Genomic DNA, 55,917 nt, shown 5'->3' with positions numbered 1-55,917 from the left:
GCCCGTCAGGCGCTGCTGGCTGGCAAGCACGTCGTCATCGACAAGCCGTTTGCACTGGATCTGGCCGAAGCGGCAGAGCTGGTCGAGCTGGCCCGCAAACAGCAGCGACTGCTCAGCATCTTCCACAACCGGCGCTGGGACGGGGATTTTCTTACCGTGCGCCGTTTGATTGCCGAGGGGACACTGGGGCAGATCGCCCAGTTTGAATCCCATTTCGATCGCTATCGTCCCGAGGTGCGTCAGCGCTGGCGCGAAGCGGGTGGCCCGGGTTCCGGCCTCTGGTTCGATCTCGGCCCCCATGTGCTGGATCAAGCGCTGCAGCTGTTCGGCCAACCGAACTGGCTGCAGGCAGACCTTTCCGGACAGCGCCCAGGAGCACTGGCGGACGACTACTTCCATGTGGTGCTGGGCTACGGCGAGATGCGAGTGATCCTGCATGGCAGCTGTCTGGTATCGGCTACCATGCCGCGCTTTGTCATTCACGGCAGTCAGGGCTCGTTCGTCAAATTCGGTATGGATGTGCAGGAAGATCAGCTCAAGCTGGGCAAGCGGCCACCGGCAGCGGATTGGGGGCTGGATAGCGAACCCGGTCAGCTCAGTCGAATTGTGGATGGCCAATTGCAGCAACAGAGCCTGACCGGCGAAGCGGGTGATTACGGCGCCTACTACCGCGGCGTCTGTGCCGCCATCAGAGGTGAGGGAGATAACCCGGTACCCGCCACGGAAGCGTTGGCGGTGATGGCACTGCTGGACCTTGCCCGCGAGAGCAACCGCTTGGGGCAACGGCTGAGCTGTCAGAAGCTGTCTGACTAACGCGGAGCAGGTTGCCACTCTGACAGATATGGATACCGTTTAAACTGCCAATCAACATGAATAATTTGGTGGTTTATTGTGCATCAACCGCAAATAAGCGGCATCTTGTATTGATATCAGTCGTTGCAGTGGAGCTTTTTATCCACTGCACGAAAAAATGTCATTGTGATATCCGTTTTCATCGGTAACCAATGGGGCTATATTGCGCCCGCCTCCCTGAGTCCCGGCCTCTTGTCTTATTCCGGGTCACGGTGGGCGCAGTGATGGTTGTACCGACCATCTCTCCATCTTTTTTTGAGGGAATGCACATGAACAAAGTACTGGTAGCCGGTGTCCTGGGTCTGATGTTGACTGCTTGCGGTCAGAAAGAAGAAAAAGCTGCCGCTCCTGCTGCTGCTCCGGCCGCCGAAGTTGCTGCAACTGTAGAAAAAGCCGCTAGCGAAGCCACCTCTACCGTAGAGAAAGCCACCTCCGAAGCGACTGCAACCGTAGAAAAAGCTGCTGACGAAGCGGCTACCAAGGTTGAAGCTGCAGTGAGCGATGCCAAGGCCAACTAAGCCTGCACCTCATTGAAAGACGGGCCCCATGGGCCCGTTTTTTTATCTACCGCTCAAGGCGCCGGTATTAATCAGCGAGGTGAGGATGTGATCCTCCCAGCGGCCATTGATCATCAGATACTCCCGCGCATACCCCTCCCGCTCGAATCCGAGTCGCTCCAGCAAGGCACCGCTACGCAGGTTGGCGGGCATATAGCAGGCCATGATGCGATGCAGTCCCTGCTCGCGAAATAGATAGTCGATTGCGGCAGTCAGGATCTCCTGCATCAGCCCCTGCCCCTCATGCTGCCGGTCGATGGCATAGCCGAGGTGACACGCCTTGAAGATCCCCATCATGATGTTGCTGAAGTTGCAGGTGGCGATCACCCGCTCACCAGCCGGATCGAGCGCCACCAGATTGACGCCGGTGCCGTTGAAAAACTGGCTGTAGCTATCCTGCAGCCGGTTATGCCAGTAAGAAAGGGTGTAGAAATGGTCATCGCGCAGCGGCTCCCACGGGGTAAGGTGGTCGCGATTGCGCCGGTAAAAGTCGAGGATCATCGGGGCCTGATCGGGGGTCAGCACCGTCAGGTGGGCCCGCGGGGTTTTGATATGGGGTAGCGCCATCAGGAGTCTCTCTGCCCGAGCCATTCATCGCGCAGCAGGCTGTAGTGAACATGATCCACGACCCGGGAACCCAGTCGCTCCGCGCGTCGGGTAATCCCCTCCTGCTGCATCCCGAGCCGTTCACAGACGGCTCTGCTGGGCTCATTGTCGGTCGCGGCAGTGATCTCCACCTTCTCCATCCCCATCTCCTCAAAGGCGTGATGGATCAGCGCATGACAAGCCCGGGTAATGATGCCGTTGCCCTGCCAGCGCTCCGCCAGCCAGTAGCCGATGACCACCTTGCCAAGATCGTGATCGATGCTGTTGTAGCCAATGACCCCAACCACCTCCCCCTGATACTCGATGGCGGTGGTAAGCCCCTCGCCACGGGCAAACTTCTCGATGGCATGACGGATAAAAGTCGCGCTGTCGGCTGGACGTAAAATGAAAGGGGGCCACGGCAGCCATTGGGAGAGGTACTCCCGGTTGTCATTGCAGAGGGCAAACAGCTCGCTCGCCATGTCTGGCTGCAAGAAGAGCAGCGCCAGCTCGTCATCCAACTGCCATGAAAACATGGGATTCTCCTTTTAAATCAGTCGCCAAAACATGAGGCTGCCCCAATGTAGCCAATCGCAACTTGGCACGCCAGCCACTTTTGTCACCTCCTCATTTCCCCTCTCGGTACGAAGAGGCGGCAGCCCCGAACTATTTCTCTCCCTCCAAAGAGGAGGGTGGCTCTCTGAAACCGGATAACGCTCTTTGAACGGCTCCTTTTGATGCCCAAAACGGGCCTTTCAGCAGATCCTGCTACCCCTCTGTGCTGCGCTGTCACATCTGACAGGAGGCACTTTTTTACCCCGGAACTAGCTTGAAAATGCCCGACCAAGGGTCGGTTCAACAACATCATCGATTTAAGGAAAGAAGAGATGAATAAAGTATTTCTGGCCGTGGCACTGGCCTGTTGGGGAGGTGCCGCCATGGCGGCACAAGAAGTCGAGATCAACGTTAACGCAAGCAGCGCCAGAGCAATGTCTGGCCTTAATGCCGGCGCCGGTACACTGCAGCTGGAAGATGGCGAGTTTCGTCAGGTGCGGGTGGTCAAACTGCCCAACGGACAACAGCGGATCCGCTACGAGCAGACCTGGAACGGCATTCCGGTAATGGGCCAGGTCGTGGTGGCTGACAAGAGCCTGAGCGGCCAGCTACAGCAAGCCACCGGGCGCATGCTGCGCCAGATTGATCAGGATGTGGCGAGCCCGGTCGCAACCCTCTCGCCACAGGATGCCGCCAGCAAGGCCAAGGCGGGCAGCAAGGGGAGCAACGAGCAGATCAAGCTTTACGTGATGCAGGACGAGAACGGTCTGGCCCGGCTGGTCTATCAGGTCTCCTTCGTCGCGGAAAGTGACAAACCGAGCCGCCCCTTCGTCATCCTCGATGCCCAAAGCGGCGAGGAGCTCAAACGCTGGGAGGGGATAAACCACAAGAATGCGACCGGCCCGGGGGGCAACATCAAGACCGGCAAATACTTCTACGGTACCGATTTTGGCCCGCTCATCGTCGATGACAGCTGCCGGATGACCAGCCCCAACGTCGATACCATCAACCTCAACCACGCCACCTCTGGCGGCACCATCCACCAATTCACCTGCCCGGAAAACCGGGTCAAGGAGATCAACGGCGCCTACTCGCCGCTCAACGACGCCCACTATTTCGGCAACGTGGTATTCGACATGTATCGCAACTGGTACAACACGGCACCATTGACCTTCAAGCTGAAGATGCGGGTTCACTACAGCAAGAATTACGAGAACGCCTTCTGGGATGGCAGCCAGATGACCTTCGGGGACGGCGCCACTACCTTCTACCCGCTGGTAAGCCTCGACGTGGCAGCCCACGAGGTGAGCCACGGCTTTACCGAACAGAACTCGGGGCTGGTCTACTCGGGTCAGTCCGGGGGGATCAACGAGGCCTTCTCCGACATGGCGGGGGAAGCGGCCGAGTTCTACATGAAGGGGAGCAACGACTGGCTGGTCGGGGCGCAGATCTTCAAGGGCAACGGTTCCCTGCGCTACTTCGAGGATCCGACCCGGGATGGCAAATCCATCGGCCATGCCAGCGACTACTACGACGGCATCGACGTGCACCACAGCTCGGGGGTTTATAACCGCGCCTTCTACCTGCTGGCCAACAGCAGCGGCTGGAACACCCGCAAGGCGTTCGAGGTGTTCGTGCTGGCCAACCGCCTCTACTGGGGCGCCAACACCGACTACCAGCAAGGGGCTTGCGGTGTCAGCCGGGCCACCGCCGATCTGGGTTACAGTCAGGCGGATGTAACACGCGCCTTCCAGACCGTCGGGGTCGATGCCAGTTGCGGCACCACGCCGCCACCAAGCGACAACGTGCTGCAAAACGGCGTGCCGCTGAGCAACCTCGCCGCCAGCAAGGGTGGCAAGCTCAACTACACCCTGACCGTACCGGCGGGCACCAAGTCACTGCAGATCAACAGCAGCGGCGGAACCGGTGATGCCGACCTCTACGTCCGCTTTGGCTCTGCCCCAACCAGCAGCAGCTACGACTGCCGTCCCTACAAAGGCGGTAACAACGAAAGCTGCTCGTTCACCAATCCCAAGGCAGGTACCTGGTACGTCCAGCTCTCCGGCTTTGCGGCCTTCAGTGGCGTGACCCTCAAGGCCAGCTACTGATCCTCCGGCGCGGGGACTGCCCCGCGCCCTTTACTCCTTGCGCCACCGTTTCGCCAGTGACCGGGCCATAGCCAGTACCGTCTCTCTGGCGGGATTGGGCCGCTTGCCACCGCGCCAGGCCATCATGACGTCCCAGTGATCTTGCGGCAAATTGACCACATCGAGCCTGATCAGTCGCCCCATCTCCAGATCCCGCGCAATCGCCAGCTCCGGCATCAAAGTGATAAAGCCGTGCTCCAGCGCCAGTTCCCGCGCCGCACTCGCCGGTTGTATGCCGTGAATGGGGCTGGCAACACGGCGGATCCGCCGCAACTGCTGAATGAAGGCATCACACCCCGGCCCCCACACCTGGGGCGCCAGCCGCTGATCGGCGATGTCCTCCAGCGTAAGACCGTGGCACCCGGCCAGGGGATGCAGCGGCGAAGCGATGGCAATGATGGGAGAGCAGCAGAGCAGCTCCATCTGCAGGCCGGAGACAGGCGGGCGCTTGAGCACAAAGCCGATATCTGCCTCCCCGGTCAGCAGCGCCTGCATGATGTCGCCCGAGTGATCCGTGGTGCAGCGGATCTCGAACGGCTCATCCACCAGCTCCATCAACAGCGAGCCAAAGACCACCGAGGTGAGCGAAGGGAGGCTGGAGAGACGGATACAGGGCAGTGCCGGTGCCCCCTGCAGTGCCAACCGTCCTTCACTCAGGGTGGCCAGCGCCGAGCGGGCGGCAGGAAGAAACTCCTCGCAGGCACGGGTCGGGGTCACACCGCGCCGATGACGCTGAAACAGCGGGGCCCCGAGGCTCACCTCCAGCTGGGCAATCCGCTGGCTGACCAGTGGTTGTGACCAGCCGCGGATGGCTGCGGCCTGACTAAAACTGCCCAGCTCGGCCACATCCAGCAGCAGTTGCAGATCATCCAGATCCATAGACATAAATAATCCTGATATGAAATATAGGTAGTTGTCGTCTACCACTATATCTAAACCCTCTCCAGAATGAAGTTATCTGTAAATGAGAGGGCGTTATGGTCGATAGGGCGAGGTTTTGGGGACGCTGGTTTCTGGCGCTGGATACCACACTGGTGATCCTGGGTTTCTTTGTGGTGATGCCGATGATCAGCCTGCGCTTCGTCGACCAGCTCGGCTGGGCCGCCGGTCTGGTGGGGCTGGCGCTCGGGCTGCGCCAGCTTACCCAGCAGGGGCTGGGGATCTTCGGCGGTTCGCTCGCCGACCGTTTCGGCGCCCGCCCGCTCATCGTCACCGGCATGCTGCTGCGGGCCATCGGCTTCGCTACGCTGGCCTGGGCCGACAGCGGCGCCATGCTGATCTTCTCCTGCTTCCTCTCCGGACTGGGCGGTTGCCTGTTTGACCCACCCCGGGCTGCGCTGGTGATCAAATTCACCCGTCCCCATGAGCGGGGCCGTTTTATCTCCCTGCTGATGATGCTGGAGAGCGCGGGTGCCGTCACTGGCGCCCTGCTCGGCAGCTGGCTGCTGCGCTTCGACTTCACCTACGTCTGCCTGCTGGGTGCCGGGCTATTCACGCTGGCGGCACTCTGCAACTGGACGCTGCTGCCCGCCTATCGTCTCTCCATCAAGCCGACGCCAATGCGTCAGGGATTGGGCAAGGTGCTGGCGGATCGCGCCTTCTGCCGGTTGGTGCTGATCTTAAGCGGCTATTACATGCTCTGGGTGCAGGTGATGCTGATCTTCCCCATCCTGGTCAAACAGCTCTCCGGCAGTACCACCGCCGTGGGCTGGATGTACAGCTTGGAAACGGCGCTGTCACTGGCGCTGCTCTACCCCATCGCCCGTTTCAGCGAACGGCGCTATCGCCTCGAGAATCGCCTGCTGGCAGGCATCCTGATGATGACGGTGGGGATAGGTCTGGTCGCTTTCGTCAGCACCCTGTCCGGCCTCTTCGTGCTGCTGGCCTGCTTCTATCTCGGGATCATCATCTGCGAACCGGCCCGAGAGACCCTGATGACACGGCTGGCCAATCCGGCAGCCCGTGGCAGCTACATGGGTTTTAGCCGGCTCGGCCTCGCCGTCGGCGGCATGACCGGTTACGTGGGGGGCGGCTCGCTCTACGATTACGCCATGGAGCAGGGCCAACCCGCCCTCCCTTGGCTGGTGCTGGGTACGGTGGGCGTGGCCACCATGCTGCTGCTTGCCCACTGTTTCTCCCGCCGTCCGGAACTGGCCGCCAGAGCCGCAGCCTGACGCTCGCTATCCTGCGGCAGCCCCAGGGGCTGCCGCTATTGTTCACCTGCCGGGACGATAAAAAAGTTGCGCATTACAACTTTTAGACTATTTTAGTTGTCAGGCACAACTAAATAGGAAATCCCGACATGGATCCCCGTCCCCTGCGCGCCCTGTCGCGCGATCTGGTTCGCGAACTGGGCATGCTCTCCCAGCATTGTGGCCAGCTGGCACTCACCCCCATCGAAGCACATCTGCTGATCGAGCTGGAGAGCGCACCGGCCACCAACCAGCAGCTGGCCGAGAAACTGCGCATCGACAAATCCAATGCCAGCCGCCCGCTGGCCCGCCTGGCTGAGCGCAACCTCATCAGCTGGCATCCCCACCCCTCCGATGGCCGCAGCAAGGAGGCCCGCCTCACAGCCGAAGGTCAGGCGATGCTGCTGACGCTGCATCGGGAGATGGATCACGCCATGGAGGAGATGCTGGCGCAGCTGAGCCAACCCGAGCGCGAACAGCTGTGGAGCGGCATGCTACTCTACCGCAGCGCCCTCTCCCGCGCCCGCCGCCAGCAGGGCTACCGCATCCGCGCCATCACAGAAGCGGATAATCCCCAGATCGCCATGGTGATCCGCACCGTCTCGGCGGAGTACGGGCTCACCGCCGACAAGGGATATGGCGTCTCTGATCCCAATCTGGACAGGCTCTATCAAACCTATCAGGAGGAGGCGAGCCGCTACTGGGTCATCGAGGGGCCGGACGGTTCCATTCTCGGTGGCGGCGGCATAGCCCCGCTGGCTGGCGAGGAGGAAGTATGCGAATTGCAGAAGATGTACTTCCTGCCAACCCTGCGTGGCCTAGGTCTGGGCAAGCGTCTGGTGTTGCAGGTGCTGGACGAGGCGCGCGCCCTTGGCTATCGGCGCTGCTATCTGGAGACCACCGAGGTGCTGCGCGAAGCCACCAGCCTGTACGAATCACTGGGCTTTGAACATCTGCCCGGCCCCCTTGGCTGCACCAGCCACGGGGATTGCGAAATCTGCATGCTGCTCGATCTGGAACAGAGAGGCGCATCATGAATGAGCCGACACGACACACCGTTGGCATTTGTGATGTCCGTTTCGGCGAGCGGGTGAAACTGGTTGAGCCCGTCAATCTCTACAGCTGTACTCTGGCGGACGATGTCTTTATCGGCCCCTTCGTGGAAGTGCAGGCCAACGTCACCATCGGCCGCGCAACCAGAGTCCAGTCGCACACCTTTATCTGCGAGCACGTCACCATAGGTGAAGCGTGCTTTATCGGTCACGGAGTGATGTTTGCCAACGATCTCTTCAAGGAGGGGTCTCCCGACCCGGACTCGTCCCATTGGGGCCGAACCATCATTGAGGATGAGGTCAGCATCGGCTCCAATGCCACCATTTTGCCAGTCCGCATCTGCCGGGGCGCCGTCATTGGCGCCGGAGCCGTCGTCACCCGGGATATCGAGATCCCCGGCACCTATGCCGGCAATCCGGCCCGTTTGCTGCGCACCTTTTGAGAGTCTACGCCAGACGGCACCTTGCTACACCAATAAAAAGACCCCGCCGAAGCGGGGTCTTTTTTATCTTGTCTGCTGAGCATGCAAGCGCTTATCAGTGCTCGCGAGTCTGACGGAACTCGACGTCCGGGTGGCGCTCCTGTGCCAGGCGCAGGTTGACCATGGTCGGCGCGATGTAGGTGAGGTTGTCACCGCCATCGAGGGCCAGGTTGACCTCGTTCTTGCGCTTGAACTCTTCGAACTTCTTGACGTCGCTCCCTTCCACCCAGCGGGCGGTGGAGACGTTGACCGCCTCGTAGATGGCCTCGACGTTGTACTCGCTCTTGAGGCGCGAAACCACCACGTCGAACTGCAGCACACCGACCGCACCGACGATGAGATCGTTGCTGATAAGCGGACGGAACACCTGTACCGCGCCCTCTTCGGAGAGCTGGACCAGCCCCTTGAGCAGCTGCTTCTGCTTGAGCGGGTCGCGCAGGCGGATGCGGCGGAACAGTTCCGGTGCAAAGTTCGGGATACCGGTGAACTTGAGATCTTCACCCTGGGTGAAGGTGTCGCCGATCTGGATGGTACCGTGGTTGTGCAGACCGATGATGTCACCGGCGAAGGCGTCTTCCGCCTGCTCCCGGTCACCGGCCATAAAGGTCACGGCGTCGGAGATGTTCACATCCTTGCCGATACGCACGTGGCGCATCTTCATGCCCTTGCTGTAGGTGCCTGATACGATACGCATAAAGGCGATACGGTCGCGGTGTTTCGGATCCATGTTTGCCTGGATCTTGAACACGAAGCCGGAGAACTTCTCCTCGGTCGCCACCACTTCACGGCTCTCGGCCTTGCGCGGCATGGGCGCCGGCGCCCAGTCGGTCAGGCCATCCAGCATGTGGTCGACACCGAAGTTGCCAAGCGCGGTACCGAAGAAGACCGGAGTCATCTCGCCAGCGATAAAGGCATCGTGATCGAACTCGGGGGAGGCGCCCTGCACCAGCTCCAGCTCGTCACGCAACTGCTGGGCCAGATCTTCGCCGACGGCGGCATCCAGATCCGGGTTATTCAGCCCCTTGACCACCCGCTTCTCCTGGATGGTGTGGCCCTGACCGGTCTGATACAGATAGGTCTCATCCTTGTAGAGGTGGTAGACACCCTTGAAGGATTTGCCACAGCCGATAGGCCAGGTGATGGGGGCGCACATGATCTTCAGCTCGCGTTCCACCTCGTCCATCACTTCCATCGGGTCGCGCACTTCGCGGTCCAGCTTGTTCATGAAGGTGAGGATAGGGGTATCGCGCAGACGGGTCACTTCCATCAGCTTGCGGGTCCGGTCTTCAACACCCTTGGCGGCATCGATGACCATCAGGCAGCAGTCGACAGCGGTCAGGGTACGGTAGGTATCTTCGGAGAAGTCCTCGTGACCCGGGGTATCGAGCAGGTTGACCAGACAGTCGGCATAGGGGAACTGCATCACCGAGGTGGTGATGGAGATACCACGCTGCTTCTCCATCTCCATCCAGTCGGATTTGGCATGCTGGCCTGAGCCACGGCCCTTGACGGTACCGGCGCGCTGAATGGCCTGTCCGAACAGCAGAACCTTTTCGGTGATGGTGGTTTTACCCGCATCCGGGTGCGAGATGATCGCAAAAGTGCGTCTCTTGGAGACTTCACTCAGAAATTCAGCTGACATAATTCAACGTTCTTCTATTGGGCGGCGGCCTTGGCCACCGTGGGAGTAATTCCGGGATGCCGCATTGACTCACGGTCCGGCATGGATACGCAACGGGCCACTCTGGCAGACATCTGGTCTGTCGGTGGAGAGAGGAAGAGGGTTGCGTTACATGGGTCTTCTCGCCTGAGCCAAAGCAAAATTGCGCGACATTATACCCGCACGGGTGAAAAATACCCAGCCTGACAAGAGATGATAATGCAGCTGTTCCCTCCTTTCACAGGTTCCAACTGAACAGAAAATCAAACATCCCGAATCTGGTGGCAGCATCCTGAACGCGTGGACTTGCCTCTCTTCGCATACCAATAGCAGCTAGTATTGATAAATTTTCATACTTGGACTTTCCCTATCCAGCCACAAATATGTAAACCGTATCTACATAATGGAGAGGTCATTACATGAAACATTCCACCCTGCACAATCAACAGATCGTCATCATCGGTGGTACCTCGGGTCTTGGCCTGGCCACCGCCCAACATGCGATAGAGCAAGGCGCCAAGGTCATTATCGGTGGTTCCAACCGTGAGCAGCTTGACAGTGCGCTGGCTGAACTTGGCCCAAATGCCAATGGCCATCAACTGGATATTCTCGACGTCGACTCCGTCAATCAGTTTTTCAACCAGCTGGATTCGCTGGATCATCTCGTCATCACCGCGGCTGTCATGCGACCAGGCAGCTTTCTCACTGCCGCAATCGAGGATTTGAGAATCAATATGGACAGTCGCTTCTGGGGAAGTGTCCATGCGATCCGCGCCGCGGCACCAAAGATTTCCGAACGAGGCTCCATCGTGCTCACTTCCGGAATGGTGACGCGCCGCCCACAACTTGGTAAGGCGCTCCCTGCCGTTGCGGCTGGCGCCGTCGAAACACTGACTCACAGTCTGGCGACAGAACTGGCCCCCCGCCGGATCAACGTCATCAACCCGGGCCCAATGCGGACTCCCATGCTGCTTAAGGCGTTAGGCAATGACCCACAAAAAGTGGCGGCAGTGGCGCAAAGCCTCCCCCTGAAACGCTTGGGGGAAGGAGAGGATTATGCTCAGGCAGCGCTATTCCTGATGAACAACAGCAATATGACCGGTGAGGTGATTCACCTCAATGGCGGAAGTGCTTGGGCATAACTCTCTTCTGACTTTCTGACATACCTCCGTGAGCGCTCTTGCCGATGTCATTACTGGCAAGAGTGTTCTCTCGGAGTTATCTCCCTAACACCCGCAATACCCTGCCCGTCAAAAGCCTGTTTCCACGCGGTTGCGTCCCGCCTGCTTGGCCCGATACATGGCCGCATCGGCGCGCTGGACAAGCTCTCCCAGGTTCTCATCGAGCAGACTTTGCTCGGCACAACCGATGCTGACATGGATGGAGTGCCCTTCCGGTACGCCATCAACCTTCAGCAAAGAGACGTGATAACGGATCCGCTCCGCCACCTCGATTGCCTCATCAAGACCCGTGTCAGGCAGCAGCACCAGAAACTCCTCACCACCGTTGCGTCCTATCCGATCGAGCGATCGCAACTGCGCTTCGGCGCAGCTGGCGACCGCCACCAGAACGCTGTCGCCGATATGATGTCCCAGTTTGTCATTCACCAGCTTGAAGTGATCGATATCGAGCAGCAATACACTAAAGGGCTGACCACTGGTTCGCGACTGCTGAAAACACTCCTCTCCCAGCTTCTGGATCTGGCGACGGTTATGGATGCCGGTCAGTTCGTCGGTCATCGCCAGATGGTGCATCTTGCGGGAGCGGCGATGCTGATAGAAGACGGCGATCCCCATCAGCACCAGCAGCAACGAGACCACCAGATATTGCCAGTAGCGGCGCTCGCGCAGTTGCTGGAGTTCAGCCTCCTGCAGCAGCTGTTTGGTCTTGAGGGTCTGGTGGGCCAGCTCCTTGCGCGCCATGTCGAATTCGAAGCGCATCTGCAGGGTGCGCTGCTCCATCAGAACCTTCTCGACTGCCGTGCGGGTTTTGACATAGAGCTTCAGATTGGCCAGCGCCTCTTTAATCTGCCCCTTCGACTCGAAGATCCGCGAACGCACCTCGTAGAGCCGGGTCAAAAAGCGCTGATTATTCTCTTTGACGAAGATGGGTTCGGCTCTGGCAAGGCTGGCAAGCGCCTCCGATAGCTTGCCCTGCGTCTCCAGCACCATCCCCATCACCAGTTGCCAGTGCCCCTGGGTGACGCTGTCTATATCGCTACTACGGAGCAGAATCGCCTCGGCCTGCTGCAGCTTGGCCATGGCCTGATCGCCCTTGCCCTGATAGTGGAGGATGGTGGCCAGCTCAATCTGGCTCCAGGCTAGAAAGCCATCCTGCTGCTGTTTCCGGTAGAACTGCTCCGCCTGTTCCAGCAGCGGACGCGCCCGCGCATACTCCCCCATCTCGCTGTAGAGCACCCCCTGTTGGGAGATGATACTGATCTGGCGCTCCTCCTCTCCCTCCTTTTCGTACTCCTTCTCCAGCTCCTTGAAGTAGCCCTCGGCCCGCTCATAGAGCCCCATCCGGCGATAGGCATTGGCAATGTGGCCCAGCGTCTCCCGCGCCTTGCCATCCAGCCCCAGAGCCTCATAACCGCGGTGAGCCTCCATCAGCTCTTGCAGCCCTTCCGCCAGCTTGCCCTGATAGGCATACATGTCGCCGCGCTGGCTGAGAATATCGGCCTCCTGCAACCTGTCACCCAGATTGCGCGCCAGTTGCAGCGCCTGTTCGTAATCGGCCTTGGCCTGCTTCATATTGCCCAGCAACTGCTGATGAAAGGCGCGACAGGTGAGCAGGCCCGCTTCGGTGAGGCCATCCTTGCGTTCACGGGCCCGCTGGAGTGCCTTGTCGGCAAACTCCACCACCCGGCGATATTCGCCATCCCGCTCGGCTGGCATGGCCCAGCACTGGAGGCGCACGATGCGCCCCTGTATCTCGGGCGGGTAGACGTCATAGTTGGCAGCAAGGGCGGCCACCCGCAGCCGGTAGATGCGTTCTGGGTGGCTCCCCTCCTCCAGCTGTTGCAGCTCTCGGGAGAGTTTTGGCTCGGCAAGCGGTTCTCGGGCAGCCCACACCGGGCTACTGCAGAGCCCGGTCAGCAAAAGCAGGACGAGGAAACGTATCATGCGGGATCTCTTCTCCCATTTGAGAACGCGGCGGCGATTATGCAGCTCATCATAACCGCTCATCCCCAAACGTACAGCAGCCATGAGCAGCGACGGCTCAGTGCTGTTGCCAACGGCGCAACAAGCGGCCGCGCAGGCCGCAATCGAGCAGCCAGCTGTTGTCGAACACCCGCAACAGCGCCTGCTTGGCGTGGCGGGACATTGCCACCGCATGAAAACGGGTCTGGCGCTGACGATAGCGGTTCATCTGATCGAGCAGGGCGTGAGGCAGGCTCTGGGCGATGAAATCGGAGATGACCAGCACATCGGCCTTGGCGAAGGCGGGATCATCGAGCTTGGCCAGCACTTTTTCCAGGCAGGGCACCAGATCGGTACCACCGTGGAAACTCATGGAGAGGAAGCGCTCCGCCTTCTCCAGTCCGGTATCGGCGGTGATCTCGAGGGTCGCCACCTCGGTGGAGAAGAGCATCAGATAGCAACCGCGCTTCTCGTCCATCGCCACCCGCAGCAGGGCCAGAAACAGCGCCTTGGCACACTCCTCCGGATATCCGCCCATGGAGCCGGAGGTATCGACGCAGACGATAAAGGGGCCGCGCTGCTGCAGCTGCTTGCCTCCCTGCTCCGGGGTACGCAACATGATGCGCTGGCGCGGCAGGGTGCCCCGCGACTGATAGCTGAGCAGGCGCCGCTCCAGATAGCGGCGGTAGAACTCCAGCTCCAGCTCGGGCAAGCCCAGCATCACCGCCTCGCTTGGCAATAGCCGCATCAGGTCGCTCGCCTGATGAATGCCCACCAGATCGTCGGGCACATCATCGCTGGGGGCCGGCTCCAGCTCCAGCACCTCGACCGGCGGCACCGGCTGCTCCTGCGCCCGCCGATCACGCTCGCTGCGGCCAAGCAGACCGGCAATCTCCGCCAGCAGCGGCTCGCGCTGCAGCATACGGGCGTACTGCTTGACCAGTACCAGACTGCGCTTGTGCCAACTCCCCTGCGCCAGATCCCACAGACCACCGGCGGAGATCTTGTTGGGGTCGAGGGCATCGGCCAGGGTACGGCTTGCCAGCAGCTGATCTTCAATCTCCTGACGCTGCTTCTCCCGCTCCGCTTCGGCGATCTGCTGCTGCAGCTGCAGCAGGCTCCCCACCAGACTGGCGCGCCACTTGTCGATAAAGAGCTGGCACAACCCCTCGGTGGGGTGAGCCATCAGCTGACGCACCAAGGATCGCGCCTCGCCAGCGAAGGGGCTGTACTGCTCCAGCGACTCCAGCAGGCTTGGCAGACGACCAACCAGCTCGGTCATCGCCAGTTGCCGATGGGCCTGATAGAGCAAGTACTCCTGCTCCAGCGCCACCGGCACCGGCTTGTGGCGGATCTCCTCCCCCAGCTGCTCGCCCCAGCTCTGCAGGCGTTTTTTCAGCAGTTTGCCCTGCAGCGGAGAGCGCCGGATAAATTCGGAAATCTTGGGCGAGGCCGCCAGCAGCGCCACCACCTCGCCCGCCAGCTCCCCCTCGCCCATCAGCAGTCCCAGATCCAGCATGCCGATCTCAAGCATGATCTGCCCCTTAGCCGTCCAGTCTCGGCAACCGCTCGCGCCACTGCGCCAGCTCGCTGCGCAGCAGCTCGAGATCCCGTCCCAGCACGAAGAAGCTGTCTTCCACCTGCTGCAGCCAGCGCGAGGCGATAAAGAGGTGCTGCTGATGGCGTTCAAACAGGCTGCGCTGCTGCTTGAGATCCTGCAGCACCTTGCCGGTCTGGCTCTGCAACTCGTCGAGCGCCTGCAACCATGGCTCCAGCACCACCTCGGGGATGGCACTGCGCTCCACCAGCACCAGCGGGATCTGCTGACGCTGGATATCGAGCACCTGCAGCCGCAGTTCGTCGTCGAGCACCAGCTCATAGTGCCCCTCTTTCGGATTGCCAAGCGGATGGCCGACCAGCGCCTCGCCGGTGGGGCGCCAGTGAGAAAGGAGGGTACGATCAAACATCAGGGTATCAGTCAGCCGCTCGGGATCACTGCCATCCAGCGATGCCGGCGTGAGCAGATGGAAGTGCACCTGCTTGCCAAAGGGTCTGGCATTGGCGAGCGGGATCTCGATCCCCCGCGCCCGCCGGCCAAACCACTGCTTGCGCTGACGCGCTTTCGTGCAGAGCCGCTGGGCCACGCTTTGTTTGAGCTGTTTGAACTGATCCCGCAGCGCCAGCAGCTGGCGGGTCATCGCCAGTTGCTGATAGCCGTAGAGACGGGAGAACTCGGTCATCATCTCCAGCAGGGCAGTGCGAGACTCCTCGTCATGCCAGAGGCAATCCTTGAACAGCAGCAAATCGAGAGGGGCTACCTCATCGCGACCATTGAAGAAGGCGCTCGCCTTGATCAGCCGTACCGCCTTCTTCCAGCGCCGGTCGGAGACATAGCAGCGGTGGGCCAGCTGGCTGTCGAGCTGCTGGCGCAGTTGATAGATCAGCTCGAAGCAGGCATCCGGCAGCCGTACCTGTTCAATCTCGCCCTGCCACTGTTCGTATTCGTCCCCGCGGATCTGCAACGAAGCGGGCAGGTTGTGGTGCGAATGACCATCGCTGGCCAACATCGCCTGAAAGTTGGACTTCTCCTGCACCCGATCCATCCAGATCCGCACCAGCATCCGGTCATAGAGCGCTTCCAGCCCGCTGTCGGGGGCTGGCAGTTCGTTCGAGGCGGTCACCAGCAGCCGCATCGGAATGGGGTGCTGGCTGTCGCCGTTGCGAAACTGCCGCTCGTTGATGGCGGTGAGCAGGGTGTTGAGGATGGCGGGGCCCGCCTTCCAGATCTCGTCGAGGAACACCACCTCTGCCTCAGGCAGGTAGCCGGCGGTCAGGCGCAGATATTTGCCATCCTCCTTCAGCGCCTGAATGGAGAGGGGGCCGAATACCTCCTCCGGCGTACTGAAGCGGGTCATCAGGTATTCGAAGTGGCGCGCCTCAAAGAATGCCAGCTTGAGGCGACGGGCGATCAGGCTCTTGGCGATGCCGGGCGGGCCCAGCAGAAACACGCTCTCACCACTGAGCGCAGCCAGCAGACCGAGGCGCAGGGCATCCTGCCGTTCATAGAGCCCCTCCCCCAGAGCGGCCAGCAGGCGAGGCAGTCGCTCCTGAATGGGAATGGCACGCGCAGAGTTCGTGGCTTGAGCTAAAGGCGACATAGAGACAATTCCAGGCTGGGATGATGATAAGCCCAAGGGGTGATGGCCACCTGTTCGTCCTTGGGGTTTCTCTTGTTATGATATTTATCCGGTCTTATTTCGCCAGAATACCCGACTCTGGCAGGAAAAAAACCGGATAACCCCCGCAGAGGGCCGCAAAGGGTGCAGAGCAACCCGTTCGCGTGTACCCTGCCGGCACGATTTTCCCCAATGCAGCCAAGAGAGTGACTCACCCATGACAAACCCCGTACGTCAAAGCATGCTGGCCCGCATGGGCATTCAGAGCTGGCAGCTGCGTCGTCCGGCCATGCTGGGTGTCGCCCCTGCCGAAGAGGCAGAAGTAGCCAGTACGGAATCGCCGCAAGAGGCTATCCCGCAGGCTCCTCGCCCTGCCGGCAAGCTCTGGCTGCTGGCTCAGGCACTGCCTGCTGCGACACTGCTGGAGGATATCTGCCAGCTGCTCGCCATCAGAATCGATGAGGTCACGCTGCTGAGCACGCCCCCCGAGGCGCACTGGCTGCAACAGGAGCAGTCACCGCTGCTCTGGCTAACCGAGGCCGATTCCCGCTGGCCCGATGCCCTCGTCTGCCCGCTCGCCCCCGGCAGTGCCGAAAAGCGGGCACTGTGGCAACAGTTGCAGCCACATCTCGCAGCCCAGACAGCCTGACCCAATCCCATGCCCGTCGAGGCGGGCTTTGACGTTATCCCACGGAGCTACCATGCCTGAGTTTCGCCCCCTGCTCGAAGCCGACTTCGACCTCGTCTATCCCATCGAACAGGCCGCCCACAAGGAGCCCTGGAGTCAGGCCAACCTGCTCTCCTGCTTTGGCCCCCGCTACCTCAACACCCTGATGCTGGTCGATGGCAAGCCGGCGGGCTTCTATATCTCGGATCTGGTGGCGGGCGACAGCTCGCTGATGAACATCTGCGTCCACCCCGCTTTTCAGGGCAAGGGGCTGGGCCGGGCGCTGCTGCAACATTATCTCGCGCACAGCAAGCAGAGCGGGGCACAGGCCTGGTTTCTCGAGGTGCGCGCCGGTAACCAGACCGCCATCAATCTCTACGAGAGCGCCGGTTTTGCCGAGTATTGCCGCCGCGCCGACTACTATGGCACCGGCCAGGATCGGGAAGACGCCGTGTTGATGTCGCGCCTGTTCGACTTCAGCTGATCCCGGCAATAACGCCCCACCGACATACTGACTGAAAGAGGAGGGAGCCAAGCCCTCCTCTCACCTCCCCCCATTTCCCGTCCCACTTCGCTTGCCCACTCCCCTTGCCTTCTGAGCTTCTGCCTCTAACGTCGGATCCGGTCTCAACCAAACCGCTCGCCCGGTTCAGAAGATGGGCTATTTGCCCTCTTTGTGATCCAGAACAAACGGCGAACACTTGTAAGCCGTAATATTGGAGTTTAAACTCTAGCCCGCTTTTTAGTGCCCTCGTGGGCGTACAACTGTTACGAAAGGATGTTTGATTGATGCCGAAGCTTCATCTGGTTCAATTGATGCGCGAGCGTATTGCCCGGCTTGGCAACAAGGCTGCCCTGCGCGTTCAGCAGGATGGTCAATGGCGTGCCATCGGCTGGCGCACTCTGGGTCAGGCCATGGACTACTGTGCCCAGGCCCTGATCCGCGCTGGACACCAGCCCACCGAAATGGTCGGCATCTATTCGCGCAACATGCCGGAGTGGACCCAGGCCGATCTCGGCATCCTCGCCGCGCGCGGCGTCAGCGTCCCCATCTACCCCACCAGCACCCTTGATCAGCTGCGCTATATCGTGCGCGATGCCAACATCGGCCTGCTGTTTGTCGGCGAGCAGCCCCAGTTCGATCAGGCACTGCAACTGATTGAAAGCGGCGAGATCCGCCAGATCGTCGCCCTCGACGGCAGCGTCAACCTGCGCGGCTGCCCGCAAGCGAGCCACTTTCAGGAGTTTCTGGTCTCCGGCAACCATCAGCCCAGCGAACAGGAGCTGCGGGTACGGGAAAGCCAGTACCGGATGGATGATCTGCTGACCCTGATCTACACCTCCGGCACCACCGGCGAGCCCAAAGGGGTGATGCTCGATTTCGCCAACATCGCCGCCTGTTTCGAGATGCACAACAGCCGCCTCGACCTCAATGAGCAGGATGTGTCGCTCTGCATGCTGCCGCTCAGCCACGTGTTCGAGCGTGCCTGGAGCTACTACGTGCTCTATTGCGGCGCCGAGAACGTCTACATCCGCGATCCGCAGAAGGTGATGGATGTGATTGGCGACGTGCAACCGACCGTGATGTGCGCCGTGCCGCGCCTCTACGAGAAGGCCTACGCCATGATTCAGGCCCGGGTTGCCCAGGCTCCGCGCCTGCGTCAGGCCCTGTTTGGCTGGGCCACCCGCGTCGGCAAGCAGATGGTCGCCACCCGTCAGGCTGGCAAGTCCGCCTCGCCCCTGCTCTACGGCCAGCTCTGGCTGGCCGAGCGGTTGGTGTTTCGCAAGCTGCGCGCCCGTTTTGGCGGTCGTACCCGGTTCCTGCCGGTCGCCGGTGCCCGTCTGGCTGACGATGTGAACCTCTTCTTCCAGGCGATGGGGCTCAACCTGAAATACGGCTACGGCATGACCGAGACCACCGCCACCGTCTGCTGCTACGAAGATCAGCAGTTCAAGCTCGGCTCCATCGGCACGGCACTGAACGGCATCGAAGTGAAGCTGGGGGAGAACAACGAACTGCTGGTGCGCTCCCCCACCGTAATGCGCGGCTACTACAACAAGCCGGAAGCGACCGCCGAGGTGATGACCGAAGAGGGTTTCCTGCGCACCGGTGATGCCGCCGAGCTCGACAGCGAGGGCAACATCTACTTCACCGAGCGTCTCAAGGAGCTGATGAAGACCTCCAACGGCAAGTACGTGGCACCACAACTGGTCGAGGGGACCATCGGCAAGGATCGCTTCATCGAGCAGATCGCCATCGTCGCCGATGCCCGCCACTTCGTCTCGGCGCTGATCGTGCCCTGCTTCGAGTCGCTGGAGGAGTACGCCCGCTCCATCAACCTGCAGTACCAGTGCAAGACCGAGCTGTTGCGCCACTCCCGGGTGGTGGAGTTCTTCGAATCACGCATCACTGATCTGCAAAAAGAGCTGGCCAAGTTCGAGCAGGTGAAGAAGTTTACCCTGCTGCCGAGCGCCTTCTCCATGGAGCTGGGTGAACTCACCCCCACCATGAAACTGCGCCGCAAGATCATCGAAGCCAAGTACCAGAGCGAAATCGAGGCCATGTATAACCACGTCTGATACCGCTTGGGTTTCCGGAAACAAAAAAGCCGCTCATTGAGCGGCTGTTTTCTTGGTCTGCCATCAGGCAGTGGTCTTGCTGGTACCGAAGTAGTCGGCCAGGAAGTCATCGAACGACAGGCTGTCGCTGCGCTCGCGTTCGCGCTGCTTGGCCAGCGAATCCTTCGCCTCACCGGCAAAGTAGGCTTCATCCCAATACTGCAACTCGCCTGCCAGCAGCTCCTCGCGATAGCGGGTCGCCAGCTTGTCGCCATAGCAGCCGTTGTCCTTGCCGCTCTCCAGCAGCTCCTTGAGCATGCGGGCAGAGTAGGTGAGCTCGGGGTCGAGCAGCTTCTCGCGATGCATTGCCAGCGTCTCGCGGTAGCGGTTGCGACCACAGCAGCGATCCAGCAGGTCGGCAACCTGAGCCAGCTCGTCGAACAGCTTGAGGCCGTACTCTTTCAGGCCAATGGCATTGCCCTGCTCATCTTCAAGCGTCAGGCCGGGGCGACGCCCTTCCAGTACCACCTTGCTCTGGTTGCGGCGATTGCGGGCAATCTCCTCCTCGCTCAGCACCGGAGAGGGACGCAGCAGGCACCAGACCAGGAACAGGTCAAAGAAGCGGATTTGATCGGCGTCGATCCCCAGCGGCGTGAAGGGGTTGACGTCTACGGTACGCAGCTCGATGTACTCGATGCCGCGCTGTTCCAGCGCATCCGAGGGCTTCTCGCCACTGCGCGGGGTGCGCTTGGGCCGGATCGGGGCGTACAGCTCGTTCTCCAGCTGCAATACGTTGTCGTTGAGCTGGCGATATTTCCCATCCACCTTGACCCCGATCTTGGCGAACTCGGGATCATGAGTATTGATGGCACGGCGCAGACTGCTGACATAGGCCGGCAGGTTGTCGTGGCTGATCTTGAGCCCCGCCTGAGAGCTGTTGGTATAGCCCAGATCGGAGAGACGCAGCGCGGTGGCGTAAGGCAGATAGAGGGTGCCCTTGCCGGTCTTCTCGAACGGCAGGTTGCTCTTGCGCCCTTTGAGGAAGGAGTCGCAGATGGCCGGCGAGGCACCGAACAGGTAGGGCACCAGCCAGCCGAAGCGGTAGACGTTGCGAATAAGCCCCATGTACTTGTCGGAGATAAAGCGCTGGCTGCAGCACCCTTCGCACACCAGATCCTGCCACTCGCTCCAGAAACTGTCGGGCATGGAGAAGTTGAAGTGCACTCCGGCGATCACCTGCATCAGGCTGCCGTAGCGATTCTTCAACCCCTGCCGGTAGAGGGTCTTCATTTTGCCGATATTGGAGCTGCCGTACTGCGCCAGCCGGATGCTCTCCTCACCACCGACGAAGCAGGGCATGGAGAGCGGCCAGATCCGCTCGTCACCCAGATGACGCATCACATGGTGATGGATATCACCCAGTTGCTCCATCAGGCTGTCGAGGGAGTCGGTGGCCGGGGTGATGAACTCCAGCAGGCTCTCCGAGTAGTCGGTGGTGATGTTGGGATGGGTCAGGGCCGAGCCCAGCGACCGGGGATGGTCACTCTGGGCGAGTCGGCCATCCGGCGTGATGCGCAGACATTCACGCTCGATCCCGCGCCGGATCCCCTTGAGAGCAGTCAATCGCTCGGGAGACCCCAGCGCAGTCAGCAACTCGGTGAGTGACAAGCTTGTTGTAGTCATATTCACGGCTCATGTGAGGCCGCCCCATCCGGGGCGGCTCTTGATTTTTATAAAGCGTCAGTTACGGCAACTGCAGCGGATAGATGGGAAGATGAAGCTCCTTCAGGGGTTTTTCAAGCTTTTGCTTGTCTCCCACCACCACGATCACCATGTCGGCCGGATTGAGCCAGCGGGCTGCACTCGCCTTAAGCGTCTCGGCCGACACCGTCTTGATCAGGTTGTTCTGCGCCTGCACATAGTCCGGCTTCAGGTCATACATCACCATCTGCAACAGGAAGCCCGCCTTCTGGCCGAGAGTCTCGTAGGAGAGGGCATCCTGCTGAGAGACCGCACTGCGCATATAGGCCAGCTCGACCGGCGTCGGGCCGCTCTTGCGGTAGTTGTCCATCTCCTTGAGGAACTGGCGGATGGCATCGACGGTCGCATCGGCCCGCACATTGGCGCCGGTGGCGAAGGTACCCACCTCGCGGTTGGCGGAGAAGCCGGAGCTGGCGCCGTAGGTGTAGCCCTTGTCTTCCCGCAAGTTGAGGTTGATGCGGCTGTTGAAGTTGCCACCCAGGTTGAAGTTCATCAGCCCGGCGGTGAAGTAATCCCCCGTGGTATCAAACGGCATGGCGCGACGACCGATCCGGATCACCGACTGGGGCGCCCCCGGCTTGTCTACCAGATAGATGCCCGGCTTGGCCTGCTTGCCCTTGAGTTTGAGATCCCCCAGAGCCGGCGTCGCCCCTTTCCAGTCGCTCAGGAAGCCGAGCTGCTCCTCGATCAGCTTCTGGCTCACGTCGCCCGCCACCACCACCTTGCCGTTGGAGGGGTTGTAGTAGGCCTGATAGTAGTGCTTCACATCAGCCAGCGTCAGCTTGGCCACATCGGCAGGCACCCCATCGGAGGGTTGGCCGAGGCGGTTGTTCTTGCCATAGACCAGCTCGCGGAATGCCTGTCCCGCCAGCCATTCAGGCTGCTGCTGGGCCTGTTGTATCCCCTGCAGCATTTGCGCCTTGACCCGCTCGAAGTCCGCCTCTCGCATACCGGGGCGCTCGAACACTTCGCGCACCAGCGCGAGGGTCTGGGGCAACTTGTCGGCCAGCGAGCTGATGGTGACCAGAGTGTTGTACTGGGCACTGGAGACATCGATGCTTGAGCCCAGCTTTTGCAGCTCGTCGCTGAGCTGCCCCTCGGTCAGACGTACCGACCCCTGCCCCATCATGGCGGCGGTCAGATTGGCCAGCCCCAGCTGCCCCTTCTCCTCGGCCCGAATACCGCCCGGCAGGGCGATCATGATGGAAACCGCGGGGATTTCGTCACTTCGGGTGCCGATGATCTCGATGTTCTTGTCGAGTTTGCCGTGCCAGATGGCGGGCACCTTGACGCTCACCGCATCGGCCGCCTTAGGCTGTACGCTGCGATCGAAACTGTCTTTTACCGGTCGCTCGGCCAGCGCTTCATCATGCTTGCTGTAATCCGGTAGCTCGCGCTTGGCGGGGGTGAAGTTGGGCGCCGCCACCTGCCAGTCGCTCTTGCCTTTGGGCACCACGCTCAACACTACCGCCGGCTTGTTGGCAATGAACTGGTCGTAGGCGGTTTTGACCTGCTCCGGCGTCACCTTGCCGATGGCGTCGAGGGTCTTGAAGACGTAGTTGGGATCCTGGGCAAAGACCTGACCCATGGCGAGCTGGCTCACCTTGCCGGAGACGCTGTCGAGCCCCCAGATGGCCGAGGCGCGATAGCTGTTGATCGCCTTCTCCAGATCCTCCGGCTTGAGGCCGCGCTGGGCGAACTCGCCGATCACCTTGTCCACCTCCGCCTTGAGGGTCTTGAGGCTGCAATCCACCGCCGGGTTGGGATAGGCGTAGACGGTCAGGGTACAGGCCAGCTCTTCACAGTAGTGCGAGGCGCCCGCATCGATCGCCTTGCCGGTTTTGACCAGCGACTGGTAGAGCATGGAGCTGGCGCTGCCGCCGAGCACATCGGCAAACATATCGAGTGCCGGCTCCTGCGGATCACCCAGTGACACGGTCGGATAGCTGATATAGAGCAGCGGCAGGTGCACCTTGTCCTGCAGCGTCACGTAGCGGGTCTCGGGCAGGGTAACCGGTTTTGGCGTCGGCTCGGCCACTTCCGGGCCGCGCGGGATGGAGCCAAAGTACTTCTCGATCCAGTCGAGAGCCTGCTTGGTATCAAAATCGCCGCCCAGAGTCAGAGTCGCGTTGTTGGGGCCATACCAGCGCAGGAAGAACTGCTTGAGGTCGTTGACGTCAACCCGGTCGAGATCCTCCACATAGCCGATGGGCTGCCAGGAGTAGGGATGAGTGCGTGGATAGAGCGCCTCGCCCACCTTCTCGCTCACCAGACCGTAGGGCTGGTTGTCGATACGCTGGGCCCGCTCGTTCTTGACGGTGGCGCGCTGGATCTCGAACTTCTTCTGGCTCACCGCATCGAGCAGGAAGCCCATCCGGTCGGCCTCAAGCCACAGTACCTTCTCCAACTGGTTGGCCGGCACGGTTTCGTAGTAGTTGGTGCGGTCCTTGTTGGTGGTGCCGTTCATGTCACCACCGGCTTCGTTGATGATCCGCATATGCTCCTGATCACCGACGTGCTTGGAGCCCTGGAACATCATGTGCTCGAAGAAGTGGGCAAAACCGGACTTGCCGACCGTCTCACGTGACGACCCGACGTGATAGGTGACGTCGAGATGCACCAGCGGATCGGATTTGTCGGGCGCCAGAATGACGGTCAAGCCGTTGTCCAGCTTGTACATCTGGTAAGGAATGGCGAGCTTGCCCTCCTCCTTGACCTGCTCGGAGACCAGAGTCGGAGCCGCCAGCACGGGCAGAGTAAAGCCCAGCAGAATGGTTAAAGGTATGACTTTGTTCACGGTAACCTCGTGAGTGACAAAAAGGGCTAGAAGATCTGACTGGCCAGTAGAAATACCAGAGCGTAACGCAACAATTTGCCGAGCCCTATCAGGACAAGAGAGCGCCAGAAGGAGAGGCGCAGCCAGCCGGCCAGCAGACAGAGTCCATCACCGACCACCGGCGTCCAGGCAAGCAGCAGACACCAGTGGCCATGTTGTTTGAGCCAGCCGAGGGCTTTTTGTTCCCCACGGCCTTGAAAATCTTCCGGTTTTTTCTTGAAGGTGGCGAGCCAGCCGAGCCACCAGGTAGTCATGGAGCCGAGGGTGTTGCCGAGCGTCGCCCACAGCAGCAAGCTCGCCATGCTCCACTCCCCTTTGGCCGCCATGGCCCCCAGCAGTACTTCAGAGCTGCCGGGCAACAGAGTGGCTGAGGTAAAGGCGCTCAAAAAGAGCCACCCCAGCCCCATCTCCATCATCCCGCTCATCTGGGATAACCGTCGGCCGCAGGCATGCGCAGCAGCAATTTGCCGCGTACATGGCCCCCTTCAATGCGCTGATGGGCCAACGCCCCTTCTGCCAACGCATATTCACTGGAGATGGTGATATGCACATCTCCCTGACGCAGCAGCATCAACATCTGACCCAGCTGCTTCTGGTCAGGGTGAACCAACATGCCGACCACCTCGATACCCGCCGCAGCACCAGCATCCTTGATCAGCTGGGCGGTGATGGTTGGCACCGTCACCAAGCGACCACCCGGCTTGGCGCACGCCAGCGCCGCCTTGCCGCTCTCGCCCCCCACCAGATCCAGCACCAGATCGAACTGGCCATCGGCGATCACCTCGGCGCACCACTCAGCCTGATGGTAATCCACCATCCGGTTCACCCCGAGACTATGGAGGAAGCTGTGGTTGTCGCCGCTCGCCGTGGCTACCACGTGGGCACCATAGGCAGCGGCAAACTGCACCGCCAGATGACCGACACCGCCAGCACCGGCCAGAACCAGCACTCGCTGCCCCGCCTTAAGGGCGCCATGTTCGAACAATCCCTGCCAGGCGGTGAGTCCCGCCAGCGGCAGCGCCGCCCCCTGCTGGAGGCTCACCCCGTCAAGCTTGACCAGCTCATGCTCGCTCGCCACCACGGATTCAGCGTAACCACCGGCTACAAGGGGAAAACCGACCATGCCGCACACCAGATCGCCCTCGGCCAGCGAGGCCACGCCGGGGCCCACTCGCTCCACCACGCCAGCCACGTCATAACCGGGCGTCCAAGGCAGCTTGTCCTTGTTCTGGGCCGCCGCCCAGCCGAGACCTGCCCGGGTCTTGGCATCGATGGGGTTGACCCCCGCAAAGCAGATGCGCACCCGTACTTCGCCATCGGCAGGCACCTTGTCGAGAGAGGGGTTGAGCTTGAGTACCGAGGGGTCGCCGAATGCGGTAATCTGTAGTTGCGTCATTGCACAAGCCATCCTGTTGATGCATCGAGGGTCAACAGAATAACAGCGAGGAGACCATGGCTCGAATGTTTCTTATTCCTCTGTTGCTGGCGCTGGGGTGGTGGGCATTCCTGCTCTACTTCCGCATCCCGCTCAAACAGGGGGCCAAGGGGTTTTACTGGATCATCGGCATCGGTGGCGGACTGGCCGCCTTCCTCAGCCTGATGATGGTGCTGACCAACTAATGGTTACGCGTTCGATATCGAATAAAGGGAGCAACAATGCTAAGCGGACTGAATCATTTGACCTTGGCAACAGGAAATCTTGAAAAGAGCTTTACGTTTTACGTTGATTTACTGGGTTTTTGCCCCAAGGTGCGATGGGCTCGCGGGGCCTATTTAACCCTAGGAGAGTTGTGGCTCTGCCTTTCCTGTGATCCAGCTAAGCCCGCCGAAGACTATAGCCATGTCGCCCTGAGTATCTCCGCGGAACATTTCCCCGAATTCTGTGCCCGCCTGCGCCAAGCGGGCATCGAAGAGTGGAAGACAAACAGCAGCGAAGGGGACTCCTTCTATTTAAAAGACCCGGATGGTCATCAACTAGAGATCCATGTTGGCGACCTTGCCAGTCGCCTCGATTCACTCAAAACACGTCCTTATGAGGGCTTGGTCTGGTTCGAATAAAACGGGTTCAATCGCTGTCAGTACGCAGATGATAATGGCGATTGCTCCCCTGCCCCAGTACCCCCTGCGACAGCAGATGGTGGAACACCCGATCCACCTCCTCCAGCGAGAGTGACAACGCCTGCGCCACCGAGCGCTTGCTGCACTTGAGCTCACCGCTCTCCAGCGCGCCACGCACCTGTGCCAGCACCTCAGGTGCCGGCTCCGGCGGCAGCATGGGCTCAGGCTGGGCTGCCTGCGCCAGCGCCTCCTGCTCCTCGGCACGGGCGCGTGCCTGCTGCCAGCGCCACATCCGGCGAAAACGGCTCTCCTCACCGATCAGGCTGACGAAGAAGGCACCGAATACGTCGAGCAGCACCGAGAGGAAGCAGACCAGCAGAAACTGCACCTGGCTGATGCTCATCCCGACCCCGTCCGCCAGACTGCTCATCAGCCCCAGCATGGAGGATTGCTCATTGACCGGCTTGGCATCGCGCTGCTGACGCAATTCGTCCTGCTGCAAACGCAGCTTGGTATTGGCGTGCTGCAGGGAGGATACGCCGCTGGAGATGCGCTCCAGCTCGATATATTTGCGGGCCGCCTCTTCGTTTAGCTGGATCTGCCGCTCGATGCTGGCGATCTGTTCGTCGAAGCGGGCGATCTCCCGTTCATGGCGCGCCTGCTGACTCAGCACCGTATTGGTGGCACTGTTGATACCGCCGATACTGCCGCCGATGGAGATGGCCGCCAGCACGCTGTAGAACAGCAACGACCAGAAGGCACCACTCAGATCCCGGCGCGCCTTGCGCTCACCATACTCGTACCAGACGTAGAACTTGCCCAGCTCGAAAATGATCGCCAGACCGCCAAACAGCCACTTCATCAGCGGGTTGTCATCGATGGAGAGAAACAGCAGCAGGGAGAAGATGATGGAGGCCAGAATGGCCAGCCCGGTAAAACTGTATACCGTGGTAAGCGCGAACCAGCCCTTGGGATAGCGCAGCGCGGAAGCGTCCTGTGTGGTCATGGTGAAACTGTGGTGCAGTGCAGGAAAAGTTGGCTGCCGATTATAGTCGGCAGAGCCGTTCAGAGAAGGGCAAACACCTGAATTCCTTCATATTGCAAACCAGCTGCCCAGAGTGCGACCAAAACGGACAAATTGGCAGCAGAAAAGCGCTACAATCCCCCTCCTGACTTCATCGTGTGGCGAGATGGGATGCGATTCCGCCCGGGTTCAGCCCGCAGACGTATACTCATCCGCCGTTGCAATTATCCGAGGCCATCATGAACAGAACGACCCCTTTGCTCCTCTCACTCTTGCTGCTCGCCGGCGCAGCCCATGCTGACCAACCATCCCAGGAGAGCAGCGGCTCAACCTTCTCTGTCGATGCGATGACCTTCAATCTGGACTGGGATGACAAGCAGTTCGGCTGGAGCCAGAAAGAGTGCCTCGATCTGGGGGTAAACGACTATATTCCCTCTGACTGCAAGGGGATGAGGGTCAATGTCGAGAGTGAAGAGAATCGCAACCAGCCCCCCAGTACCAATCAGATGCCTGCCCCGCAGGGCAACAACCACTAATCATGAGCAGGGGCCGAGCGGCCCCGCCGTCATGTTGCGTTACCAGTAATTCTCTGCACTGATATTGCCGGGCGCCCGCCGCAGATTCTTGGCCAACCCCAGCGCCAGCAAGGTCTGCTGGGTCTCTTTGACCATCTCCGGATTGCCGCAGATCAGCACCTGACTCAGCTCGGGGGAGAACTCCAACCCCACCCGCTGCTGCAACTGGCCGTTGGCAATCGCCGCCGGGATCCTGCCAGCCATTGCATCGGGCCAGGGCTCGCGGCTGACAAAGGGAACATAGCGGAAACGCGCGCCATATTGCTCGACAAAGCTGGCGATAAGTGGCTGGTAACTGAGCTCCTCCCCTTTGCGCACGCCGTGTACCAGCACCAGATTCTCGAAACGGTTGAAGGCCTCGCCATCAGCCAGCATGGAGAGGAAGGGGCCGATGGCGGTGCCGGTCGAGAGCAGCCAGAGATCGCGTCCGGCCGGTACCTCATCCAGTGTCAGAAAGCCGGTGGCCAGAGACTGCACCAGCAGAGTGTCGCCCGCTTGCAGCGAGCCGAGGGAAGGTGTCAGCTCACCGCTCGGGATCTCGACCAGATAGAACTCGTGGTATGGCGCAGAGGGGGGATTGACGAAGGAGTAGGCGCGCTGAATGCGGCGCTCGCCCTGCTCGAGGGCCAGCTTGGTGAATTGACCTGCCTTGTAGGGGGCCAGATCGGCCGCTACCCGCAGGGAGAACAGAGTGGGTGTCCATTCGATGCGTTCGATGACGCGACCTTCGACCCAAGCCATAGAGATCTCCTCCAGAGGAACAGAGCTTCACTCTACTCCCGGGCCTGAAAATAAAAAACCCGCGCAAGTGCGCGGGTTTTCTCTGCAAAAGCGAATCGCTATTACAGGGCAACAACCTGGATCTGTACGGTTGCTTTAACGTCAGCGTGCAGCTGAACAGCAACTTCGTAGTCACCGGTGTTACGCAGAACGTTGCCCATGCGGACTTCGCTCTTGGCAACGGCTACGCCGGCAGCAGTGATGGCTTCAGCCACGTCACGGGTACCGATGGAACCGAACAGCTTGCCTTCGTCGCCAGACTTGGAAGCGATAACCACGGTAGCCAGTTCGGCCAGCTTGGCAGCACGCTCTTCAGCAGCAGCTTTGTTGGCAGCCAGTTTGGCTTCCAGCTCAGCGCGACGAGCACCGAAAGCTTCGATGTTGGCCTTGGTGGCCATAACAGCTTTGCCTTGCGGGATCAGGTAGTTACGGGCATAACCAGATTTCACGGAAACTTGGTCACCCAGACCGCCCAGTTTGGCGATTTTGTCGAGCAGGATAACTTGCATTACCTTTCCTCTATAAATTTCGTTGAGTTAGGCTTAAGTGCCGGACCGATTCTTACTTGTTGTGCAGATCGGTGTACGGCAGCAGAGCCAGGTAACGAGCACGCTTGATGGCGCGTGCCAGCTGACGCTGATACTTGGCGCGGGTACCGGTGATACGGCTCGGTACGATCTTGCCAGATTCAGTGATGTAGTTTTTCAGAGTAACGATATCTTTGTAGTCGATCTCGGTAACGTTCTCGGCGGTGAAGCGGCAGAACTTACGACGACGGAAATAACGTGCCATGGCCTTTATCCTCTAGTCAGTGATCCAGAATTACTCTTCGGAAGCAGCTTCAGTAGCTTCTTCGCGGCGCTCGTCGTCACGACGGGTGAAGCGCTCTTCTTTGGCCTTGGCCATCGGAGAAACTTCAGTCACGGCGTGCTTGGTGCGCATGATCATGTTGCGGATAACGGCATCGTTGAAGCGGAAGTTGGTTTCCAGCTCATCGATAACGGCTTGCTCTGCTTCTACGTTCATCAGAACGTAGTGGGCTTTGTGCAGTTTGTCGATCGGGTAAGCCAGCTGACGACGGCCCCAATCTTCCAGGCGATGAATGGTACCACCGGAGGTGGTGATGGCGCCGGTGTAACGCTCGATCATGCCGGGAACTTGCTCGCTCTGGTCCGGATGAACCATGAAGACGATTTCGTAATGACGCATTTTAGCTCCTTACGGATTAATTCAGCCTCCGCCCAGGTGCAGCCAGACCTCGGAGGCAAGGAACATAATGGTGTTTAGTCGCTGCTTTTCTAGGGCGGCGTATTGTACGAAATCGCATCCCTCACTGCAACTGACGACCTCAAAAGTTTTTCCCGATGGATATGATACAAAAGACCAATTGATAACAATTATCATTTAGATCTATTCTCTCTCCATATCCTGATGGAGGGTGATGCCATGCAACCCGCACTGACTACAACGATTCCAAGCCGCAAATTCAAACTGACCCTGCTCGGGCCCGCCTTTATCGCTGCCATCGGCTACATAGATCCGGGCAACTTCGCTACCAATATTCAAGCCGGCTCTACTTTTGGCTATCAGCTGCTCTGGGTGGTGGTATGGGCCAACCTGATGGCCATGGTGGTGCAGACCCTCTCGGCCAAACTCGGCATCGTCACCGGCAAGAATCTGGCGGAACATATCCGTGATCGACTGCCCAAGCCTGCAGTGTGGGCTTATTGGGTACAGGCAGAGATTATCGCCATGGCCACCGATCTCGCTGAATTCATTGGCGCCGCGGTCGGCTTCAAGCTGCTGCTCGGCGTGACCCTGCTGGAGGGAGCCTGCATTACAGCAGTGATGACCTGGGGGATCCTGATGTTGCAGTCCCGCGGCCAGAAACCGCTGGAGTTCGTGGTCGGCGGCCTGCTGCTGTTTGTCGCGGCGGCCTACATCGTCGAGCTGATCTTCTCCCGCCCCCATCTGCCCAGCCTGCTGGAGGGCGCTCTCTTCCCCGGTCTGCCCAACAGCGATGCCGTCTATCTGGCCGCCGGTGTGCTCGGTGCCACCGTGATGCCACACGTCATCTATCTGCACTCGGCGCTGACCCAGCATACTCAGGATCAGGGCTCGGTCAGCCAGCGGCTGCACACCACCCGGGTCGATGTGGCCATCGCCATGACCATCGCCGGCTTCGTCAATCTGGCGATGATGGCAATGGCGGCGGCCGCCTTTCATAGCTCGGGCCACCAGCAGGTAGCGGAGCTGGAGTCAGCCTACCAAACCCTCACCCCGCTGCTGGGTCAGGCAGCGGCCACCCTGTTTGGCCTCTCGTTGGTCGCCTCCGGCATCAGCTCTACCGTGGTGGGCACGCTGGCCGGGCAAGTAGTGATGCAGGGCTTCGTCCGCTTCACCATCCCGCTCTGGCTACGCCGCGCCATCACCATGGCTCCCGCCTTCGTGGTGATCGCCATGGGCCTTAACACCACAGAAATTCTGGTGTTGAGCCAGGTGGTACTGAGCTTTGGCATCGCGCTGGCGCTGATCCCGCTGCTGATGCTGACCGGTGATCGGGAGCTAATGGGAAAACATCTCAACCATCCGGTCATCCAGGCCATCGGCCGTCTTATCGTTGCACTGGTGATCGGGCTCAATGCCTACCTGCTGGTTGCCATGATCTAGCAACCAGTCACCAAACAGGAGGCTCATTAACACTGGTTAATGAGCCTCTTCACACTTTGCCGTATGCTGCCGCTTTCTCTTCTCATTTATCGTTGCGGGAGCCTTGCCATGGAACACACCCGAGTCAGCTTCGTACTGGGCCATCATCAGGAGCAGGCCAGCGTGGTCTGCTGCCAGCGCGGTGAAACCACGCTGCTGGTCACCGACCTCACCCCCTTCCATCCGCAAAGCCATCTCTGGCCCGATCAGCCGGGGGATGTGGGTCATGCTCGCTGGGAAGGTGGCGACGCCGCCATCGGCCCTTGCCGGATGGGGGCCATCAGCCCGGATGGCGAGCTGTTCGTCGACGCCGATATTCCGGTAAAACGGGGTGCAGAGGGATGGCGGTTCGTGGTAGTCCATCCGCTGACAGGTGACCACGCGCTGGCCGTCGGCAGCCAGGTCGAGTTGCAAGTTGATAGCGCTGCCCGCCACGCCATGAGCCTTGGCCATAGCGGCTGCCATCTGGCTGCGCTCGCTCTAAACCGGACCCTTACTCCTTACTGGCGTAAAGAAGTGAGCGAGCGCGATGCGCTGGGCCAGCCCGACTTCGACCGCCTCGCCATTCAGAGCTCGCGGGTCGAACCTTGCGGCTCGCGGGAGCAGTACCGCATCGGCAAGAGCCTGCGCAAGAAGGGGGTCAACAGCGAGGCGCTGCTGGCAGATTTGGCGCTGATTGAAGAGAAGGTCAACCAGCAGCTGGCAGACTGGATTGCAGCCGGGGGCGAGATCCGCCGTAGCCGCGCTGGCGAGGCGATCATCGATTCGCGCTACTGGCACTGCACGCTGGAAGGTCAGGAGGTAACCATTCCCTGTGGCGGCACACATGCTGCCTCGCTCGCCGAGTTGGGAAAGGTCAGGGTGACGCTCAATCCTTCTGAGGAGGGATTCACCCTCCATACCCAAGTGACAGCGCCGGCAGCATAAGGGCGGGAAACACGCCACACTGCAGCTGGCCAGCGACAAACTGCTTCATTTTTGGCCAGCCGCTCATTAGAATGCGCCTCCCACAGGAGGCACATCACCCATGAGTAGTACCCATCTGCGCACCACTTCGGATCGGCTCCGCTATCTGGTTCTCTATGAAGGCATAGGTCTGGCCATGGTTGCCCCGCTTATCAGCCAGCTGTTTGGCCAGGGCGTGGCAGAGGTCGGTTCACTGGCGATCTTCTTCTCGATTGTCGCCACTGCATGGACCTATGGCTGGAACCTGCTGTTTGACAAGGCGCTGCTGGCCCTGTGCGGGCGTACCAACAAACGCCCTCTTGATCGCTTCCTGCATGCGTTTGGCTACGAAGCGAGCTTTATGATGCTCTCTCTCCCCTGCGTCATGTTCTGGCTCGAACTGGGGTTGTGGGAGGCGCTGCTGCTGGATCTCGGCTTCGTTGCCTTCTACCTCGTCTACATCATTCTCTTTACCTGGGCCTATGAGCGGATCTGGCCATTGCCAGCGACCGCACAGCAGACGGCCTGACGCGCAGAGTGCTCTTGCGCAAACCAAGGTCGGTGAGATGGAAGGGTAAAACCGAAAGCCCCAATAAAAACAATGCCAGTCAGCAAGCTGACTGGCATTGGACAAAACAGACTTTAAGACTTACTTGACGGCGTCTTTCAGAGCCTTGCCAGCCACGAATGAAGGCACGTTGGCAGCAGCAATCTGGATCTCTTTGCCAGTTTGCGGGTTACGACCGGTGCGGCCTGCGCGGTGGGTGACCTTGAAGGTGCCAAAACCGACCAGCTGCACAGCATCACCTTCTTTCAAGCTCTGGGTAATACCATTGATGATCTCTTCCAGAGCCACTTTGGCCTGAGCTTTGCTCAGATCTGCTTTGGCGGCAATCGCATCGACAAGTTGAGCTTTGTTCATAACATTTCCTTTATGATCGGGCATTTAGCGCTGGGTCACTCTATGCAAAAAAAAACGCTCAAGCAAAGGCTTTATCGAGCAGGGGGCGTCAAACGCTGGGGTTTTCATCAAGATCTGCGGAAAAAGTCACATTCCAGCCTCGGAAAAACCTGAACCAACCAGCCTCTCGCCATTCAAAAAGCTCAATTTGACACCCACCTCAATACCACTTAACAATATCCCGGCAAGCCTATTGACGCTTGGTCAGATTTTCCCTAGTTATAGGATGTGTCACTGTTCAAACGGCTAGGAAGCCCCATCAATCGCCCGGCCTTGCCCCATGGAGGGATTATGTTGACGAAACTGGAACAGACCAAACAGGCGCTGGCAGGAAAACACAAGGCTATCGACGACTGGCTGGACGCAAGACAAGCCCTGCTGGTCGAATACATGCGGCTGGCCGGTCTTACCCCGGCACGAACCAAACAGCGATGCCTACCCAAACCCGAAGAGCTGCAGCACTTCTGTGACAGACTGGTCGACTACGTCAGCGCAGGCCACTTCGAGATCTACAATCACGTGGTCACCGCCTTCGAGCAGGCCAGCGGCGAAACGCTGGAGCTTGCCAAGCGCATCTATCCCCATATCCGCACCAGTACCGAACTGGCTCTCGAGTTCAACGACAAATACAGCGAGGCCGATGAAGCCCAGCTGCTGCTGCTCGACGATGACCTTAACGAACTGGGACCGGTGCTGGAGGAGCGTTTCAAACAGGAAGATCGTCTGGTCAAGGCACTCCATGTGGTGGAATCCCTTAGTGCACAACAGGCTTGAACGCCATTTTCAGAGCAAGTTCAAGATACGGGCAATCAAGGTGGATTACACTCAAAGCAATGACCATTGGGTCCACACTGATTGCATACAAGGAGATAAGCATGTCTGAGCGCCGCCGTTTTGCACGGATCCTCTACTTGACCATGGCTGAACTCACGCAGGGGGAACGCAAGTGGCGCACTCAGCTTGTCGATATTTCCCTGCAGGGTGCGCTGCTAATCCGGCCTGATGACTGGGTAAGCAATGACAACAAAGAGTACCAGCTCAGCTTTGTCCTGAGCGGCAGCGACATCGAGATCAAAATGCAGGTAGAGCTGAACCATGAGGCCAGCAAGAAGCTGGGCTTCTACTGTCATCACATCGACATCGACAGCGCCACTCACCTGAGGCGGATGATCGAACTCAATGTGGGCGATGAGGAGCTGCTGCACCGGGAGCTTGAGCAGCTGCTGAGCGAACATCTGGAACACAGCCAGCCCTGACGTTCCATATTTCCCCGTAAATAAAAAGAGCGCCAAGGCGCTCTTTTTATTTACGTTCATCCCAAGACATAGTCTTTTATCCGCACCGGATTACAGCGCCTCAAGCGCATCAGACAACTTTTTGACCGGCACCACTTCCATCCCCTCGATAGGGTGCTTGGGGGCGTTGGCGTGCGGCACGATGGCGCGGCGGAAACCGTGTTTCGCCGCCTCTTGCAGTCGTTCCTGACCGGACGGCACGGGGCGGATTTCACCGGAGAGTCCGACCTCGCCAAACACCACCAGATCCTTGGGCAGCGACTGATCACGGAAGCTGGAGACCATCGCCAGCAGCAGCGCCAGGTCCGCACTGGTCTCCTCGACCTTGACCCCGCCGACCACGTTGATGAAGACATCCTGATCCGCCATCTGCAGCCCGCCGTGACGGTGCAGCACCGCCAGCAACATGGCAAGCCGGTTGTGATCCATCCCAACCGCCACCCGGCGCGGGTTGGAGAGCTGGGAGTAGTCCACCAGCGCCTGCAACTCCACCAGTAGCGGTCGTGTGCCCTCCCAGATCACCATGACGATAGAACCGGGCGCCTGCTCCTGACCCCGACTGAGGAAGATGGCGGAGGGGTTGCTCACCTCGCGCATCCCCTGCTCGGTCATGGCAAAGACCCCCAGCTCGTTGACCGCGCCGAAACGGTTCTTGTGGGAGCGCAGGGTACGAAAACGGGAATCATGGCCGCCATCGAGCAACACCGAGCAGTCGATGCAGTGCTCAAGCACCTTGGGGCCCGCCAGACTGCCATCCTTGGTCACATGACCCACCATAAAGATGGCCACATGGTTCTGCTTGGCGTAGCGGGTCAGCAGCGCCGCAGCTTCGCGCACCTGTGAGACTGAACCGGGGGACGATTGCACATCCGCCACATGCATCACCTGAATGGAGTCGATGACCATGATCTGCGGCTGCTCCTGCTGGGCAATCAAGCAGATCTGCTCGACGCTGGTCTCGGAGAGCATCCGCAGCTTGTCGGTGGGTAGCCCAAGGCGGTTGGCACGCATCGCTACCTGCTGCAGCGACTCCTCGCCGGTGACATATAGAGTTTTCATCCGTTCTGCGAGACCACACATGGTCTGCAGCAGCAGGGTCGACTTGCCCGCCCCCGGGTTGCCGCCGATAAGAATGGCAGAGCCCGGCACCACACCACCGCCAAGCACCCGATCCAGCTCCTTGAAACCTGAGGTAAAACGGGGGATCTCGGTAGTGGCTATCTCTGCCAGTGTCTGTACCTGACTGCCGACCGCGCCGGCATAACCGGTGTAACGGGCACTCTTGCCGGCAGGAGTCACCGACCCGAGGCGCACCTCGGTAATGGTGTTCCACTCCTTGCACTCACTGCACTGGCCCTGCCAGCGTGTGAAGTCGGCACCACATTCGGAACAAACATAAGCAGTTTTATTTTTGGCCATTGATAACTCGGGGACAGGATGAATTCCTGCTTGATATACTTGTTTGCGACCGACAGATCAAACCCAGAATCGGAAAAGTGACTTTCCGTGGCAGGAACACATGGATTCAGAACACCAACAATATCTGATTGAACAACTTGTCCCCTTGTTGCGGGAGAAAGATTTCGAGGAGATCTTCAACCGCATGACCCAGGAAGAGAACAGCAACAGCCGTTTTCTGCTCAAAATGGAGCTAAAACGTAAATGCTCTCCATGCCGCAGGGTCATCGACATGCGCGATGAGCTGGCAGATGAGTGTCTAATTCATGAGTTCGACGGCATTACCCACTTCATGCCGGCTGAGGCGATCAACCTGTTCCAGTCCCAGTGCTATCTCTACCGTGATGCCTATACCATAGGGGTCAACGAGGCACTGCAACAGTGGCAAAAACAGCAGCACCACGCTCGCGTCGATGGTCACCTCACCCCACCGGCCAGTCCGTTCAGGCAATACGATGTCAACACCATCGCCTTCGCCAGTTACTACGGCCGTCGCCAGGAACGGATGCACTTCAGCTCGCCGGTACTGCTCAAGCTGCCGGACGGTGAAAAGCTATTTGCCAAGAGTTCCGATCTCTCCCTCGGCGGGATGCGCATCTCGGTGCCTTATCTACCCAGTTACCATACCGGCGCCCAGGTCGAGGTCTTCTTTACCGGGCTGGAGCGTGACAACCCCAACCCGGTACTGCACCAACCGGTCAATTACCAGATCCTCGGGGAAGAGAGCAAGGAGGGGAAATTCTGGCTGCGGCTGGTACGTTGCAGCGAGCAACCCGCCTTTGACGCCTTTTTGAAAGAGTTCATCGAAGTCAACAAGGTGCGCTACCGGGTCAGCGTCGACTACCTGCTCTCGGCCGCCATTATCAAGGGGTACGAGCAGTTCTACCTGCCGCGTATGACCGGCATGCCGCTCTTCTTCGGTACCGGCGACAGTCCCTGCCTCGAGATCGCCCTACGCACCGAGAACAACCAGCATCTGCTGGAGTACTGGCGTGACGAGAAGAACCGTGATGCGCTGGCGGGGCTCTTCAATGCCGAGCGGATGAAGCGACTCTGCCCCGTCCCCGGTGCCACCAGCGAAACCCTCATCTACTGCTTCACTCACACGGTGCGCAGCCATATCTACTTCTTCTCGGCCACCGCCGAGGAGCTGCGCCAGAGCGGCCTGACCGCCCTCTTCTTTCAGGTCGGCTCACGTCGCCCCAGCTGGCGCGTCTACAAATTCACATTGGAGGCGTGCGAACTGCTCGAGGCGGATGTCGGCCAGCTGCAGGGGCTCGAAAACCCGCAGTTGCAGGACATACTACTGCTCGAGCGCCTCAAGCAGATCGGCTATTGCGGCCTGCTGCAGGAGATCTGTCAGGAGTCCCAGCGCGAAGAGTTCTATCAGGAGGGGGAGCCTGGCAGCAACGCCAACGAGCTGCAGCGCTTTGGCCACGAGCAGGGGGTTGCCCCCTTCGAGATCGAGACCCTGCACTATGTCCAGCTGCGCAAGGAGCTGCGCTACATCCACAAGACGGCGGTCGCCATCCACCATAACGGCAAGTCCTGGCTGGGCTGGACCCGCGACATCTCGGCCCATGGCTTGCAGATCGAGCTGGAAGAGGCGTTTGTTGGCGAAAAGAACGATGTAGTGACCATTGCCCTGCCCCGCCTGCAGGAGCTCTCCAAGAGCATGGACTTGCAGCATCTCTCCTATCAGCTGGTCAGTCTCAACATGACCCGTACCGTGCTGCATCTCTGCATCGAGGGGGATTCCGATCGCCACACCGGTCGCCAGTTCTTCAGCCTGCTGATCGAAAGCAACCAAAACAAGCTCAAGGCAGCGCAGGAGCAGCGCCGCTACCGCGGGCTGGCCCGCGCCCTGCGCAACATCTACACCCACCACCTGTTCAACTCGCCGGTCTACATCAACAAGCTGAAGGGGGCGCCCAAACCCGCCTCCATCGGCAAGTCGCTCAAGCCGCGCAGCCTGCAACGCCTGCTCACCGCCTGTGCCGAGCTGCCGGAGCAGGAGAACCTCTATCCGCTGTTTCAGGGAGAGCTGCTCAAGGAGCTGCTGATGACGCCGCTGCGCAGCATAGAGCGGGAGGACAAGCCGAAGGAGGAGGAGGTCTACATCGCCAGCATCCAGACCAGGGCTGGCCTGCCCATCTTCCGCAGCCGTCTCGCCAGCGAGTTCACCGGCGTGAAGGAGAAACGCCAGTTTATCGAGCTGGCGCTACAGGAAGGGGAGTTCTACTCGGTGCTAGTCGGCGTCTCCCGCACCGGGCGCCCCGACACCAACTTCATTGCCAACGAGCTGGACTACATCGCCAAATTTGCCATTCACAAGGCGAAAAAGCTGGAGGAGGAGCTCTGGAGCGTCGTAGGGGTCGGCGAGCTGACCGACACCACCCAGGCGACCCTGTTCCGGCTGGGTATCACGCCGCCACTCAACTGATCCCGACCACAAGAAACAGGGCGCATCATGCGCCCTGTTTCTTTATCACGCGGCCTGCGGATCCAGCAGCCAGTCGAGGATCCGGGGGAAGTGATCCTCCTGCGCCTGCGGGGCGGTCAGCATATTGATATGGTCGTAATCGAGCCGGTTGCCGTTGTCCCGACCAAGCCGGGTATGGCGGGTCTTTGAGCCCATCTCGTCGCTGAAACGGCGCACGTCGGTGGGGTGGCCCAGCACCTTGTCCGCCTTGGCCGAGATCATCCAGAGCGGCGGCCAGTTGACCCGGGCAGCCGCCTCATCATAGGCAAAACCGTCGTGAGGATCCTGCCAGGGGCCGCACTTGACCCAGGGGATGGTCTCCTGCAGGTAGCGCAGCGGCTCATCATCGGCACCAATCTTGAGATCCCTAGCGGCCAGAAAACCACGGCGACGAGCCAGCCAGGGGGCCAGCCGGTTCCAGATCAGATCCACCTTCAACCAGCGCTCGGGATTTTGCACTGAGACTCCGCGCTTGGTGCCGAAGAAGAGCAAGCTGGCCACCTGCGCCGCCAGTTCGGGAAAGCGCACCAGCGTAGAGGCCATGATGACGCCGCCCCAGGAGTGAGCCACCCAGTGCACCTTGAAGCCATGGTGGCGCGCGGCAATCCAGTTGTGCAGAGCGGGCAGATCCTCGGTGATGAGTTCATGCTGACCGTGCTCCGCCTGCTCGGCGATGGCGGGAATACTGAGCCCGCGCCCGCGCAAATCGGCGACATAGACCTGAAAGCCGTGGCGAGCCAGAAAGCAGGCCAGCCCCTTGCCCGATTCGGTGTAGAAGATGCGACCGTTCTCGATGGCGCCGTGCACCATCAGGATGGGCTCACCATGAACGGCCGCCCCCGGCTTGATATGGCGGACGTGCAGTTGATGCTCGCCACAGGGGACAAAGAGTGATTGCTGCAACAATTCCATTTCGATTGGTTTCCTCCATGAAACAATATCAGGGGCGATCCCAGCGCCTTTCACTACAAGCGCGTGCCGAGAGCAGGCAGAGCACCCCCTCCAGATCATGATGGTTGAGGGTCGCAGCCGCTTGAGCCCGCACCAGCGGCTTGGCATGGATGGCGATGCCAAGACCCGCCACCGCCATCATTTTGAGATCGTTGGCGCCATCGCCGATGGCCACGGTCTGGGCGGGCGCAATGGCATACTCGGCCGCCAGCTGCTGCAACACCTCGGCCTTGACGCTGGCATCGACGATGCGCCCGCTCACCTTGCCGGTCAGCTGGCCCCCTTCCACCGCCAGCTCGTTGGCGAAGATGGCGTCTAGCCCCAGCTCCCGCTGCAACTGGCCGGCAAAGCGGGTAAAACCGCCGGAAGCGATGGCCACACGCCAGCCCGCCTGTTTGAGGGTATCGACCATCAGCTGCAAGCCCGGCATCCAGGGCATCCACGCCGCTACCTCGTCGAGGATGGCGACGGGCGCCCCCTCAAGCAGCGCCACCCGATTGCGCAGACTGTCGGCAAACTCCAGCTTGCCCTGCATGGCGGCCGCGGTCACCGCCGCAACCTGATCGCCCACCCCCGCCAGCCGCGCTATCTCGTCGATGCACTCGATGCGGATCGCAGTGGAGTCCATATCCATCACCAGCAGTCCCGGCTCGCTCAGAGTAGGCAGAGCGGGCAGATGGCAGAGATCGATCTCCCACTCCCTCTCCTTGAGCACGGCCACCAGCTCGGGAGAGAAGCGGTCGGTACCGAGCAGCAGCAACGGGCAACCCGCTACTTCGGTCGCCGGATAGAGGGTCGCCGTCACCCCGTGCTCAGCCAACAGGGGCGCCAGCGCTCCCAGAGAGGCCGGCCCCAGCGCCTTGCCAAACAGCACCAGCCAGCCAGCCGCAAGTGGAGTGTCGGTCGGTTGCAGGGCATCCGCGGTCAGCTGCCACCAGGGGGAAGTTGACAGGTGGGCGGGCCATTCGGATAAGGAGGTGCGGAGCCGGGACAACAACATAAGCGATACGCCTTCCATGGTGATCAAGGGGTTAACAATAGTGGCCCAGAGTAGCGTATTGCTTTTTGCGCAGGCAAGCGCCAAGATCCCGCAACTTCCGGTCAGCATGAGGTCTCGCGCTTGCAGCGTCATCTTCCCATCAAACGTGTGCTCAGTCTGGTAGCCGGCCTGCTGCTCGGCTGCTGGGTACTGGTTGTGCTCCTCCATATGCAGGGAGAGAGTCAGGCCGCCCTGCACAGCGAAGCTCGCAACCGCGCCCAGGCGCTGGTCGCCTATGCCGCCCGCGACATGAAGCGCTGGATCAAGGAGGACAACAGCAGCGAGCTGGAGCGACTGGCACGGGATCTGGCGACCGAGCCGGAGATCCTCGATGTCACCCTCTATGATGGACGCGGCATCCCGCTCGCCCAGTCGGAGCAGGCCGTTCCGCTGGAGAGCCTGCTCCCCATCGGCAACGACAACAAGTCGATGCCAGAGCAGGGCAAGGGGCGCATCCAGTTCGTGCAGGAGATCCAGGACGGAGCCCAGACCCTCGGCTATCTGCGCATCACTCTGGAAGAGCAGCAGATGCTGGCGGACAAGGATACCCGGCTGAAAGTGACACAGGAGAAACAGCGGCTGATGCTGCTGGTCGCCCTGCTGGCCGGGGTACTCATCTCCTACGGCATTCGCCGCAACTACATGCGGGTGCGCAAGCACAAGAAAAAGAGTACGCCCCCCTCCCCGCCACCGGAAAACTGATGGTTCGGATAGAGAGCAGATAAAAAAACGGCGGCCAGAAGGCCGCCGTTCTTTATTCGCAAGGGAATTACTTGTCGCCCAGCAGGACGGAATCCAGTGCGATTTCGATCATGTCGTTGAAGGTCAGCTGACGCTCTTCAGAGGTAGTCTGCTCACCGGTACGGATATGGTCGGAGACGGTGCAGATGGTCAGTGCCTTGGCGCCGTACTCTGCGGCCACGCCGTAGATACCGGCGGCTTCCATCTCGACACCCAGGATGCCGTATTTTTCCATGACGTCGAACATGGAGGGATCCGGGGTGTAGAACAGGTCGGCGGAGAAGATGTTACCGACGCGCACGGCAACGCCCTTGTTCTTGGCGGCCTGTACGGCATTGGCAACCAGGTCGAAGTCGGCGATGGCAGCGAAGTCGTGATCCTTGAAGCGCAGACGGTTTACTTTGGAATCGGTGCAGGCACCCATACCGATCACCACGTCACGCAGTTTCACGTCTTCACGCACGGCACCGCAGGAGCCGACGCGGATCAGGGTCTTCACACCGTAATCGGTGATCAGCTCTTTGGCGTAGATGGAGCAGGAGGGGATACCCATGCCGTGGCCCATTACGGAGATACGACGGCCCTTATAGGTACCGGTGAAACCGAACATGTTGCGCACGTCGCAGATCTGCTCGACGTTCTCCAGGAAAGTCTCGGCGATGTACTTGGCGCGCAGGGGGTCGCCCGGCATCAGCACGGTATCAGCAAAGGCGCCATCTTTCGCATTGATATGAGGAGTTGCCATTCTCTTGATTCCTTCACACTTAGGTTGAGTTTTATTGTCTTTATTAAAATTGCCCGCCACCGGAGTGGCGGGCGGGTAAATTACAGGAAGCTGGTACCGTACGCCAGTTTGGGCAGACCGTGGTACGCCGCAATGCTCTGGCCGATGTCGGCAAAGGTCTCGCGACGGCCGACGGAACCAGCCTTGACCGGCTTGCCGTAGAACAGTACCGGGATGTATTCGCGAGTATGGTCAGTGCCGCTCCAGGTCGGGTCACAACCGTGGTCTGCGGTCAGCACCACCACGTCGCCATCCTGCAGCAGGTCGAACAGCTCCGGCAGGCGGGAGTCGAAATACTCCAGCGCATCGGCATAACCCTTCACGTCGCGACGGTGACCGTAGGAGGAGTCGAAGTCGACGAAGTTGGTGAAGACGATGGTGTTGTCACCCGCCGCTTTCACCTCTTCCAGAGTACGATCCCACAGCTCGGTCAGGCCGGTACCCTTCACCTGCTTGGTAATACCCTGATTGGCATAGATGTCGGCGATCTTGCCGATGGAAACCACCTGACCGCCCGCGTCCTTCATGTAGTCCAGCACGGTCGGTGCCGGCGGCAGCACAGAGTAGTCGTGACGGTTGCCGGTACGCTTGAAGTTGCCCTTACCACTGCCCACAAACGGACGCGCGATAACACGACCGATGTTGTAGGGCTCCAGCAGCTCGCGCACGATGTGGCACAGCTCGTAGAGCTTCTCGAGGCCGTAGGTCTCTTCGTGGCAGGCAATCTGGAACACCGAGTCGGCAGAGGTGTAGAGGATCGGCTTGCCGGTCCGCATATGCTCTTCGCCCAGATCGTCCAGCACCTGGGTACCGGAAGCGTGGCAGTTGCCGAGATAACCGGACAGACCCGCCTTCTCGACAATGGCGTCCAGCAGCTCCTGCGGGAAACTGTTGGTGTGATCCTTGAAATAGCCCCACTCAAACAGCACGGGCACACCGGCGATCTCCCAGTGACCGGACGGAGTGTCCTTGCCGGAGGAGAGCTCCTGAGCGTAGCCGTAGGCACCGACCACCTCGATATCTTTCTTAAGACCTGCCGGGAAGGTGCCGGAAGCCTGCTCGCAAGCGTGGCCGAGGCCCAACTTGCTCAGGTTTGGCAGATTGAGGGCTCCGCGGCCCTGCGCTTCACCAGCCGCACACGCCTTGGCGATATGGCCAAGGGTATTGGCGCCCGTGTCTCCGAACTTGTCAGCGTCGGCGGCAGCGCCGATACCGAAAGAGTCCATCATCAGGATAAAGGTACGTTTCATGGGACTTCCCCTTGTTACAAATCAGCCAGGGTGATACGGCGGTACACTTCAGGCAGTGCCTCAGGCCGCTCGCCACCAATCCGGACAGCCGCCTGCACCATGCTGGCAACCTGAGCATATTGCTCTTCAGTCTGAGCGTGGATCATCGCGATCGGCTTGTCAGCATCGACGCTCTGACCCAGGCGGATAAAGTCGGTCAGACCAACCGCATAATCAAGTTTGTCACCGGCAGCGCGGCGACCGCCGCCCATGGCGACCACAGCCAGACCCAGCTCGCGGGTATCCATGGCGGTCACGAAGCCGCTGTTGGCCGCGAAGACCGGGCGCACGATGGCGGCTTTGGGCAGGTAAGCGTCGTAACGCTCCATGAAATCGGCAGGGCCACCCAGGCCAGTCACCATGCGACCGAAGATCTCGGCAGCCTTGCCGTTATCCAGTACCGCCTGCAGCTTGGCGCGGGCATCGCGCTCGTCGCTGGCCAGACCTGCGGAGATCAGCATCTCGGCACACAGCGCCATGGTCACTTCGTGGATGCGCGGGTTGCGATATTCACCGGTCAGGTAGCGCACCGCTTCGCGCACTTCCACCGCGTTACCGGCGCTGGAGGCCAGCACCTGGTTCATGTCGGTCAAGAGCGCTGAAGTGCGGCAGCCGGCACCATTGGCTACGGCAACGATGCTCTTGGCCAGCTCTTCAGAGGCTTCAAAGGTCGGCATAAAGGCACCGGAGCCCACTTTCACATCCATCACCAGCGCTTCGAGCCCGGAGGCGAGCTTCTTGGAGAGGATGGAGCCGGTGATCATGGCAACAGATTCGACGGTGGCAGTGATGTCACGTACTGCATAGATACGCTTGTCGGCCGGGGCGAGATCGCCGGTCTGGCCGATGATGGCGACACCCGCCTCTTTCACCACTTTCAGGAAACGATCGTTGTCGACCGAGGTCTGGTAGCCGGGAATGGCATCCAGCTTGTCTAGGGTACCACCGGTGTGGCCCAGGCCACGGCCGGAGATCATCGGCACGAAACCGCCGCAGGCAGCGACCATCGGGCCAAGCATCAGGGAAACCACATCACCGACGCCGCCGGTGGAGTGTTTGTCGACAATCGGGCCACCCAGATTAAGGTGATCCCAGGTCAATACCATGCCGGAGTCGCGCATGGCGCAGGTCAGGGCAACCCGCTCATCCATGGTCATGTCTTTGAAGTAGACCGCCATCGCCAGCGCCGCAATCTGGCCCTCGCCGATGGTGTTGTTGGTAATGCCCTGAACGAAGAATTGAATCTCTTGGGTACTGAGCGCTTCACCGTTGCGCTTCTTGCGAATAATTTCTTGAGGCAAAAACATCTTTCATTCCCTCCGCCATTGCTGGCGTTACACAAGCCTGAATCCTTGCCCGCGCACCACAGGTGGGGGCTTAACAGGGCGGACCAGATCCGCCCTCTCATCAACCTATTAGTAACCGCTGGTGTTGGCCGGCTTGTCGCCATGCCCCAGAGTGGCCAGCAGGCTGGCCAGCAGGCTGGATGCACCAAAGCGGAAGGTGCGGGCGGATACCCAGTCCTTGCCGAGGATCTCTTCGGCCATGGCCAGGTACTGACCCGCCACGGCGGCGTCTTTCACGCCACCGGCCGGCTTGAAGCCGACTTTCGGATTCTTGGCCTTGATCACTTCCATCATGATGCGCGCCGCTTCCGGGGTCGCATTGACCGGCACCTTGCCGGTGGAGGTCTTGATGAAGTCGGCACCGGCATCGATACAGATTTCGGAAGCGCGACGGATCAGCGCCTCTTCTTTCAGTTCGCCGGTTTCGATGATCACTTTCAGCAGAACATTGGCACCACAGGCCTCTTTACAGGCTTTGACCAGATCAAAACCGATCTGTTCGTTGCCAGCCATGAAAGCGCGGTACGGGAAGACCACGTCCACTTCGTCAGCACCGTAGGCGACAGCGGCACGGGTCTCGGCCACGGCGATCTCGATGTCGTCGTTGCCGTGCGGGAAGTTGGTCACAGTCGCAATGCGCACGTCGGCAGCGCCGATCTCACGCAGGGTCTTGCGAGCGATGGGAATGAAACGGGGGTAGATGCAGACAGCGGCGGTCAGACCGGCCGGTGACTTGGCCTTGTGGCACAGGTCGATCACCTTCTGATCGGTATCGTCGTCGTTCAGGGTGGTCAGGTCCATCAGGTTCAGGGCGCGCTGGGCGGCCAGTTTCAGATCACTCATTCTGTTCTCCAAAGTCTCGATTTGATCCAGATAACCGGGCACCACCACAAGCTCCGAAAAGGAGATAGCAGTAGCAATTCCCAGCTATACGGGAATGGAATTACAGTGCGAAGGCTGAGGCACAACGACTGTAAATAAGGCAAGAGCCCTGTCACTTTCTTACAAAAGTGCGGACTTGGTTCCATGAAGACTTGAGAAAGGCAGAGCAACTCCGACCCGACTTCCCAATCAATTCCATTTGACCGCCAACACCCGATTTCATCGAGCATTAGTCATTGCCAGCACCCTGCTGGCAACGCCTATTTCAGCCGAGATACCCCCTGTTTGCAAGCCGGATTTGCCAATTTCAGAGGTACCTCACATCTGGCAAATCCGCATTCAAAAATGCCTTACGAAAAGAAGCGCGTCAGGATCCAGGAGTAGGCCAGCCCCCCCAGATAGACCCCGACAATCCCCATCACCCCGGACAAAACGGGAGGAGCCGGGATCGGCAATTTGAGGAAAGAAAACAACAAACCGACTATAAAGCCGGCCACCATCGCCAGTAGCACTTCATTCATATAACCTCCGATTTGACTCATTTTATTATTAGTTTAGATAGGAAAACGGTTGTCACCGCTCCATACGCGAACGCCACGGCAGATGCCGTGGCGTTCGTGTTTATACCCTGTCAGTCAGGCTGATATTACATGCCGGACAGTGCCAGGAAGAAGCCTGCGATGGTCGCAGACATCAGGTTGGACAGAGAGCCAGCCAGTACGGCTTTCAGACCAAATTTCGCAATGGTGCCGCGGCGGTTCGGTGCCATCGACCCCAGACCACCGAGCAGAATGGCAACAGAGGAGAGGTTGGCAAAACCACACAGGGCAAAGGAGATGATCGCCTTGGTGTGATCGGACATGGCCACACCGTTGATCAGCACCTCGTTTTTCAGGTACGGAGCGAAGTTCAGATAAGCCACGAACTCGTTCACTACCAGTTTCTGACCGATGAAGGAACCGGCAACAATCGCTTCACTCCAGGGCACACCGATCAGGAAAGCCAGCGGGGAGAAGATCCAGCCCAGCAGCAGTTCCAGAGAGAGCTGCGGATAACCGAACCAGCCACCCACACCGGAGAAGATACCGTTGATCATGGCGATCAGGCCGATGAAGGCCAGCAGCATGGCGCCGACGTTCAGAGCCAGTTGCATACCGGCAGAAGCACCAGCAGCAGCGGCGTCAATGACGTTGGCCGGCTTGTCGTCCAACTCGGCATCTGCGGAGCTTTCGTCATAGTTCGGGGTCTCGGTTTCCGGTACCAGCAGCTTGGCGAACAGCAGACCACCCGGTGCAGCCATGAAGGAGGCAGCGATCAGGTACTCCATCTTGACGCCCATGGAGGCGTAGCCAGCCAGAACAGAACCGGCAACAGATGCCAGACCACCACACATGACCGCGAACAGCTCGGAGTCAGTCATCTTGGAGATGTAGGGACGAACCACCAGCGGCGCTTCAGTCTGACCTACGAAGATGTTGGCAGTCGCGGAGAGGGATTCGGTACGGGAAGTGCCCAGCACTTTCTGCAGACCACCGCCCAGCAACTTGATGACCATCTGCATGATGCCCAGGTAGTAGAGCACCGCGATCAGGGAAGAGAAGAAGATGATGACCGGCAGAACACGGAAGGCAAAGATAAAGCCGCCACCACCGAACACTTCAAACATCTTGTTGCTGACCAGACCACCGAACAGGAATTCGATACCATTCTGGCCGTAGCTGATGACGCTGGAGACTGCATCGGATACACCGACCAGAATATCGCGCCCTACCGGTACATAAAGTACAAACGCACCCAGACCGGCTTGAATTGCAAACGCACCGGCTACGGTACGGACGTTGATTGCCTTGCGGTTGCTGGAGAACAGCACCGCGATAAGGACGAGCGTCGCCATCCCTACCAGACCCATGAACAAATTCATTATTATCTTCCTCTAGTAGCACCTGGCTTGTTAGCGAGTTGTAACCAAACCCAACTAATCAAGGGGTGCGCATTATACTAATTAAAGTCCGATAAAATAGAATGCTGGTCACATTTTATCGGTATCAAATTATTCAAGTGTCACAAAATTAGACAGCAAACGATTTTTACGCTTATTTTTTTCCCTGATAGCTCAATCACTTGTTACACCAATGTTTCATTGCCTTTGGCGATGCCGGAAAAGTCGCTTGGTATTATCATGCAACATAGTTGAAACATACTCTGCAGGCTCTTCTCGTATTCCCATCAATATCGCCGCAATTTCCGGCAGCGCTTCCGGTGTATTTCGCTCTCCTTGCCACCCCTGTAGCGGCATATCCGGCGCATCGGTTTCCAGCACCAGCGATTCAAGCGGCATGGCCCGAAATACCTCACGGGTTTTGTTCGCCCGCTCATAGCTGATGACCCCGCCGACACCAAGATAAAAGCCCAACTGCCAGAATGCCTCTGCTTGTTGTAACGAACCGCTGAAGGCGTGGATCACGCCACCTCGAACCGGTTTGAAGCGACGCAGCAACTTGGCCACAGTGTCATTGGCTCGCACCGAATGGATGACCAATGGCAGCTCCACATCGACTGCCAGCTTGATCTGCGCCTCGAACAACTCGAGCTGCCCCGCCTGAGGTACATGGGAGCGCAGATCCAGCCCGCACTCACCGATGGCGACCAGCCCCTCGGGGCGGCTCGATACCAGCTCCCGCAGCCGACCTATTACGCCCTCATCTTGTTCACCGGCATACCAGGGATGAACACCCAAGCCATAACACAGTCCTGCGTGTTGGTTGGCGAGCGCCATCACACGGTGCCAGTTGGTCTCGGCAATGGCAGGAATGATATACTCCGTCACCCCGGATCCCTGGCAACGAGCCAGCAACGCCTCTCTGTCCTCGTCAAAGTCAGAAAAATCGAGGTGGCAATGGGTATCTGTCAGCTGCATATCACTCACACCTGTTTGTGGGATTTAATGGGTCATTGGAAATGATGAACAACAAACACCGTGGTTTTACCCTGATTGAGCTGGTGCTGGTCATCATCGTACTGGGGATCCTGGCAGTGGTGGCCCTGCCCCGTTTTATCAATATCAAGGATGATGCGCTCAAAAGCATGGTATCGGCGACTGCGGGCAATTTTGCCAGTGCGGCACGTCTGGCCAATGCCGGCTGGGCGGTAGTAGTGAAGGGGCAATCCGTCGCGCTCTACAACCTAAGCAGTTTTGGCAACAGCACGATAGATATCAACCGCTATGGCTGGCCGGTGGGCTCCGAAGAAGATTACAACAAGCCGGTAGACACCCCCTATCAACCGGGATCTGGCAACCATATCTCGGTCAGCAACCAGTCAGACTGCCGACTGCTTTTTACCGACCTGCTGGATGGCAGTCAAAGCGTTGCGTCAACGGATCAGCCTGACGCAGTACAGAAGCGGGCAGACTACCTTTCCACCATGATTGGCCCGGGTCATCCGGATGAAGATGAAGGCAACGAGGTGCACTATAACTGCCGCTATATTCTGCGCGATTCTGTCGGTCGCTTCGCGGATTACCCGAATGGCCTGGGCTTTGAATACAACAGCGTTACCGGTGCCGTGACCCGCAATTTTCAGTAAGTGAATCATCACTGCCGGGATTGCATTCTTTCGATGGCTCCTCATCATAACGAACCGGCGTACAACAGCGCCGGTTCTCCTGAGTAAGTCCCCACTCTTCACACCACTCGTCGTAACGGGCCAACCAGCGTAGCAACACCCCTTTCATCGGCACTCCCTCCCGCAGTTGAAACACAAGCAGGAGAACATCCTAGCAGAGCGGAGAAAGTGAACAAGTCATCGCGATGCGACGCAAACAGCGATAAAAAAACCGGCCAGCATTGCTGACCGGTTTTTCTCATCTTGACTCGATAGCCTTAGAGGCTTTTGAGCTTCTCTTCCGGCAGGGCCAGCTCGTCGTTGTGGTTAACGCCGATGCCGCGCTCCAGCACATGGCGAGCGATGGCATGGGCCTCTTCCAGCGAATGCATGCTGTAGGTACCGCACTGATACTCGTTCAGCTCAGGGATCTTGCCCTGCTCCTGCACAGTCAGCACATCACTCATGGCTGCTTGCCAGGCAGCACCGACACGGGCCTCGTCCGGAGCACCGATCAGGCTCATGTAGAAGCCGGTACGGCAACCCATGGGGGAGATGTCGATGATCTCCACGCCATTGCCGTTCAGATGATCACGCATGAAACCGGCGAACAGGTGCTCAAGGGTATGGATACCGCGCTCGGAGAGGATCTCCTTGTTCGGTACGCAGAAACGCAGGTCGAACACGGTAATGGTGTCTTTGTTCGGGGTCTGCATGGTTTTGGCCACACGCACCGCTGGCGCTTCCATACGGGTGTGGTCAACGGTAAAACTGTCCAATAACGGCATTTCTGACTCCTGATTGGGTTACCAGAACCAGCCCCCGCGGGAGAGCTGATCCTTGCATTGTCGATACTGGGCGCCGTAGCGCTGGGCGCGAGCTTCTACCTTGCGCGAGGTATTCATCAACCACCCCTTGCTGCGATAGCTGCCACGCCGATAGCCACCCCACCCTTCGTGATAATTGAGATACTGGCCATAGGCATCCCACTTGGAGGTGCCATTGAGCCGCTGGGCCTTGTTAGTGTACCAGCCCATAAAATCGATGGCGTCGGCAAAGTCATCGCGATCGCTCCAGCTATTGCCGGTCTCTCGCTGGTAATCCGCCCAGGTCTCGTCTTTCACCTGAGCGTAACCATAAGCCGAACTGGCCCGCCCGGTTGGAATAAAGAGGAAATACTCCATCGGCGGTTGGGCATCGTGTACGAAGGAGGACTCCTGATACATCATGGCCATCACCACATGGATCGGCGTCCCCCACTTCTCGTTCATCTTGAGCGCGGCCTTGTGCCACTCCGGCTTCTCGCGAAAAATCTGGCACAGGTTTTCCGGCTGGGCCGGCGGGCGGGCACTGCACGCTGTGAGTACTAGCAACAGGCCTGCCACCGCCACGATGCGTTTTCGGGACATCAGAGCAGAATTTGTTTTGCTCTCCTGAACATAACGAGGCAAAAACGACATCAGATAGCGTCTTCGTTCTCTTCGCCGGTACGGATACGAATGACGCGTTCCACCTCGCAGACGAAGATCTTGCCGTCACCAATCTTGCCAGTGCGGGCGGTGTTCTGGATTGCTTCCAGACAGGCATCGAGATCCTCGTCCTGCACTACCAGCTCCACCTTCACTTTCGGCAGGAAGTCGACCATATATTCGGCACCGCGATAGAGCTCGGTGTGACCCTTCTGGCGACCGAAGCCTTTGACTTCGGAGACGGTCATGCCGTTGATGCCGATCTCGGCCAGGGCCTCGCGCACATCGTCCAGCTTGAACGGTTTGATGATGGCTTCAATCTTCTTCATGGTGACTCCTTACCAGTTCTGTTTGCCAAACCCGGAAGTAATGGGGTAACGGCGATCCTTACCAAAGTTGCGGGCCGTGATGCGGGGCCCAACCGCCGCCTGACGACGCTTGTATTCGTTGAGATCCACCAGCCTGATCACCTTGCGTACCACCGCCTCTTCGAAGCCCTCCGCCACCATATCGGCCACGGAGGCATCTTCTTCCACGTAGCGCTTGAGGATGGCATCGAGGATGTCGTAGGGCGGCAGGCTGTCCTGATCCACCTGATCCGGCGCCAATTCTGCCGAAGGCGGACGGTCGATAACCCGCTGCGGGATCACGTAGTCGACCGAGTTGCGATATTCGCACAGCTTGAAGACCAGCGTCTTGGGCACATCTTTCAACACGTCAAAACCGCCCGCCATGTCACCGTACAACGTGGCATAACCCACCGCCATTTCGCTCTTGTTGCCAGTAGTCAGCACGATGCGGCGACGCTTGTTGGAGAGCGCCATCAGCAGCACACCACGGCAGCGTGCCTGCAGATTCTCTTCGGTAGTATCGCGAGCGGTACCTTCAAACAGCGGCGCCAGCTGGGTCATAAACCCTTCGAACATGGGCTCGATGGAGATGATGTTGAACTCCACCCCCATCCGCTCGGCCTGCTCCTTGGCATCCTCCACGCTCATCTGGGCGGTGTAGCGGAACGGCATCATCACCGCCTGCACCTTGTCGGCACCGATGGCATCGGCTGCAATGGCCAGCGTCAGCGCCGAGTCGATACCGCCGGAGAGGCCCAGCACAGCGCCGTGGAAACCGTTCTTGGTGACATAGTCGCGCACCGCCAGCACCAGCGCCTGATAGGTCTCGGCCAACGGTTCCAGCGGTGCTGCGGGCTCCCGCTCTTTCACCGGCTGGCCATCGGCAAAGCGTACCAGCGCCAGCTCTTCGGCAAACGGGGCCAACTTGTGGGTCAGCTCGCCCTGGCTGCTGAACACCTTGGAGCAGCCGTCGAAAATCAGCTCATCCTGACCACATACCTGATTGAGGTAGACCAGCGGCAAACCGGTTTGATCGCAGCGCTCCGTCATCAGTTCGCGGCGGATCCAGGGTTTCTCCTGATCGTAGGGCGACGCATTGATGGTGAGCAGCAGTTCGGCCCCTGCCGCCTTGGCGGCCAGCGCCGGGCCCGGCTGCCAAAGATCTTCGCAGATGAGCAGCCCCAGATTGTGGCCACGGAAGGGTACCACGCAAGTCTCGGTCGCGGCGGTGAAGTAGCGCTTCTCGTCGAATACCCCGTAGTTGGGCAAGTCCTGCTTGAAGTAACGGGCAATCAGCTTGCCGTGCTCATAGAGGGAGGCCGCGTTATAGAGCACCTCCCCTTCACGCCAGGGATGCCCGACCAAAATGGCGCAGTTACCCTGCCATTCAGCAATGCGAGTCAGCGCGGCATCGACCCTGATCATCAGATCGGCGCGCAGCAGCAGATCTTCCGGTGGATAGCCAGTCAGAGCCAGCTCGGAACAAACCAGCAGATCGGCACCTTGCTGCTCGGCTTGAGTGGCCGCAGCGAGCACTTTGTCAGTGTTATCTTCGATGGCGCCTACCGTCAGATTCAACTGGGCAAGCATCAGAGAGAGGGCTTTTGCCATGGCGATGCATCTTGAATTCGAAAATGATGGGGAATGATAAAGAAAAGGGGGGAGATCTGCTAGTTCAAGACTGGTGTAACCATGTGACAGCCATCGGCAGTAAGGATAAGCTGTAGATAGTCACGGAACGACACACCTCAGGCCACCATGAAACAACGCGGATTTACCTTGCTGGAGCTGATGATCGCCATTGCATTGGGGGTCATACTACTTGCCATTGGTATTCCTGCCCTAAGTGACCTGCTCAAAGAGAACACCGCCAACTATGAAAGTGAACGGTTGATGAAACACCTGCGCTTCGCGCGTAACGAAGCGATCAGCGAGCAGCAAACCGTAAGCGCCTGCCTCATCAACAACGCAAGCCAGTGTGTTTCCAGCAATTCAACACAGTTCCTGGTATTTGCCGATACCAATAACAACTCCCAACTTGATAATGGTGAAACAGAGTTGGCACGTACCCCAGCCTTTTCATCCAGCGCAGCTATCACCTCGACCAGAACCCGGGTTCTGTTTGCTCCAGACGGTACCAGCCTGGGAACCAATATGACCATTAAAGTCTGTGTGAGCCAAGAGCCGGAGATTGACCTGGTTATTGCCGTTTCTGGCCGCAGTAGCAGGACAGACACTGCCACAATCTGTCCTTGAGCCAATCATCTTGCACTACTGCTATCTTGGCTGCTCTTTCTCTTGTTTTCGTGCGGACTCAAGAGTGAAAGGCCGATCAACAGGCTGACATTCCAGCACTTTCCTCACCATGAGCAGCTGCCCGTTCATCTCAAACCCCTTCTCCTGAAAGGCAACTTCAGGCTTTTGGTTATCCGCAATAGCGCCCTGCAATACAACATTCGCCCCATTTTCCAGTTCGACATAGCACTTACGATCTACCGCTGCATGAGCGCAGCTAACGCCCAGCAGAGTCAACAACAGCATATTCGCTCTCATTGGGGTTCATCCTCGTAGAGGTATATCTTCTTGGGAGTCATATCCATTTCGGCCTCATCGGCCCCCTCTGAACATTGCCCGGCCCCGGTACAGCGGGTAGGTTGATTATTCCCGTCATCTTTCAGAATAACCTCCTCACCCGGAGCACCACCGATAATACGGATCTTGGCATCATCACCAGCATGAACTACGAGGTCATCAGCCACTTTATTATTGACCTCGACATAACGTTCCGGAGACTGATTACCAGCCTGCTCGACCGTATAGCGGAATGATGTGCCATAGTGCATATCCACCATGTATTGACGCATGGCACCTATCGACTGGATGGTACACTCCTCGAAAGACTGAACCTGCGGCAGGAAGGAGGTGAAGTAAAGTTTGCCCTGAAGGACAACCCCAGCCCCCATCGACTTCTCTCCCGTTTCATCCAGCCTATATTTCCACCCCATCTTGCTGGTCAATGTTTTCTTGATCGCCAATATCTGCGTATCCGTTTTACCGAGGAAGGGGTCTGTTGTTACATCGGAGAGTTGATCAATAGTGATCGCCGATGGCGGAGTGACTGTACGATAGGATTTTGGTACAACCTGATAGTCCCGCAGCATGAAATAGGCATTATTGACGGTCGACTCTGATGATGGGCGGTTGCGGTCTCCAGAACCAATCAAGACCGCATCGAAGGGGCGTTCGCTATAAACATACTGGCTATTTTTTACTTCCCACCCCTTGTTGATTGTTCTTACCAACACGGGTTGAGTGAAGAAACGCCGATCTTCACTTTGCTGTGTGTCGGACCCCAGACTGGCAAATTTGAATACACTCCAATCTGTTTTATTGGTTCCTGGCAAATCCATTCGCCATATATTTCCGCCAGTATCGCTGGCATAAATACGGTCGACTTTACCATCGCCATCACTATCAAGTGTCGCCACACTACCAGGCATACTGTCCAGCATGGTGCTGACTTGCAGGTTTGTCGTACTATTGGCAGCAGGCGTTGCACTGTATATCAGCGTACCTGAATTGGCATTCACTATGTAAATACCAGCACCGCTGCTATCAGAGCTGCCCAGTCCGAGAGTACTTTTATTCAGGTCATAACCACCGGCAAAAATCACTACCGGGTCGGTAACACCGGGAACAAATGCAACTTCAGGGACAGACCAAGTCTGCCCCAACTGCGAAAAACCATTCGAGTCTGGTGTAATGGACCACTTCAGTGTTGGTGCATCAGGATTCGTGACATCAAAGGCATAATAGTTTTTACCGCCACTACGCAACCCGACAAACATCCAGACATAATCGCCCTCAGATGCTTTTATCACACCATTCTGGTTAGCATCTTTGATGAGTGCTACGGGAGATGAGTCGACACCAAATACGTGAGCAGATGACTCACTATTTTGCCGTAATGCTTTTTGAGTGGCTAACAGCGGATAAGGCATCATGGCCCAAGTTTCGTCAACAGATGAACCAAGATCCTTGAACATATGCAGAAAACCGGCATTGGTTCCCATGATAATACGCAAGTCCGGGGTACAACTAGTCTGTCCTTGTGCAACCGTACAGCCATAGTTGATGACCAAAGGTCTGGAGTGCAGGGGATCACCCAATATATATTTCCTGATTGTGGTACTGCTGTCGTTATCTTCATTGTCGACATCACTACCAGTGATCCAGCTGAACATATTATCCAGTTCAGAGACGTCAGATAACTGCATCAGTGAACGTAGCGCCTCAGCACTGCCAGCCATTGTCTGGGCATTGCTGCGAGTAAAACTATCAAGGCGTTTGGGCGATGCCTTGTCATTGATGAGATAAATATTGCGGTTGATTTTATCGGCAAGCATCTCCTGCACACCACCTTTTGCAACCAGATTACCGTCATCCTCTGATGACCAAAAAGTTCTGGCACCCTCCAGAATTGTGCCATCACTCTTGATCGCCGGTAATGTAGTGGTATCAACTACATATCCCTTATCAGACAAGACCAGCTTTTTCAGATTACCTTTCCATCGCGGACCAGTATCAGGTTCAAACATGGCATAGTAGATATTATTAAGACTTCTAGTCCGGTCAAAGTTATTTGTTGCAATAGCGGGAGAGACTAGAGAGGTATTGATGCGCAATATGGCAAGCAAAGATGACTTCAGTGCCTGACTGAGTGCTTCGGCACTGGTCGCAGGATAATATAGTCCGCCACCACGACGAGCTGTTTCAGCTAACAGGTTACCTGCACCAGTAACAGCATCATCACCAAATCCAACTGTAAATGTTGTAACAGTCTGAACTCCGGGCGAACCTGAGTTTATATCCTTATTTTTCATATAGCCAGCCAGTGCAGCAATATAGCTGGTGCTACCACTACTGCCATATCCAACAGTTGTACCATATGC

General features: G+C 58.9%; 55 protein-coding genes (1 of these 55 only partly in view). 22 read left to right on the top strand and 33 right to left on the bottom strand.

Annotation, left to right across the window (positions count from 1 at the left end):
- A protein-coding gene (locus LG31_RS0102790; RefSeq protein ID WP_033112985.1) for an oxidoreductase crosses the window boundary here: on the top strand, nt 1-813 show its 3' portion. It extends 237 nt beyond the left edge of the window; 813 of the gene's 1,050 nt are visible here — the last part of the coding sequence; its start codon lies beyond the left edge, outside the window; the stop codon is at nt 811-813.
- 308 nt (nt 814-1,121) lie between these two features.
- Nucleotides 1,122-1,370 carry a hypothetical protein gene (locus tag LG31_RS0102785; protein WP_033112984.1) on the top strand — a complete coding sequence of 83 codons (249 nt, stop codon included), beginning with the start codon at nt 1,122-1,124 and terminating at the stop codon, nt 1,368-1,370.
- Nucleotides 1,371-1,412: 42 nt separating this feature from the next.
- Here LG31_RS0102785 and rimJ read toward each other — a convergent pair whose 3' ends face one another.
- Both rimJ and LG31_RS0102775 read right to left on the bottom strand, forming a co-directional pair.
- Complete coding sequence (rimJ, locus tag LG31_RS0102780) at nt 1,413-1,976, bottom strand: ribosomal protein S5-alanine N-acetyltransferase (protein WP_033112983.1); 564 nt, start codon at nt 1,974-1,976, stop codon at nt 1,413-1,415.
- Complete coding sequence (locus LG31_RS0102775; RefSeq protein ID WP_033112982.1) at nt 1,976-2,530, bottom strand: GNAT family N-acetyltransferase; 555 nt, start codon at nt 2,528-2,530, stop codon at nt 1,976-1,978. The genes rimJ and LG31_RS0102775 overlap by 1 nt, the downstream gene beginning before the upstream one ends.
- A 351-nt stretch (nt 2,531-2,881) precedes the next feature.
- Here LG31_RS0102775 and LG31_RS0102770 point away from each other — a divergent pair, with 351 nt between their 5' ends.
- Nucleotides 2,882-4,657: a M4 family metallopeptidase gene (locus LG31_RS0102770; RefSeq protein ID WP_033112981.1), complete on the top strand. Its 1,776-nt coding sequence runs from the start codon at nt 2,882-2,884 to the stop codon at nt 4,655-4,657.
- Nucleotides 4,658-4,687: 30 nt separating this feature from the next.
- Here LG31_RS0102770 and LG31_RS0102765 read toward each other — a convergent pair whose 3' ends face one another.
- Nucleotides 4,688-5,581 carry a LysR family transcriptional regulator gene (locus LG31_RS0102765; protein WP_033112980.1) on the bottom strand — a complete coding sequence of 298 codons (894 nt, stop codon included), beginning with the start codon at nt 5,579-5,581 and terminating at the stop codon, nt 4,688-4,690.
- 92 nt (nt 5,582-5,673) lie between these two features.
- Here LG31_RS0102765 and mdtH point away from each other — a divergent pair, with 92 nt between their 5' ends.
- The 3 genes from mdtH (at nt 5,674) to LG31_RS0102750 (ending at nt 8,383) form a co-directional block, all read left to right on the top strand.
- Nucleotides 5,674-6,870 carry a multidrug efflux MFS transporter MdtH gene (gene mdtH, locus LG31_RS0102760; RefSeq protein ID WP_033112979.1) on the top strand — a complete coding sequence of 399 codons (1,197 nt, stop codon included), beginning with the start codon at nt 5,674-5,676 and terminating at the stop codon, nt 6,868-6,870.
- Between the two features lie 128 nt (nt 6,871-6,998).
- Complete coding sequence (locus tag LG31_RS20235; RefSeq protein ID WP_033112978.1) at nt 6,999-7,925, top strand: bifunctional helix-turn-helix transcriptional regulator/GNAT family N-acetyltransferase; 927 nt, start codon at nt 6,999-7,001, stop codon at nt 7,923-7,925.
- Complete coding sequence (locus LG31_RS0102750) at nt 7,922-8,383, top strand: acyltransferase (RefSeq protein WP_033112977.1); 462 nt, start codon at nt 7,922-7,924, stop codon at nt 8,381-8,383. Before LG31_RS20235 ends, LG31_RS0102750 begins: the two co-directional genes overlap by 4 nt.
- A 94-nt stretch (nt 8,384-8,477) precedes the next feature.
- Here the strand turns inward: LG31_RS0102750 and prfC are convergent, their stop codons facing one another.
- A complete protein-coding gene (gene prfC, locus LG31_RS0102745) occupies nt 8,478-10,067 on the bottom strand; it encodes a peptide chain release factor 3 (protein ID WP_104016072.1) in 1,590 nt (529 codons plus the stop codon).
- A gap of 434 nt (nt 10,068-10,501) precedes the next feature.
- Here prfC and LG31_RS0102740 point away from each other — a divergent pair, with 434 nt between their 5' ends.
- Nucleotides 10,502-11,224, top strand: a complete 723-nt coding sequence (locus LG31_RS0102740; RefSeq protein WP_033112975.1) for an SDR family oxidoreductase — start codon at nt 10,502-10,504, stop codon at nt 11,222-11,224.
- A 108-nt stretch (nt 11,225-11,332) separates the two neighbouring features.
- On the opposite strand, the gene LG31_RS0102735 is transcribed toward LG31_RS0102740, so the two are convergent.
- The 3 genes from LG31_RS0102735 to LG31_RS0102725 all read right to left on the bottom strand — a co-directional run bounded on the left by LG31_RS0102735 (nt 11,333) and on the right by LG31_RS0102725 (nt 16,383).
- On the bottom strand, nt 11,333-13,207 hold the full coding sequence (locus LG31_RS0102735; protein ID WP_033112998.1) for a tetratricopeptide repeat-containing diguanylate cyclase: 1,875 nt from the start codon (nt 13,205-13,207) through the stop codon (nt 11,333-11,335).
- 97 nt (nt 13,208-13,304) lie between these two features.
- Nucleotides 13,305-14,759, bottom strand: a complete 1,455-nt coding sequence (gene viaA / locus LG31_RS0102730) for an ATPase RavA stimulator ViaA (RefSeq protein ID WP_033112974.1) — start codon at nt 14,757-14,759, stop codon at nt 13,305-13,307.
- A 10-nt stretch (nt 14,760-14,769) separates the two neighbouring features.
- The gene (locus LG31_RS0102725; protein WP_033112973.1) at nt 14,770-16,383 is read right to left on the bottom strand and encodes an ATPase RavA domain-containing protein; all 1,614 of its coding nucleotides are present in this window, start codon (nt 16,381-16,383) and stop codon (nt 14,770-14,772) included.
- Nucleotides 16,384-16,618: 235 nt separating this feature from the next.
- Between LG31_RS0102725 and LG31_RS0102720 the strand changes: the two genes are divergently transcribed.
- The 3 genes from LG31_RS0102720 (at nt 16,619) to LG31_RS0102710 (ending at nt 19,648) form a co-directional block, all read left to right on the top strand.
- Nucleotides 16,619-17,050: a DNA polymerase III subunit psi gene (locus LG31_RS0102720; RefSeq protein WP_033112972.1), complete on the top strand. Its 432-nt coding sequence runs from the start codon at nt 16,619-16,621 to the stop codon at nt 17,048-17,050.
- A 52-nt stretch (nt 17,051-17,102) separates the two neighbouring features.
- Nucleotides 17,103-17,552, top strand: a complete 450-nt coding sequence (gene rimI, locus LG31_RS0102715) for a ribosomal protein S18-alanine N-acetyltransferase (RefSeq protein WP_033112971.1) — start codon at nt 17,103-17,105, stop codon at nt 17,550-17,552.
- A gap of 305 nt (nt 17,553-17,857) precedes the next feature.
- On the top strand, nt 17,858-19,648 hold the full coding sequence (locus LG31_RS0102710; protein ID WP_033112970.1) for an AMP-dependent synthetase/ligase: 1,791 nt from the start codon (nt 17,858-17,860) through the stop codon (nt 19,646-19,648).
- A 63-nt stretch (nt 19,649-19,711) separates the two neighbouring features.
- Here LG31_RS0102710 and gshA read toward each other — a convergent pair whose 3' ends face one another.
- The 4 genes from gshA to LG31_RS0102690 all read right to left on the bottom strand — a co-directional run bounded on the left by gshA (nt 19,712) and on the right by LG31_RS0102690 (nt 25,620).
- Nucleotides 19,712-21,310, bottom strand: a complete 1,599-nt coding sequence (gene gshA / locus LG31_RS0102705; protein WP_033112969.1) for a glutamate--cysteine ligase — start codon at nt 21,308-21,310, stop codon at nt 19,712-19,714.
- Between the two features lie 61 nt (nt 21,311-21,371).
- Nucleotides 21,372-24,185 carry a M16 family metallopeptidase gene (locus LG31_RS0102700; protein WP_033112968.1) on the bottom strand — a complete coding sequence of 938 codons (2,814 nt, stop codon included), beginning with the start codon at nt 24,183-24,185 and terminating at the stop codon, nt 21,372-21,374.
- A gap of 26 nt (nt 24,186-24,211) precedes the next feature.
- Nucleotides 24,212-24,649 carry a YqaA family protein gene (locus tag LG31_RS0102695; RefSeq protein WP_033112967.1) on the bottom strand — a complete coding sequence of 146 codons (438 nt, stop codon included), beginning with the start codon at nt 24,647-24,649 and terminating at the stop codon, nt 24,212-24,214.
- Nucleotides 24,646-25,620 carry an NADP-dependent oxidoreductase gene (locus tag LG31_RS0102690; protein WP_050513388.1) on the bottom strand — a complete coding sequence of 325 codons (975 nt, stop codon included), beginning with the start codon at nt 25,618-25,620 and terminating at the stop codon, nt 24,646-24,648. The genes LG31_RS0102695 and LG31_RS0102690 overlap by 4 nt, the downstream gene beginning before the upstream one ends.
- Before the next feature lie 56 nt (nt 25,621-25,676).
- Here LG31_RS0102690 and LG31_RS21360 point away from each other — a divergent pair, with 56 nt between their 5' ends.
- Both LG31_RS21360 and fos read left to right on the top strand, forming a co-directional pair.
- Nucleotides 25,677-25,844: a hypothetical protein gene (locus LG31_RS21360; RefSeq protein WP_162516863.1), complete on the top strand. Its 168-nt coding sequence runs from the start codon at nt 25,677-25,679 to the stop codon at nt 25,842-25,844.
- Between the two features lie 36 nt (nt 25,845-25,880).
- Nucleotides 25,881-26,282 carry a fosfomycin resistance glutathione transferase gene (gene fos / locus LG31_RS0102685; protein WP_033112965.1) on the top strand — a complete coding sequence of 134 codons (402 nt, stop codon included), beginning with the start codon at nt 25,881-25,883 and terminating at the stop codon, nt 26,280-26,282.
- A gap of 7 nt (nt 26,283-26,289) precedes the next feature.
- Here the strand turns inward: fos and LG31_RS0102680 are convergent, their stop codons facing one another.
- On the bottom strand, nt 26,290-27,288 hold the full coding sequence (locus LG31_RS0102680; protein ID WP_033112964.1) for a hypothetical protein: 999 nt from the start codon (nt 27,286-27,288) through the stop codon (nt 26,290-26,292).
- A 257-nt stretch (nt 27,289-27,545) separates the two neighbouring features.
- Between LG31_RS0102680 and LG31_RS0102675 the strand changes: the two genes are divergently transcribed.
- A complete protein-coding gene (locus LG31_RS0102675) occupies nt 27,546-27,842 on the top strand; it encodes a hypothetical protein (protein WP_033112963.1) in 297 nt (98 codons plus the stop codon).
- 39 nt (nt 27,843-27,881) lie between these two features.
- Here LG31_RS0102675 and LG31_RS0102670 read toward each other — a convergent pair whose 3' ends face one another.
- The 4 genes from LG31_RS0102670 to rpsF all read right to left on the bottom strand — a co-directional run bounded on the left by LG31_RS0102670 (nt 27,882) and on the right by rpsF (nt 29,870).
- Nucleotides 27,882-28,622, bottom strand: a complete 741-nt coding sequence (locus LG31_RS0102670) for a ferredoxin--NADP reductase (RefSeq protein WP_033112962.1) — start codon at nt 28,620-28,622, stop codon at nt 27,882-27,884.
- Between the two features lie 101 nt (nt 28,623-28,723).
- Nucleotides 28,724-29,170 (bottom strand): 50S ribosomal protein L9, encoded by a 447-nt coding sequence (rplI, locus tag LG31_RS0102665; RefSeq protein WP_005340490.1) that lies wholly within the window; start codon nt 29,168-29,170, stop codon nt 28,724-28,726.
- A 52-nt stretch (nt 29,171-29,222) separates the two neighbouring features.
- Nucleotides 29,223-29,453: a 30S ribosomal protein S18 gene (gene rpsR, locus LG31_RS0102660; protein WP_005308890.1), complete on the bottom strand. Its 231-nt coding sequence runs from the start codon at nt 29,451-29,453 to the stop codon at nt 29,223-29,225.
- 30 nt (nt 29,454-29,483) lie between these two features.
- Nucleotides 29,484-29,870, bottom strand: a complete 387-nt coding sequence (gene rpsF, locus LG31_RS0102655; protein WP_005308887.1) for a 30S ribosomal protein S6 — start codon at nt 29,868-29,870, stop codon at nt 29,484-29,486.
- Between the two features lie 237 nt (nt 29,871-30,107).
- On the opposite strand from rpsF, the gene LG31_RS0102650 reads away from it, so the two are divergent.
- From LG31_RS0102650 to LG31_RS0102640, 3 genes are all read left to right on the top strand, one after another.
- Nucleotides 30,108-31,331 carry an Nramp family divalent metal transporter gene (locus LG31_RS0102650; RefSeq protein ID WP_033112961.1) on the top strand — a complete coding sequence of 408 codons (1,224 nt, stop codon included), beginning with the start codon at nt 30,108-30,110 and terminating at the stop codon, nt 31,329-31,331.
- Nucleotides 31,332-31,439: 108 nt separating this feature from the next.
- Nucleotides 31,440-32,297 (top strand): alanyl-tRNA editing protein, encoded by an 858-nt coding sequence (locus tag LG31_RS0102645; protein WP_033112960.1) that lies wholly within the window; start codon nt 31,440-31,442, stop codon nt 32,295-32,297.
- A 100-nt stretch (nt 32,298-32,397) separates the two neighbouring features.
- On the top strand, nt 32,398-32,844 hold the full coding sequence (locus LG31_RS0102640; protein WP_050513386.1) for a PACE efflux transporter: 447 nt from the start codon (nt 32,398-32,400) through the stop codon (nt 32,842-32,844).
- 120 nt (nt 32,845-32,964) lie between these two features.
- Here LG31_RS0102640 and hupA read toward each other — a convergent pair whose 3' ends face one another.
- Nucleotides 32,965-33,237 (bottom strand): nucleoid-associated protein HU-alpha, encoded by a 273-nt coding sequence (hupA, locus tag LG31_RS0102635; protein WP_005340484.1) that lies wholly within the window; start codon nt 33,235-33,237, stop codon nt 32,965-32,967.
- Between the two features lie 330 nt (nt 33,238-33,567).
- Between hupA and LG31_RS0102630 the strand changes: the two genes are divergently transcribed.
- Entirely contained in the window at nt 33,568-34,050 is a 483-nt protein-coding gene (locus LG31_RS0102630; RefSeq protein ID WP_033112959.1) for an Rsd/AlgQ family anti-sigma factor, read from the top strand.
- A gap of 101 nt (nt 34,051-34,151) precedes the next feature.
- Nucleotides 34,152-34,532, top strand: a complete 381-nt coding sequence (locus tag LG31_RS0102625; RefSeq protein ID WP_033112958.1) for a PilZ domain-containing protein — start codon at nt 34,152-34,154, stop codon at nt 34,530-34,532.
- A 90-nt stretch (nt 34,533-34,622) separates the two neighbouring features.
- Here LG31_RS0102625 and radA read toward each other — a convergent pair whose 3' ends face one another.
- Entirely contained in the window at nt 34,623-35,990 is a 1,368-nt protein-coding gene (gene radA / locus LG31_RS0102620; protein WP_033112957.1) for a DNA repair protein RadA, read from the bottom strand.
- A 100-nt stretch (nt 35,991-36,090) separates the two neighbouring features.
- Here radA and LG31_RS0102615 point away from each other — a divergent pair, with 100 nt between their 5' ends.
- Nucleotides 36,091-38,472 (top strand): PilZ domain-containing protein, encoded by a 2,382-nt coding sequence (locus LG31_RS0102615; RefSeq protein ID WP_033112956.1) that lies wholly within the window; start codon nt 36,091-36,093, stop codon nt 38,470-38,472.
- Between the two features lie 45 nt (nt 38,473-38,517).
- Here LG31_RS0102615 and LG31_RS0102610 read toward each other — a convergent pair whose 3' ends face one another.
- Complete coding sequence (locus LG31_RS0102610; protein WP_033112955.1) at nt 38,518-39,423, bottom strand: alpha/beta fold hydrolase; 906 nt, start codon at nt 39,421-39,423, stop codon at nt 38,518-38,520.
- 28 nt (nt 39,424-39,451) lie between these two features.
- Nucleotides 39,452-40,462 (bottom strand): phosphoserine phosphatase SerB, encoded by a 1,011-nt coding sequence (gene serB / locus LG31_RS0102605; protein ID WP_033112954.1) that lies wholly within the window; start codon nt 40,460-40,462, stop codon nt 39,452-39,454.
- Between the two features lie 120 nt (nt 40,463-40,582).
- On the opposite strand from serB, the gene LG31_RS0102600 reads away from it, so the two are divergent.
- Entirely contained in the window at nt 40,583-41,203 is a 621-nt protein-coding gene (locus LG31_RS0102600) for an AhpA/YtjB family protein (RefSeq protein WP_033112953.1), read from the top strand.
- 67 nt (nt 41,204-41,270) lie between these two features.
- Here LG31_RS0102600 and deoD read toward each other — a convergent pair whose 3' ends face one another.
- The 7 genes from deoD to LG31_RS0102565 all read right to left on the bottom strand — a co-directional run bounded on the left by deoD (nt 41,271) and on the right by LG31_RS0102565 (nt 48,460).
- Nucleotides 41,271-41,987 (bottom strand): purine-nucleoside phosphorylase, encoded by a 717-nt coding sequence (gene deoD, locus LG31_RS0102595; protein WP_005340471.1) that lies wholly within the window; start codon nt 41,985-41,987, stop codon nt 41,271-41,273.
- 80 nt (nt 41,988-42,067) lie between these two features.
- Nucleotides 42,068-43,276: a phosphopentomutase gene (locus LG31_RS0102590; RefSeq protein WP_033112952.1), complete on the bottom strand. Its 1,209-nt coding sequence runs from the start codon at nt 43,274-43,276 to the stop codon at nt 42,068-42,070.
- Nucleotides 43,277-43,290: 14 nt separating this feature from the next.
- Entirely contained in the window at nt 43,291-44,622 is a 1,332-nt protein-coding gene (gene deoA, locus LG31_RS0102585; protein WP_033112951.1) for a thymidine phosphorylase, read from the bottom strand.
- Between the two features lie 108 nt (nt 44,623-44,730).
- Nucleotides 44,731-45,504 (bottom strand): deoxyribose-phosphate aldolase, encoded by a 774-nt coding sequence (gene deoC, locus LG31_RS0102580; RefSeq protein ID WP_033112950.1) that lies wholly within the window; start codon nt 45,502-45,504, stop codon nt 44,731-44,733.
- A 389-nt stretch (nt 45,505-45,893) separates the two neighbouring features.
- Nucleotides 45,894-46,064, bottom strand: coding sequence for a XapX domain-containing protein (locus tag LG31_RS0102575; RefSeq protein ID WP_005340467.1), 171 nt, complete (start codon nt 46,062-46,064; stop codon nt 45,894-45,896).
- A gap of 125 nt (nt 46,065-46,189) precedes the next feature.
- Nucleotides 46,190-47,464 (bottom strand): NupC/NupG family nucleoside CNT transporter, encoded by a 1,275-nt coding sequence (locus LG31_RS0102570; RefSeq protein ID WP_033112949.1) that lies wholly within the window; start codon nt 47,462-47,464, stop codon nt 46,190-46,192.
- Between the two features lie 216 nt (nt 47,465-47,680).
- Nucleotides 47,681-48,460 (bottom strand): TatD family hydrolase, encoded by a 780-nt coding sequence (locus LG31_RS0102565; RefSeq protein WP_033112948.1) that lies wholly within the window; start codon nt 48,458-48,460, stop codon nt 47,681-47,683.
- Between the two features lie 41 nt (nt 48,461-48,501).
- Between LG31_RS0102565 and LG31_RS0102560 the strand changes: the two genes are divergently transcribed.
- Nucleotides 48,502-49,128, top strand: coding sequence for a type II secretion system protein (locus LG31_RS0102560; protein WP_033112947.1), 627 nt, complete (start codon nt 48,502-48,504; stop codon nt 49,126-49,128).
- 296 nt (nt 49,129-49,424) lie between these two features.
- Here LG31_RS0102560 and luxS read toward each other — a convergent pair whose 3' ends face one another.
- Genes luxS through LG31_RS0102540 form a run of 4 tightly spaced genes read right to left on the bottom strand, consistent with a single transcriptional unit; the run spans nt 49,425 to nt 52,576 of the window.
- Nucleotides 49,425-49,934: an S-ribosylhomocysteine lyase gene (gene luxS, locus LG31_RS0102555; RefSeq protein ID WP_033112946.1), complete on the bottom strand. Its 510-nt coding sequence runs from the start codon at nt 49,932-49,934 to the stop codon at nt 49,425-49,427.
- 18 nt (nt 49,935-49,952) lie between these two features.
- Nucleotides 49,953-50,555: a transglycosylase SLT domain-containing protein gene (locus LG31_RS0102550; RefSeq protein ID WP_033112945.1), complete on the bottom strand. Its 603-nt coding sequence runs from the start codon at nt 50,553-50,555 to the stop codon at nt 49,953-49,955.
- A gap of 50 nt (nt 50,556-50,605) precedes the next feature.
- On the bottom strand, nt 50,606-50,944 hold the full coding sequence (gene glnB / locus LG31_RS0102545; protein WP_005308848.1) for a nitrogen regulatory protein P-II: 339 nt from the start codon (nt 50,942-50,944) through the stop codon (nt 50,606-50,608).
- 9 nt (nt 50,945-50,953) lie between these two features.
- Nucleotides 50,954-52,576, bottom strand: a complete 1,623-nt coding sequence (locus LG31_RS0102540; protein WP_033112944.1) for an NAD+ synthase — start codon at nt 52,574-52,576, stop codon at nt 50,954-50,956.
- A 147-nt stretch (nt 52,577-52,723) separates the two neighbouring features.
- On the opposite strand from LG31_RS0102540, the gene LG31_RS0102535 reads away from it, so the two are divergent.
- Nucleotides 52,724-53,221 carry a GspH/FimT family pseudopilin gene (locus tag LG31_RS0102535; protein ID WP_033112943.1) on the top strand — a complete coding sequence of 166 codons (498 nt, stop codon included), beginning with the start codon at nt 52,724-52,726 and terminating at the stop codon, nt 53,219-53,221.
- A 21-nt stretch (nt 53,222-53,242) separates the two neighbouring features.
- Here the strand turns inward: LG31_RS0102535 and tapY2 are convergent, their stop codons facing one another.
- Nucleotides 53,243-53,506 (bottom strand): type IVa secretion system protein TapY2, encoded by a 264-nt coding sequence (gene tapY2, locus LG31_RS0102530; RefSeq protein ID WP_274518907.1) that lies wholly within the window; start codon nt 53,504-53,506, stop codon nt 53,243-53,245.
- Between the two features lie 8 nt (nt 53,507-53,514).
- Nucleotides 53,515-55,917, bottom strand: a 2,403-nt coding sequence (locus LG31_RS0102525) for a pilus assembly protein (RefSeq protein WP_033112941.1), incomplete at its 5' end; no start/stop codon positions are given.

Source organism: Aeromonas lacus (assembly GCF_000764665.1).
GTDB lineage: Bacteria > Pseudomonadota > Gammaproteobacteria > Enterobacterales > Aeromonadaceae > Aeromonas > Aeromonas lacus.
This window is presented reverse-complemented; position numbering and strand designations above follow the sequence as displayed.

Bases quoted from the DNA above. Each gene is read 5' to 3' on its own strand.
- LG31_RS0102550 (WP_033112945.1), bottom strand. From the start codon at position 50,555: ATGTCCCGAAAACGCATCGTGGCGGTGGCAGGCCTGTTGCTAGTACTC.
- LG31_RS0102535 (WP_033112943.1), top strand. From the start codon at position 52,724: ATGAAACAACGCGGATTTACCTTGCTGGAGCTGATGATCGCCATTGCA.
- LG31_RS0102675 (WP_033112963.1), top strand. From the start codon at position 27,546: ATGAACAGAACGACCCCTTTGCTCCTCTCACTCTTGCTGCTCGCCGGC.
- LG31_RS0102765 (WP_033112980.1), bottom strand. From the start codon at position 5,581: ATGTCTATGGATCTGGATGATCTGCAACTGCTGCTGGATGTGGCCGAG.
- LG31_RS0102720 (WP_033112972.1), top strand. From the start codon at position 16,619: ATGACAAACCCCGTACGTCAAAGCATGCTGGCCCGCATGGGCATTCAG.
- LG31_RS0102590 (WP_033112952.1), bottom strand. From the start codon at position 43,276: ATGAAACGTACCTTTATCCTGATGATGGACTCTTTCGGTATCGGCGCT.
- LG31_RS0102640 (WP_050513386.1), top strand. From the start codon at position 32,398: ATGAGTAGTACCCATCTGCGCACCACTTCGGATCGGCTCCGCTATCTG.
- LG31_RS0102610 (WP_033112955.1), bottom strand. From the start codon at position 39,423: ATGGAATTGTTGCAGCAATCACTCTTTGTCCCCTGTGGCGAGCATCAA.
- radA (WP_033112957.1), bottom strand. From the start codon at position 35,990: ATGGCCAAAAATAAAACTGCTTATGTTTGTTCCGAATGTGGTGCCGAC.
- rimI (WP_033112971.1), top strand. From the start codon at position 17,103: ATGCCTGAGTTTCGCCCCCTGCTCGAAGCCGACTTCGACCTCGTCTAT.
- glnB (WP_005308848.1), bottom strand. From the start codon at position 50,944: ATGAAGAAGATTGAAGCCATCATCAAACCGTTCAAGCTGGACGATGTG.
- LG31_RS0102570 (WP_033112949.1), bottom strand. From the start codon at position 47,464: ATGAATTTGTTCATGGGTCTGGTAGGGATGGCGACGCTCGTCCTTATC.
- LG31_RS0102695 (WP_033112967.1), bottom strand. From the start codon at position 24,649: ATGAGCGGGATGATGGAGATGGGGCTGGGGTGGCTCTTTTTGAGCGCC.
- fos (WP_033112965.1), top strand. From the start codon at position 25,881: ATGCTAAGCGGACTGAATCATTTGACCTTGGCAACAGGAAATCTTGAA.
- LG31_RS0102725 (WP_033112973.1), bottom strand. From the start codon at position 16,383: ATGTCGCCTTTAGCTCAAGCCACGAACTCTGCGCGTGCCATTCCCATT.
- LG31_RS0102735 (WP_033112998.1), bottom strand. From the start codon at position 13,207: ATGATACGTTTCCTCGTCCTGCTTTTGCTGACCGGGCTCTGCAGTAGC.
- LG31_RS0102670 (WP_033112962.1), bottom strand. From the start codon at position 28,622: ATGGCTTGGGTCGAAGGTCGCGTCATCGAACGCATCGAATGGACACCC.
- deoD (WP_005340471.1), bottom strand. From the start codon at position 41,987: ATGGCAACTCCTCATATCAATGCGAAAGATGGCGCCTTTGCTGATACC.
- tapY2 (WP_274518907.1), bottom strand. From the start codon at position 53,506: ATGCTGTTGTTGACTCTGCTGGGCGTTAGCTGCGCTCATGCAGCGGTA.
- rimJ (WP_033112983.1), bottom strand. From the start codon at position 1,976: ATGGCGCTACCCCATATCAAAACCCCGCGGGCCCACCTGACGGTGCTG.
- LG31_RS0102785 (WP_033112984.1), top strand. From the start codon at position 1,122: ATGAACAAAGTACTGGTAGCCGGTGTCCTGGGTCTGATGTTGACTGCT.
- LG31_RS20235 (WP_033112978.1), top strand. From the start codon at position 6,999: ATGGATCCCCGTCCCCTGCGCGCCCTGTCGCGCGATCTGGTTCGCGAA.
- LG31_RS0102575 (WP_005340467.1), bottom strand. From the start codon at position 46,064: ATGAATGAAGTGCTACTGGCGATGGTGGCCGGCTTTATAGTCGGTTTG.
- rpsF (WP_005308887.1), bottom strand. From the start codon at position 29,870: ATGCGTCATTACGAAATCGTCTTCATGGTTCATCCGGACCAGAGCGAG.
- LG31_RS21360 (WP_162516863.1), top strand. From the start codon at position 25,677: ATGGCTCGAATGTTTCTTATTCCTCTGTTGCTGGCGCTGGGGTGGTGG.
- LG31_RS0102740 (WP_033112975.1), top strand. From the start codon at position 10,502: ATGAAACATTCCACCCTGCACAATCAACAGATCGTCATCATCGGTGGT.
- LG31_RS0102770 (WP_033112981.1), top strand. From the start codon at position 2,882: ATGAATAAAGTATTTCTGGCCGTGGCACTGGCCTGTTGGGGAGGTGCC.
- hupA (WP_005340484.1), bottom strand. From the start codon at position 33,237: ATGAACAAAGCTCAACTTGTCGATGCGATTGCCGCCAAAGCAGATCTG.
- LG31_RS0102565 (WP_033112948.1), bottom strand. From the start codon at position 48,460: ATGCAGCTGACAGATACCCATTGCCACCTCGATTTTTCTGACTTTGAC.
- LG31_RS0102710 (WP_033112970.1), top strand. From the start codon at position 17,858: ATGCCGAAGCTTCATCTGGTTCAATTGATGCGCGAGCGTATTGCCCGG.
- rplI (WP_005340490.1), bottom strand. From the start codon at position 29,170: ATGCAAGTTATCCTGCTCGACAAAATCGCCAAACTGGGCGGTCTGGGT.
- LG31_RS0102775 (WP_033112982.1), bottom strand. From the start codon at position 2,530: ATGTTTTCATGGCAGTTGGATGACGAGCTGGCGCTGCTCTTCTTGCAG.
- serB (WP_033112954.1), bottom strand. From the start codon at position 40,462: ATGTTGTTGTCCCGGCTCCGCACCTCCTTATCCGAATGGCCCGCCCAC.
- luxS (WP_033112946.1), bottom strand. From the start codon at position 49,934: ATGCCGTTATTGGACAGTTTTACCGTTGACCACACCCGTATGGAAGCG.
- LG31_RS0102615 (WP_033112956.1), top strand. From the start codon at position 36,091: ATGGATTCAGAACACCAACAATATCTGATTGAACAACTTGTCCCCTTG.
- viaA (WP_033112974.1), bottom strand. From the start codon at position 14,759: ATGCTTGAGATCGGCATGCTGGATCTGGGACTGCTGATGGGCGAGGGG.
- LG31_RS0102680 (WP_033112964.1), bottom strand. From the start codon at position 27,288: ATGACCACACAGGACGCTTCCGCGCTGCGCTATCCCAAGGGCTGGTTC.
- LG31_RS0102625 (WP_033112958.1), top strand. From the start codon at position 34,152: ATGTCTGAGCGCCGCCGTTTTGCACGGATCCTCTACTTGACCATGGCT.
- LG31_RS0102650 (WP_033112961.1), top strand. From the start codon at position 30,108: ATGCAACCCGCACTGACTACAACGATTCCAAGCCGCAAATTCAAACTG.
- deoC (WP_033112950.1), bottom strand. From the start codon at position 45,504: ATGAGTGATCTGAAACTGGCCGCCCAGCGCGCCCTGAACCTGATGGAC.
- LG31_RS0102750 (WP_033112977.1), top strand. From the start codon at position 7,922: ATGAATGAGCCGACACGACACACCGTTGGCATTTGTGATGTCCGTTTC.
- gshA (WP_033112969.1), bottom strand. From the start codon at position 21,310: ATGACTACAACAAGCTTGTCACTCACCGAGTTGCTGACTGCGCTGGGG.
- LG31_RS0102540 (WP_033112944.1), bottom strand. From the start codon at position 52,576: ATGGCAAAAGCCCTCTCTCTGATGCTTGCCCAGTTGAATCTGACGGTA.
- LG31_RS0102645 (WP_033112960.1), top strand. From the start codon at position 31,440: ATGGAACACACCCGAGTCAGCTTCGTACTGGGCCATCATCAGGAGCAG.
- LG31_RS0102560 (WP_033112947.1), top strand. From the start codon at position 48,502: ATGATGAACAACAAACACCGTGGTTTTACCCTGATTGAGCTGGTGCTG.
- rpsR (WP_005308890.1), bottom strand. From the start codon at position 29,453: ATGGCACGTTATTTCCGTCGTCGTAAGTTCTGCCGCTTCACCGCCGAG.
- mdtH (WP_033112979.1), top strand. From the start codon at position 5,674: ATGGTCGATAGGGCGAGGTTTTGGGGACGCTGGTTTCTGGCGCTGGAT.
- LG31_RS0102690 (WP_050513388.1), bottom strand. From the start codon at position 25,620: ATGACGCAACTACAGATTACCGCATTCGGCGACCCCTCGGTACTCAAG.
- LG31_RS0102630 (WP_033112959.1), top strand. From the start codon at position 33,568: ATGTTGACGAAACTGGAACAGACCAAACAGGCGCTGGCAGGAAAACAC.
- deoA (WP_033112951.1), bottom strand. From the start codon at position 44,622: ATGTTTTTGCCTCAAGAAATTATTCGCAAGAAGCGCAACGGTGAAGCG.